At 71.1% G+C, this 57,671-nt stretch carries 46 protein-coding genes and 2 pseudogenes (1 of these 48 running past the window's edge); 21 read left to right on the forward strand and 27 right to left on the reverse strand.

Going from position 1 to position 57,671, the window contains the following annotated elements:
• Positions 1-2 precede the first annotated feature (2 nt).
• From ACZ6Q9_RS30935 to ACZ6Q9_RS30945, 3 genes are all read left to right on the forward strand, one after another.
• On the forward strand, positions 3-2,852 hold the full coding sequence (locus tag ACZ6Q9_RS30935) for an amino acid adenylation domain-containing protein (protein ID WP_466021459.1): 2,850 nt from the start codon (positions 3-5) through the stop codon (positions 2,850-2,852).
• 306 nt (positions 2,853-3,158) lie between these two features.
• On the forward strand, positions 3,159-6,920 hold the full coding sequence (locus tag ACZ6Q9_RS30940) for a S8 family peptidase (RefSeq protein ID WP_396830787.1): 3,762 nt from the start codon (positions 3,159-3,161) through the stop codon (positions 6,918-6,920).
• Between the two features lie 137 nt (positions 6,921-7,057).
• Positions 7,058-8,038 carry a transcriptional regulator TrmB gene (locus ACZ6Q9_RS30945; protein WP_393460054.1) on the forward strand — a complete coding sequence of 327 codons (981 nt, stop codon included), beginning with the start codon at positions 7,058-7,060 and terminating at the stop codon, positions 8,036-8,038.
• Between the two features lie 290 nt (positions 8,039-8,328).
• On the opposite strand, the gene ACZ6Q9_RS30950 is transcribed toward ACZ6Q9_RS30945, so the two are convergent.
• From ACZ6Q9_RS30950 to ACZ6Q9_RS30960, 3 genes are read right to left on the reverse strand one after another with little or no spacing between them, the layout of a single operon-like run.
• Positions 8,329-9,045, reverse strand: a complete 717-nt coding sequence (locus ACZ6Q9_RS30950; protein ID WP_393460051.1) for an HAD-IA family hydrolase — start codon at positions 9,043-9,045, stop codon at positions 8,329-8,331.
• Between the two features lie 37 nt (positions 9,046-9,082).
• Positions 9,083-10,216, reverse strand: coding sequence for a Gfo/Idh/MocA family protein (locus ACZ6Q9_RS30955; protein ID WP_396830785.1), 1,134 nt, complete (start codon positions 10,214-10,216; stop codon positions 9,083-9,085).
• Positions 10,213-11,376: a DegT/DnrJ/EryC1/StrS family aminotransferase gene (locus tag ACZ6Q9_RS30960; RefSeq protein ID WP_396830784.1), complete on the reverse strand. Its 1,164-nt coding sequence runs from the start codon at positions 11,374-11,376 to the stop codon at positions 10,213-10,215. Before ACZ6Q9_RS30960 ends, ACZ6Q9_RS30955 begins: the two co-directional genes overlap by 4 nt.
• Positions 11,377-11,710: 334 nt before the next feature.
• Here ACZ6Q9_RS30960 and ACZ6Q9_RS30965 point away from each other — a divergent pair, with 334 nt between their 5' ends.
• The 4 genes from ACZ6Q9_RS30965 to ACZ6Q9_RS30980 all read left to right on the forward strand — a co-directional run bounded on the left by ACZ6Q9_RS30965 (position 11,711) and on the right by ACZ6Q9_RS30980 (position 14,183).
• Positions 11,711-12,142: a type II 3-dehydroquinate dehydratase gene (locus tag ACZ6Q9_RS30965; RefSeq protein WP_350710205.1), complete on the forward strand. Its 432-nt coding sequence runs from the start codon at positions 11,711-11,713 to the stop codon at positions 12,140-12,142.
• Between the two features lie 91 nt (positions 12,143-12,233).
• Positions 12,234-12,587 (forward strand): DoxX family protein, encoded by a 354-nt coding sequence (locus tag ACZ6Q9_RS30970; protein ID WP_396830783.1) that lies wholly within the window; start codon positions 12,234-12,236, stop codon positions 12,585-12,587.
• A 114-nt stretch (positions 12,588-12,701) separates the two neighbouring features.
• On the forward strand, positions 12,702-13,610 hold the full coding sequence (locus tag ACZ6Q9_RS30975) for an ROK family protein (RefSeq protein ID WP_396830794.1): 909 nt from the start codon (positions 12,702-12,704) through the stop codon (positions 13,608-13,610).
• Positions 13,611-13,622: 12 nt separating this feature from the next.
• Complete coding sequence (locus ACZ6Q9_RS30980; protein ID WP_396830781.1) at positions 13,623-14,183, forward strand: NADPH-dependent FMN reductase; 561 nt, start codon at positions 13,623-13,625, stop codon at positions 14,181-14,183.
• 173 nt (positions 14,184-14,356) lie between these two features.
• On the opposite strand, the gene ACZ6Q9_RS30985 is transcribed toward ACZ6Q9_RS30980, so the two are convergent.
• Genes ACZ6Q9_RS30985 through ACZ6Q9_RS31005 form a run of 5 tightly spaced genes read right to left on the reverse strand, consistent with a single transcriptional unit; the run spans position 14,357 to position 21,141 of the window.
• Positions 14,357-15,853, reverse strand: a complete 1,497-nt coding sequence (locus ACZ6Q9_RS30985; RefSeq protein WP_396830779.1) for an MFS transporter — start codon at positions 15,851-15,853, stop codon at positions 14,357-14,359.
• Positions 15,850-17,661, reverse strand: coding sequence for an IucA/IucC family protein (locus tag ACZ6Q9_RS30990; RefSeq protein WP_396830777.1), 1,812 nt, complete (start codon positions 17,659-17,661; stop codon positions 15,850-15,852). Before ACZ6Q9_RS30990 ends, ACZ6Q9_RS30985 begins: the two co-directional genes overlap by 4 nt.
• Positions 17,658-18,263, reverse strand: a complete 606-nt coding sequence (locus ACZ6Q9_RS30995; protein ID WP_396830776.1) for a GNAT family N-acetyltransferase — start codon at positions 18,261-18,263, stop codon at positions 17,658-17,660. The genes ACZ6Q9_RS30990 and ACZ6Q9_RS30995 overlap by 4 nt, the downstream gene beginning before the upstream one ends.
• Positions 18,260-19,558 carry a lysine N(6)-hydroxylase/L-ornithine N(5)-oxygenase family protein gene (locus tag ACZ6Q9_RS31000; RefSeq protein WP_393270425.1) on the reverse strand — a complete coding sequence of 433 codons (1,299 nt, stop codon included), beginning with the start codon at positions 19,556-19,558 and terminating at the stop codon, positions 18,260-18,262. Before ACZ6Q9_RS31000 ends, ACZ6Q9_RS30995 begins: the two co-directional genes overlap by 4 nt.
• 26 nt (positions 19,559-19,584) lie before the next feature.
• Complete coding sequence (locus ACZ6Q9_RS31005) at positions 19,585-21,141, reverse strand: pyridoxal phosphate-dependent decarboxylase family protein (RefSeq protein ID WP_393460026.1); 1,557 nt, start codon at positions 21,139-21,141, stop codon at positions 19,585-19,587.
• A gap of 369 nt (positions 21,142-21,510) precedes the next feature.
• Between ACZ6Q9_RS31005 and ACZ6Q9_RS31010 the strand changes: the two genes are divergently transcribed.
• Positions 21,511-23,625, forward strand: a complete 2,115-nt coding sequence (locus ACZ6Q9_RS31010; protein ID WP_393460023.1) for a penicillin acylase family protein — start codon at positions 21,511-21,513, stop codon at positions 23,623-23,625.
• Here the strand turns inward: ACZ6Q9_RS31010 and ACZ6Q9_RS31015 are convergent.
• Together ACZ6Q9_RS31015 and ACZ6Q9_RS31020 are read right to left on the reverse strand one after the other, a co-directional pair.
• Positions 23,546-24,322 (reverse strand): ABC transporter permease, encoded by a 777-nt coding sequence (locus ACZ6Q9_RS31015; protein ID WP_393460020.1) that lies wholly within the window; start codon positions 24,320-24,322, stop codon positions 23,546-23,548. The genes ACZ6Q9_RS31010 and ACZ6Q9_RS31015 overlap by 80 nt on opposite strands.
• Positions 24,323-24,509: 187 nt before the next feature.
• A complete protein-coding gene (locus tag ACZ6Q9_RS31020) occupies positions 24,510-25,748 on the reverse strand; it encodes a S8 family peptidase (protein WP_393460017.1) in 1,239 nt (412 codons plus the stop codon).
• Between the two features lie 626 nt (positions 25,749-26,374).
• On the opposite strand from ACZ6Q9_RS31020, the gene ACZ6Q9_RS31025 reads away from it, so the two are divergent.
• The gene (locus tag ACZ6Q9_RS31025) at positions 26,375-27,226 is read left to right on the forward strand and encodes a hypothetical protein (RefSeq protein ID WP_393460014.1); all 852 of its coding nucleotides are present in this window, start codon (positions 26,375-26,377) and stop codon (positions 27,224-27,226) included.
• A 212-nt stretch (positions 27,227-27,438) separates the two neighbouring features.
• Here ACZ6Q9_RS31025 and ACZ6Q9_RS31030 read toward each other — a convergent pair whose 3' ends face one another.
• Positions 27,439-29,076 (reverse strand): MDR family MFS transporter, encoded by a 1,638-nt coding sequence (locus ACZ6Q9_RS31030; RefSeq protein WP_393460011.1) that lies wholly within the window; start codon positions 29,074-29,076, stop codon positions 27,439-27,441.
• Positions 29,073-29,552 (reverse strand): MarR family winged helix-turn-helix transcriptional regulator, encoded by a 480-nt coding sequence (locus ACZ6Q9_RS31035; RefSeq protein ID WP_393460009.1) that lies wholly within the window; start codon positions 29,550-29,552, stop codon positions 29,073-29,075. The genes ACZ6Q9_RS31030 and ACZ6Q9_RS31035 overlap by 4 nt, the downstream gene beginning before the upstream one ends.
• A gap of 97 nt (positions 29,553-29,649) precedes the next feature.
• On the opposite strand from ACZ6Q9_RS31035, the gene ACZ6Q9_RS31040 reads away from it, so the two are divergent.
• Positions 29,650-30,273: a TetR/AcrR family transcriptional regulator gene (locus ACZ6Q9_RS31040; RefSeq protein ID WP_393460006.1), complete on the forward strand. Its 624-nt coding sequence runs from the start codon at positions 29,650-29,652 to the stop codon at positions 30,271-30,273.
• A 104-nt stretch (positions 30,274-30,377) separates the two neighbouring features.
• Here the strand turns inward: ACZ6Q9_RS31040 and ACZ6Q9_RS31045 are convergent, their stop codons facing one another.
• Together ACZ6Q9_RS31045 and ACZ6Q9_RS31050 are read right to left on the reverse strand one after the other, a co-directional pair.
• Positions 30,378-31,649 (reverse strand): WD40/YVTN/BNR-like repeat-containing protein, encoded by a 1,272-nt coding sequence (locus ACZ6Q9_RS31045; RefSeq protein WP_396830772.1) that lies wholly within the window; start codon positions 31,647-31,649, stop codon positions 30,378-30,380.
• Entirely contained in the window at positions 31,642-32,187 is a 546-nt protein-coding gene (locus ACZ6Q9_RS31050) for an RNA polymerase sigma factor (RefSeq protein WP_393460000.1), read from the reverse strand. Before ACZ6Q9_RS31050 ends, ACZ6Q9_RS31045 begins: the two co-directional genes overlap by 8 nt.
• A 238-nt stretch (positions 32,188-32,425) precedes the next feature.
• Between ACZ6Q9_RS31050 and ACZ6Q9_RS31055 the strand changes: the two genes are divergently transcribed.
• Together ACZ6Q9_RS31055 and ACZ6Q9_RS31060 are read left to right on the forward strand one after the other, a co-directional pair.
• Positions 32,426-32,641, forward strand: a complete 216-nt coding sequence (locus ACZ6Q9_RS31055) for a transposase (protein ID WP_393459997.1) — start codon at positions 32,426-32,428, stop codon at positions 32,639-32,641.
• 1,100 nt (positions 32,642-33,741) lie between these two features.
• Positions 33,742-35,115, forward strand: coding sequence for a cation:proton antiporter (locus tag ACZ6Q9_RS31060; protein ID WP_393459995.1), 1,374 nt, complete (start codon positions 33,742-33,744; stop codon positions 35,113-35,115).
• Here ACZ6Q9_RS31060 and ACZ6Q9_RS31065 read toward each other — a convergent pair.
• Entirely contained in the window at positions 35,103-36,086 is a 984-nt protein-coding gene (locus tag ACZ6Q9_RS31065; protein WP_396830768.1) for a prenyltransferase, read from the reverse strand. The genes ACZ6Q9_RS31060 and ACZ6Q9_RS31065 overlap by 13 nt on opposite strands.
• A 590-nt stretch (positions 36,087-36,676) precedes the next feature.
• Positions 36,677-37,360: an MFS transporter gene (locus ACZ6Q9_RS31070; RefSeq protein ID WP_396830766.1), complete on the reverse strand. Its 684-nt coding sequence runs from the start codon at positions 37,358-37,360 to the stop codon at positions 36,677-36,679.
• A 452-nt stretch (positions 37,361-37,812) separates the two neighbouring features.
• Between ACZ6Q9_RS31070 and ACZ6Q9_RS31075 the strand changes: the two genes are divergently transcribed.
• From ACZ6Q9_RS31075 to ACZ6Q9_RS31085, 3 genes are all read left to right on the forward strand, one after another.
• On the forward strand, positions 37,813-38,745 hold the full coding sequence (locus tag ACZ6Q9_RS31075; protein ID WP_396830765.1) for an ABC transporter ATP-binding protein: 933 nt from the start codon (positions 37,813-37,815) through the stop codon (positions 38,743-38,745).
• Positions 38,742-39,572 carry an ABC transporter permease gene (locus ACZ6Q9_RS31080; RefSeq protein WP_393459983.1) on the forward strand — a complete coding sequence of 277 codons (831 nt, stop codon included), beginning with the start codon at positions 38,742-38,744 and terminating at the stop codon, positions 39,570-39,572. Before ACZ6Q9_RS31075 ends, ACZ6Q9_RS31080 begins: the two co-directional genes overlap by 4 nt.
• Before the next feature lie 544 nt (positions 39,573-40,116).
• Complete coding sequence (locus ACZ6Q9_RS31085; protein WP_393459980.1) at positions 40,117-41,328, forward strand: low temperature requirement protein A; 1,212 nt, start codon at positions 40,117-40,119, stop codon at positions 41,326-41,328.
• 277 nt (positions 41,329-41,605) lie between these two features.
• Here the strand turns inward: ACZ6Q9_RS31085 and ACZ6Q9_RS31090 are convergent, their stop codons facing one another.
• Entirely contained in the window at positions 41,606-41,971 is a 366-nt protein-coding gene (locus ACZ6Q9_RS31090; RefSeq protein ID WP_393459977.1) for a hypothetical protein, read from the reverse strand.
• 365 nt (positions 41,972-42,336) lie between these two features.
• On the opposite strand from ACZ6Q9_RS31090, the gene ACZ6Q9_RS31095 reads away from it, so the two are divergent.
• Positions 42,337-43,413 carry an AraC-like ligand-binding domain-containing protein gene (locus ACZ6Q9_RS31095; RefSeq protein ID WP_393459974.1) on the forward strand — a complete coding sequence of 359 codons (1,077 nt, stop codon included), beginning with the start codon at positions 42,337-42,339 and terminating at the stop codon, positions 43,411-43,413.
• An 83-nt stretch (positions 43,414-43,496) separates the two neighbouring features.
• Here the strand turns inward: ACZ6Q9_RS31095 and ACZ6Q9_RS31100 are convergent, their stop codons facing one another.
• Both ACZ6Q9_RS31100 and ACZ6Q9_RS31105 read right to left on the reverse strand, forming a co-directional pair.
• Positions 43,497-44,069, reverse strand: coding sequence for a dihydrofolate reductase family protein (locus tag ACZ6Q9_RS31100; RefSeq protein WP_393459971.1), 573 nt, complete (start codon positions 44,067-44,069; stop codon positions 43,497-43,499).
• 306 nt (positions 44,070-44,375) lie between these two features.
• Positions 44,376-45,482, reverse strand: a complete 1,107-nt coding sequence (locus ACZ6Q9_RS31105) for an ArsR/SmtB family transcription factor (RefSeq protein ID WP_396830762.1) — start codon at positions 45,480-45,482, stop codon at positions 44,376-44,378.
• Between the two features lie 242 nt (positions 45,483-45,724).
• Here ACZ6Q9_RS31105 and ACZ6Q9_RS31110 point away from each other — a divergent pair, with 242 nt between their 5' ends.
• The 4 genes from ACZ6Q9_RS31110 (at position 45,725) to ACZ6Q9_RS31125 (ending at position 48,507) form a co-directional block, all read left to right on the forward strand.
• Complete coding sequence (locus tag ACZ6Q9_RS31110) at positions 45,725-46,153, forward strand: hypothetical protein (RefSeq protein ID WP_396830761.1); 429 nt, start codon at positions 45,725-45,727, stop codon at positions 46,151-46,153.
• Positions 46,147-46,380, forward strand: coding sequence for a helix-turn-helix transcriptional regulator (locus tag ACZ6Q9_RS31115; RefSeq protein ID WP_350712691.1), 234 nt, complete (start codon positions 46,147-46,149; stop codon positions 46,378-46,380). Before ACZ6Q9_RS31110 ends, ACZ6Q9_RS31115 begins: the two co-directional genes overlap by 7 nt.
• On the forward strand, positions 46,377-47,393 hold the full coding sequence (locus ACZ6Q9_RS31120) for an NAD(P)-dependent alcohol dehydrogenase (RefSeq protein WP_393270479.1): 1,017 nt from the start codon (positions 46,377-46,379) through the stop codon (positions 47,391-47,393). The genes ACZ6Q9_RS31115 and ACZ6Q9_RS31120 overlap by 4 nt, the downstream gene beginning before the upstream one ends.
• A gap of 121 nt (positions 47,394-47,514) precedes the next feature.
• Positions 47,515-48,507 carry a DUF1152 domain-containing protein gene (locus tag ACZ6Q9_RS31125; RefSeq protein ID WP_396830759.1) on the forward strand — a complete coding sequence of 331 codons (993 nt, stop codon included), beginning with the start codon at positions 47,515-47,517 and terminating at the stop codon, positions 48,505-48,507.
• 54 nt (positions 48,508-48,561) lie between these two features.
• Here the strand turns inward: ACZ6Q9_RS31125 and ACZ6Q9_RS31130 are convergent, their stop codons facing one another.
• The 6 genes and pseudogenes from ACZ6Q9_RS31130 to ACZ6Q9_RS31155 form a co-directional block, all read right to left on the reverse strand.
• Positions 48,562-49,320, reverse strand: a complete 759-nt coding sequence (locus ACZ6Q9_RS31130) for a class I SAM-dependent methyltransferase (RefSeq protein WP_393270508.1) — start codon at positions 49,318-49,320, stop codon at positions 48,562-48,564.
• Between the two features lie 162 nt (positions 49,321-49,482).
• Positions 49,483-50,823: a low temperature requirement protein A gene (locus tag ACZ6Q9_RS31135; RefSeq protein WP_393270481.1), complete on the reverse strand. Its 1,341-nt coding sequence runs from the start codon at positions 50,821-50,823 to the stop codon at positions 49,483-49,485.
• Positions 50,824-51,201: 378 nt separating this feature from the next.
• Positions 51,202-51,972, reverse strand: coding sequence for a hypothetical protein (locus ACZ6Q9_RS31140; RefSeq protein WP_393270483.1), 771 nt, complete (start codon positions 51,970-51,972; stop codon positions 51,202-51,204).
• Between the two features lie 866 nt (positions 51,973-52,838).
• Positions 52,839-53,687 carry a formate/nitrite transporter family protein gene (locus ACZ6Q9_RS31145; protein ID WP_393270485.1) on the reverse strand — a complete coding sequence of 283 codons (849 nt, stop codon included), beginning with the start codon at positions 53,685-53,687 and terminating at the stop codon, positions 52,839-52,841.
• 294 nt (positions 53,688-53,981) lie between these two features.
• Positions 53,982-54,269: pseudogene (locus ACZ6Q9_RS31150) on the reverse strand (integrase core domain-containing protein); the annotation flags it as partial.
• A gap of 4 nt (positions 54,270-54,273) precedes the next feature.
• On the reverse strand, positions 54,274-55,674 hold the full coding sequence (locus ACZ6Q9_RS31155) for an IS30 family transposase (protein WP_396830757.1): 1,401 nt from the start codon (positions 55,672-55,674) through the stop codon (positions 54,274-54,276).
• Positions 55,675-55,694: 20 nt separating this feature from the next.
• On the opposite strand from ACZ6Q9_RS31155, the gene ACZ6Q9_RS31160 reads away from it, so the two are divergent.
• Positions 55,695-56,018 (forward strand): transposase, encoded by a 324-nt coding sequence (locus ACZ6Q9_RS31160; RefSeq protein WP_393270491.1) that lies wholly within the window; start codon positions 55,695-55,697, stop codon positions 56,016-56,018.
• A gap of 160 nt (positions 56,019-56,178) precedes the next feature.
• On the opposite strand, the pseudogene ACZ6Q9_RS31165 reads toward ACZ6Q9_RS31160, so the two are convergent.
• Positions 56,179-56,646: pseudogene (locus ACZ6Q9_RS31165) on the reverse strand (transposase family protein); the annotation flags it as partial.
• 212 nt (positions 56,647-56,858) lie between these two features.
• A protein-coding gene (locus ACZ6Q9_RS31170) for a 1-aminocyclopropane-1-carboxylate deaminase/D-cysteine desulfhydrase (protein WP_393270494.1) crosses the window boundary here: on the reverse strand, positions 56,859-57,671 show its 3' portion. The gene runs 231 nt beyond the window's last position; 813 of the gene's 1,044 nt are visible here — the last part of the coding sequence; the start codon falls outside the window, past its right edge — the gene reads right to left on this strand; it ends in the stop codon at positions 56,859-56,861.

A 57,671-nucleotide genomic window follows, 5' to 3' on the forward strand; every position in this document is an offset into this window, starting at 1 on the left:
CGATGGACGTGTCCTGGCCGACAGAACGAATGCGCATGCTGCTCGGCGACCACGGCGCACGGATCGTGCTCACCGTCAGCGCCGTCGCCCCCCACGTCCCCGCCGAGAACGGCGTGACAGTGGTCGCCCTCGACGACGACTCGCCCACGGTCGACGCAACCGCACCGGTCGACCTACCGGTGGTGGACACCTCCGCGCCGGCGTTCGTCATCTACACGTCGGGGTCGACCGGGAAGCCGAAGGGCGTGGTGTTGACCCATGCGATGTTGACGAACTTCCTCAGCTGGATGCGCGAGGAGTGCGAGGTCGGCCCGGACAGCCGGATGCTGCACTGCTGCGCCCCCGTCTTCGACGTGGCCCTCGGCGAGATCTACACCGCGCTGACCTCCGGCGCCCGCGTCGTGGTCTGTTCCCGCGACGACCTGCTCGACGCCCGCCGGTTGACGGAGCTGATCGCCAAGGAGCAGACCAGCCACGCGTTCTGCCCGCCCACCAACCTCGCCGCGGTCGACCCCGCCGACTGCCCGAGCCTGTCCTGCGTGACCCTCGCCGGGGAACCCATCCCGCCCCGCATGGCCCAACGCTGGCTGGCCGCCGGCACCCGGCTGATCAACGCCTACGGCCCGGCCGAAGCGTCCGTCGCCTGCACCTGGTACGACGCATCCTCCGGCTGGGGCGGCGCGTACGTGCCGATCGGACGCCCTATGCCCAACCGGCAGATCCGCGTCGTCGACGCGCAGTTGAACCTCGTCCCGATGGGCGTCCCCGGCGAAATCCTCATCGCCGGGAAGGGCGTAGCCGACAGCTACCTCAACCGCCCCGAGCTGACCGCACAACGCTTCGTCACCGACCCGCACGGCGGCGGCCTCGCCTACCGCACCGGCGACCTCGGCCGATGGAACACCACCGGCGCCCTGGAAATCCTCGGCCGCATGGACCACCAGGTCAAGATCAACGGCATCCGCATCGAACTCGGCGAGATCGAAGCCGTCCTCGAACAGCACCCCGACGTCGGCACGGCCGTGGTCGTCCGTCGGGAAGATCAGGGTGTCGCCCGGTTGGCGGGCTATGTGACCGGACGGGACGGCCGGACGCCGATCGTGAGCGAACTACGCGCACACGCCGCGATCGCCCTGCCCTCGTACATGGTCCCGGCCGTGATCATGGTCCTCGACAGGTTCCCCGTCGGCGGCACCGGGAAGATCGACCGCCGAGCGCTACCGGAGCCCGGCTCCCAACGCCCCGACCTCGGCGTGGACTACGTCGAACCCGCGACCGACGAGGAACGGCTGGTCACGGGCGTATTCGCCACCGTGCTGGGCATCGAGGGCATCGGCACCCACGACAGCTTCTTCGACCTCGGCGGCACCTCCCTCCAATCCGCCGCCCTCGCCACCGCCATCGACGAAGCCGCCGGCGTGGTGGTACCCGTCTCCCAGATCCACCGCACCCCCACCCCGCACGCCCTGGCCCACTGGCTCACCACCGCACCCCGCCGCTCCCAGACCCAGCCGGAGCCGCCCGTCGCCGGACGCCCCGACCCGTCCGGGCCCGTCCCGCTGACCCTCTCGGTCTCCAAGTTCGCCTGGCTCCCCTTCGAACTGGTCTGCCCGACCACCTGGTGGATCGAGGGCGAGCTGGACCTGCGCGCGCTGATGGCCGCGCTCGGCGACGTGCACCGCCGGCACGAGGCGCTACACGCCCGCTACCGACGCGTCGACCCCCCGGTCGCCGTCATCCCGCCGAACCCCGGCATGCCCCAGCTCCGGCTCCTCACCGACGCCACCAGCGAACAGGAAGCCCTGGACCAACTCGCCGAAGCGGTGCAACAACCACTCGACTACACCCAGGGCCGCAACTGGCGAGCCGCCCTCATCCGCGAGAAGTCCACCAACCGGATCCTGTTCGGCGTCGGCATCCACCACATCGCCTTCGACGGCTGGTCACACGCCCTCCTCGTCCGCGACCTCAGCCACGCCTACACCGCCCGGCTTTCCGGCGAGACCCCGGTCTGGGACCGGTCCGCGCCAACCCTGCGCCAGTTCCACGACGAGTACACCCGCCTGCGTGACGCCGCCGACCTCGAAGCCCAGCGGACCTACTGGCGCGGGCAACTGCGCGGGCTCTCCCGCCAGGGCGAGGGCCGGTCCCAGGCGCTCCTGGATCAAACCCCGGCCTGGGGCCCGAAGACCGGGCACACCGTCACCGTCACCCCCGCCGTGCTGGAACGCTGGGACCGCGCCGCCCGCGTACGCCGGTTCAGCCGCTCCGCCTACTTCGCCGCCGCCTACGCCGTCGCGCTGCGCGCCATCCACCAGCAGGACGACATCGGCCTGGTGGTGATCGTCGCCCAACGCGGCAGCCGCATCCTCGACTCCACCTTCACGAGCAGGATCAACACCAACTGCCTCCGGGTCCGGTTCGACGAGCCGGGGAAGGATCTGGTGCGGGCCGTCCAGCAGACGCTGGACGAGCTGATGGCCGCCCAGGACATTCCCTTCCTGGAGAGCGCCGCCGACCCGGCCGTCGGCCTGTCCCGCGAGGTGGCCAACAGCCTGCCCGCCTTCGCCTACCAGGACAACGTCGTCCTTCCGCTGGAACTGCCCGGCTGCCGCACCGAGGAGGTCGTCGAGCCGTACGCCCGGGAGTGGTCGGGCGCCTGCCTCGTCGAGGTGCTTCCCGGCGAAGAGGACGTCCTCCTGCGCGTCACCGTCCGCACCGACCTGGTCCCGCCCCCTGTCGCCGAGGTGTTGGCCGCGTCCATGCTGCGCTTCCTCGAAGCCGGACCCCAGGTCGACGACGACCCGACACACCGAGCGGGCCGTCACGACCTTCGCACACCTCACCTGTGAGGGAAGCCAGCATTCTCGCCCGGATGGCCGATCGCCAACGGCGTGGCCGAAGAAGCCTGCCGGCATCTGATCAAAGACCGGATGGACATCACCGGCGTCCGCTGGGGGCCTGGCCGGTGCCGAAGCCGTCCTCAACCTGCGGGCGCTGAACAGCAACATCTCGCCGCGATCACAACGTGGCCGGCGCAATGATCGGAAAGTGGCGAAGTAGCGCCAAGGCGCAGAACCGCCAGCCGTGATCCGTTTTCCGCGAGACGATGCGCTGCCACGATCCGTGCAGACCACGCATTCGCGGAAGGAAATCCCATGTCTGTCCACCACCGATGGGCCCGGTTCAGCCGGGCCGTGGGTGTCGTCGCCTTGACGGTGGGCGTTGCCGCCGCCGCGGCGCCCGCCGCCGCGGCGGCGCCGCAGCGGCCGATCGTCGGCTCGGCGTCCGGCACGGCGACCCCGGCCGGCACACCGGTCACACTGATCACCGGCGACCTCGCCGTGTACTCCGTCGACGCCACGGGCCGCCCGTCGGCGTCGCTCGTCCCGGGCCCGAACGCCGACCCGGACGGCTACATCACGCGCGTCTTCCGCGGTGACGTCTACGTCGTCCCAGCCCGCGCGGTCCCGATGATCTCCGAGGGAATTCTCGACGAGCAGCTGTTCAACGTCAGCGCGCTGGTACGCCAGGGCTACGACGACCGGTCGGCCGCGGCCCTGCCGTTGCTCGCCACCTACGGGGGCGCGGTGACGCGTACCCGCCAAGCGCCGCAGGCCCCGCAGGGCGCGACCGTCGAGGCGACCCTACCGGTCGCGGACGCCGTCGCCCTGTCGGCGGACAAGGAGCGCGCCGCGGAGTTCTGGCGCGACCTGACCGACGGTGACGGGCCGGCCATCGCGAAGCTGTGGCTGGACGAGCGGGTCAGCGTGGCGATGGCCGAGAGTGCCGCGCAGATCCACGCCCCGCAGGCGTGGGCGGCGGGCTTCGACGGGACGGGCACCACGGTGGCCGTCCTCGACTCCGGCTACGACGGCAAGCACCCGGACCTCGCCGGGCAGGTGGCCGGCGCGAAGAACTTCACCACCGACTCCGGTGGCGCCGACGTGGACCTGCACGGGCACGGCACACATGTCGCGTCAACGGTCGCGGGCACCGGCGCTGCCTCCGGCGGTGTCGAGAAGGGCGTCGCGCCCGGCGCGAAGTTGCTCATCGGCAAGGTGCTCAACGGTTACGGCCAGGGCCAGGAGTCCTGGATCATCAACGGCATGCAGTGGGCCGTCGACCAGAAGGCCGACGTGATCAGCATGAGCCTCGGCGGCAGCGTCGGCACCGACTGCACCGATCCGATCGGCGTCGCCGCGCAGGCGCTCGCGCAGCAGAGCGCCTCGCTGTTCGTGGTCGCCGCCGGCAACGCGGGCCCCACGCTCCAGACGATCAGCGCGCCCGCGTGCGCGAAGGACGTTCTCACCGTGGGCGCGGTGGACTCCGCGGGACAGACCGCATGGTTCACCAGCCGTGGCCCGGTCGCCGGCACCCACACCGTCAAGCCCGAGATCGCCGCGCCGGGTGTGGAGATCCTCGCGGCCGAGTCCGGCACCGGCGGGTACACCCGGATGTCGGGCACGTCGATGGCGACCCCGCACGTCGCCGCGGTTGCCGCGTTGCTGAAGCAGAAGCACCCCGGCTGGACGGCGCAGCAGCGCAAGGCGGCGCTGATCTCGGCGGCGACGCCGAGCACCACGGGCCGGGTGCACGAGGTGGGCGCCGGTGTCGTCGACGCGCTGCGCCCGTTGACCGCGACGGTCGTCGGCCCCGGTGTCGTCGACGCGGGATCGTACGCCTGGCCGCACCTGCACCAGCCGAAGACCACGACGACGGTCACGCTCACCAACACCGGTGACGAGGCGGTCGCGTTCGACCTCGCGATCGCCGGAGCGACCGCCGAGAACGGAGCGCCGCTGCCGAAGCGGACGTTCGCTGCCGGGATCGGCACGGTCACCGTCCCGGCGCACGGCACGGCCGAGGTGCCCGTCGTCCTCGACCCGGCCGTCAATCTGAGGGCCGCCGAGTACGGCGCGATCGGGGCCCGGCTCGTCGCCACCGCAGCCGACGGCAGCACCGTCGTCACGGCGATCGCGGCGTACCTGGAGCCGCACGCGGTCACGGTGAAGCTGAAGCTGATCGACCGCCGCGGCGAGGCGCCGGCCACTCCGTCGTTCGTGGACGTCGTGGACGCGGACCGGCTGACCGCCCTGCGGTTCGCGTCGTTCACGACCGAGCCGACGCTGCGGCTGCGCGAGGGCCGCTACTCGATCAACGCCGTGATCGCCAGCCGTGACGCGGGCACCACCGGGGCGGACGGTCTGGTCCACTCGGTGACGTTCATGGGCGACCCGGAGTTGGTGGTCAACAACGATGACGTCGATCGGACCATCACCTACGACGCCCGGACGGCGATCCGGCAGAAGGTCACCGCCGAGCGGCCGATCGAGGCGCAAAGTGCCGCGCTGGAGTACGGCCGCTGGTGGGACACCGCGTACATCAGCGGCGGCTACACCGGCGGGAAGTCCGTCGACGAGGTCTACGTCGGCCGGACCACGCCGGTCACCGACGGCGGCTTCCAGCTGGGCAGCTACTACCGGCTGTACGCGCCCGAACTGGTCCTGCGCACTACCGGCGGGATCGCTCTCAACCCCGTCTACATCGGGCCGAGCCGGCTCCAGGCCGGCGTGCCGACCCGTTTCGACGGATCCGGAACCGCCGAGCTGGTCGACGCCGGAGCAGGCAGTGAGGCGGAGTTGGCCACGGCGACCGGGAAGATCGCGCTGGTGCACTCGACCGATGTCGCGAAGGTCCTCACCGCCGCCGCGGCCGCAGACGTCAAGGCCGTCCTCTTCGGGCGGGACGCGCCGGGCCGCTGGTCCGCGGTCGCCGCGTCGGCGATCCCGGGTCTGACGGTCACCGCCATGGAGGAGTCCGCCCTGCGGACTGCGCTGGCCGCCGGACCGGTGACGCTGGCCTGGGACGCGGTCGTCACGAGCCCCTACGTCTACAACGTGGCGTTCGCGAACGAGCGGATGACCCAGCCGGACGTGCCGCTGCAGGTCAGAGAGAAGAAAATGGCCCGGGTCGACGAGCGGATCCATTCCACCCGCACCGACCGGGTCATCGTCGACGGAATCCAGTTCTTCCCGGCGAACTACCCCAGCGCCGTGTCGCTCGTCTCCGACACCTTCGCCGTTCCGGTCGAACGGGCCTCGTTCGTGACCGCCGGTGTGCAGACCCAGCGCCTCATGGCCGGGGCGAGCGTCCGGGACGAGACGATGTTCGCCGCGCCGCGGACCGCCGAGGCGGGGTCCGTCCGGTCGGAGGACTGGTACCGCGGCCCGATGCGCTCGACCGGCATCCGGCGGGCGGACCTGTCGCCGGAGCGCATCGCCGAGAGGCAGGAGGGCCAGATCGGCGCGGCGATGCTGGTGTGGGGTGACTCCGACCCCGACCATTACGGCATCGGCGGCTTCGGCGACGTCGGCAACGCGGAGCTGTTCGCCGACGGCGTCAGCCTCGGGCGGAGCGCCTGGCCGCAGGGGATCTGGGACGTGCCGGACGCCGACGTGGCCTACCGGCTGCGGGTGACGACCACGCGGTTCAACCCCGGGCCGCCCAGCCATCCGAACTGGAGCCTCTTCTACGGCACCGAGACGGAGTTCCGGTTCCGGTCGCAGCGGCCGTCCGACAACGGCCTCTACGCCCTGCCGATCCTGGTCCCGTCCTACGGCATCGCCGTCGACACGCGGAACCTGACCCCGGCGACCGCCGGGTTCGAGATCGGCTTCGGCGGCGCCGGTCAGCGCGACTACGACGCCGGGCAGATCACGGCGGCGCAGGCGTGGGTCTCCTTCGACGACGGGACGACGTGGCAGGAGGTGACCGTCACCCGGAAGGGGGCCGGATTCGTTACCACCGTGGACCAGTCGGCGGCCGCCGGTAAGAACGTCTCCCTGCGCGTCGACCTCACCGACGAGCACGGCAACGGCGTGCGCCAGACGATCATCCGGGCCTACGGCGTGCGGTGATGTGGTTGGCGGGGCTCCGGGACGCAGCTCGTCCCGGGGCCCCTTCCGGCCACCCGGACGGCACCCGGGACTGTTCAAGATCCATGAGCATGGCCCATACTCTCCGCGTCGTCTCGGGCGGAGGGAGGCAGCCACCGATGCTGGGCGCGTTGGGCCTCGGCCCCGAGGACGAGGCGGTCTACGGCCTGCTGGTCCGGCGCGCGCAGGCCGGCCCGGACGAGTTGGCCGCCGCCCTGCGGATGCCCACCGCGGCGGTCGAGGCGGCGCTGTCCCACCTTTTGGCCTGCGGCCTGGTGAAATCCGGACCGGACGGCGCGTTCTCGGTAGCGCCGCCCGCGGTGGCGCTCGGCGCGCTCATCAGCGAGCAGCGCAACGCGCTCCGCAGCGCCGAACTGGCGCTCGTCACGCTCGCCGAGGAGTACCGCGGGGCGGTCGCGGGGCGCACCATCGACGAACTGATCGAGGTGGTCACCGGCGTCGACGCGGTCCGCCACCGGTTCGCCCAGGTGCAGCAGGCCGCCCGCACCGAGGTACGCAGCTTCGTCACACTGCCCTTCATCGCCGTACCGCCGGGCAGCAACGCGGTGGAGTCGACAGCGGTGAACCAGGGGGTACGTTTCCGGGTCGTGGTGGACCGCCCGGCGCTCGCCGAACCCGGGGTGGTCGCCGAGACCCTCGAGTCCCTGCGCAGCGGCGTCCAGGTGCGGGTCGTCGAGTCGTTGCCGATCAAGCTCATCCTGGCCGACGCGGAACTGGCCCTGGTGCCGTTGACCGCCACGCCAGGCGGCGAGCCCGCGGCGGTGCTGCTGCACCGCACCGGGCTGCTGGCCGCGATGGACGCGCTTTTCGAGGTCGTTTGGCGGCACGCCCACCCACTCGAACCGACCGACCTCGGGGGCGTGACCGAAGCCGCCGGAGACGGCACCGACGGCCCGACCGACCTGGACCGCAGGATCCTGGCGCTGCTGCTGGCCGGGCTCACCGACCAGGTCGTCGCCGCCCAGCTCGACCTGTCGCTGCGTACCCTGCAACGGCGCCTGCGCCACCTGATGGACCTGGCGGGTGTGGAGACCCGGATGCAGCTCGGCTGGCACGCCGCCCGCCACGGTTGGGCGTAGGGCGCCGCACATCCCGTGCCGCCTGGCCGCTGTCATCGACTTCGGCGCACTCGGTGTCGGCGATCCGGCGCCGGACGTGGCTCCGGCGCTATGCCAACCCGCAGGGGTCGGCCGCCACCTACGGGACATGGCCACGCGATGGATCCCGAAGGCTCAGCCCCTCGGGCTACCCGACCAACACAAAGATCGTCTAGCCGGACGTGTAACGAAGCATCTGTGCGCAGTCCGTCACATGCGTCAACTGGAGCCCGACGCCCGGCGGCTGGCTCGAAGTGCCGCCCAGCGCGACGTCAGGGAACGAGCGCCGCCGGGCAGTGTTCGAGCAGGTCGCCCGGCGCGTGCGCGACCAGGTCCGGCCCCGCCGCCAGCAACCCACTCACATCCCCGCCGTGCCATGTCGTGGCCACCGTGGTGGCCCCCGCCTCGCGCCCGCTCAGCAGGTCGATCACCGCGTCCCCGACCATCATGGCCTGGTTCGCCGGCACGTCCATCAGCCCCAGCGCCTGGAGCACGATGTCCGGCGCCGGCTTCGGGCGGGCCACCTCGTCGGACCCGATCACGTGGTCGAACAGGCCCAGCACCCCGAGAGTGTCGAGCAGCGAGCGCGCCCGCGGCCCGCTCTTGCCGGTGGCGATGGCCATCCTGATGCCCCGGGCGTGCAGCGTCTCCAGCGTCTCCCGTACGCCGGGGAACAGCGGCACGAGGTGCGCCATCCGGTAGCTCTCCCGGACGAAGGGCTCCTCCATCTCCAGCGGCAGCCCCATGAGCCGCATGATGTCCGGGAAGTACCGGCCCATGTGCCGGTTGTACTCCTCGAACGGCGCCGGCCCGGCGCCCACCACCTCGGCGTACGCGATGCTGAACGCCTCCCGCATCACGGCCGAGCTGTCGACCACGACGCCGTCGAGGTCGAACACGACCGCGCGGATCGGCCCCCGGGCCGGCGCCGGGCGGGCCACGTCGACAAGAGCCGGTGTCGCGTCGACAGTGGGCGGTGACTGGGTCATGGCTGCTCCCCGGGGCGAGTGAGGTCGCCGGTGGTTCTCACCGGCCGCTGTCGCCCGCGAGGGCGTGCTGCCGCTCCGGCGTGGTGGGCCGGGCGGAGTCGTAGATCCGTTCGATGATGTCGATGGTGCGGCGCGCCTCGGTGACGGCCGCGCCCCGGCTGGCGGGGTCGGCGAGCAGGCCGGGGAGGGCGTCGAGCTGGCGGGCGTACTCGGTGCCGATCGGCTCGGCGGGCAGCGGCAGCCGGACGGTCTCGCCGTCGCGGGTGCGGGTCAGCACCGGCTCCGGGTCCCGGTTCGGGCTGAAGCCGAACGTGCAGCGCAGGGTCGCCGAGCCGGCCGCGCCGTGCACCGTGATCGTCGTACGGTCCAGCGCCTCGTGGGAGGCCCAGCACGCGTGCAGGGTGACGGACGCGCCGGTGTCGGTGAGCAGGAAGCCGCGGGCGGTGTCCTCGACGTCGCCGGGGGTACGGCCGGCGGTGTCGGCGTCGCTGCGCCAGGCGGCGTGGGCCGCGCTGTCGTTGACGAAGTCGTCGGAGACGCTGCCGATGGCGTGGGTGATCCGGGTCGGGCCGAGCATCGGCAGCACCGTGTCGAGCAGGTGCCAGCCGAGGTCCACCAGCGCGCCACCGCCGGAGAGGTCGCGCCGGGTGAACCAGCCGCCGGCGTCGGGCACGCCCCGGGCGCGAACCCAGGCCACGTCGACGTGCCGGATCGGCCCCAGCTCGCCGGCCGCGTCGGCCAGCGCCCGGACGTCGGCCCGGTAGCGGGCGGCACTGCCGGCGAGCAGCACCGAGCCGCCGTCGCGCTCCGCCTCCGCGAGCAGGGTCGACTCGGCGGAGGTCAGGCAGACCGGCTTCTCCAGGAACACCGGTACGCCCCGGCGCAGCAGCCGGGCGGCGACGGCGGCGTGCAGGTGGTTCGGCACGGCGACCACCACCAGGTCGGCAGCGCCGACCGGCAGCTCGTCGACGTCGGCGTACGCGGCGGGGACGTGGTGGCTGTCGCGGGCCCGGTCGCGGACGCCGGGCTCCGGATCGATCACGGCGGTCACCGCGAAACCCGGGTGCGCGGCGAGTCGGGGCAGCCAGATCTCCCGCCCGGCCCACCCGAGGCCGGCCACCGCGACCCGCACCGGGCGGTCGGTCGCGGCGGCCGAGGGCAGGCTGGTCATTCGGCGAGGACGTCGGCGAGCACGGCCGCGATCTCGTGCATCTGCTGCTCGGTGCCGAGCAGGGTGCGGTGGTGCAGCCAGATGCAGTCGGCGTGGATCTGCTCGACGTTGGGGCAGCGGGCCGCGATCGCCTCGACCGACTCGTCGGGGGCGCCGGCCTTCCAGAAGCCCTCGCACCGGTAGATGGCCCGGAACGCCACGAACGCGGGGACGCCCCGCGCGATCAGCGCGTCCACCACGGCGCGGCGGCGCTCCATGGTGATCCCGGGGACCCGGAACATGGCCATGTAGTGCGGGTTGCGGTCGCCGCGCTCGTCGCGACCCTGCGGCACCACGCCCGGGATCTCGGTGAGCAGGCTCGCCAGCAGCGGCCAGCGCTGCTCGCGCACCGCGATCTGCTCGTCCAGCCGGCCGAGCTGGGCGCGCAGCACGGCGGCGGTGAACTCGCCCATCCGGTAGTTCGAGCCGGTCGTGCTGTGCAGGTAGTCCCGGTCGGTGCGGGGCCGGCCGCAGCTGTGCACGAGGAACGCCCGCTCGCGCAGTTCCTCGTCGGGGAAGAGGATCGCGCCGCCCTCGCCGGCGGTCATCAGCTTGCCGTTCTGGAAGCTGAACGCGGCCACCGAGCCGAGCGCCCCGGCCCGCTTGCCCTGCCACTGCGCGCCCTGGGCGTGCGCGGCGTCCTGGAGCAGCGCCACCCCGGCGTCGGCGGCGAGCTTGCTCAGCGCGTCCATGTCGGCGAACTGGCCGGCCATGTGCACCGGCATGACGACCTTGGTGCGCGGCGTGATGGCGGCCTCGACCGCGGCCGGGTCCATGTTGTAGGTGTCCAGGTTGACGTCGACCGGCACCGCGACCGCGCCGAGGCGCTGCGCGGCCAGCGAGGACGAGATGAACGTGAAGGCGGGGACGATCACCTCGGTGCCGGGGCCGGCGCCGAGCACCTCCAGGGCGACCTCGAGGGCGTGGGTCCCGTTGGTGACGGCCAGCGCGTGCGGCGTGCCGTGGTAGGCGCCGAACTCCTGCTCGAAGGAGTCGACCTCGCTGCCACCCATCCGCCACCACTGGCCCTGCTCGAGGGCGCGGATCAGTCCGGCGCGCTCCTCGTCACCGAACTGCGGCCACTCGGGGAACTCCGACACCGTCGAGGGCTGACCACTCATGACTTCCCACTTCCCAACTCGGGCAGACCAGGGGCTTCGCCGGACATCGGGCAGACGACCCGGGACCGCCGGTACGCGGTCCGGGCACACCGGGGCGCCGGATGGCCGGTTCGAGGTAGGTGACGCCCCCGTGGAGCCGGCGGCATCGCCTCAGCAGGAGGGACGGTAACCGAACCGGGCGCCGGGTCACCGCCCCTAACAGCCCCTACGCACCCCTTAGTCCACCCGCCCCGGGGCCGCCGCCGGGTCGCCCGACGCCGGCCGCGTAGTAAGACTGCGGAGGACCAGTCATCGGGTCCTGTCGGGACAGGGCCGCGCCCCCGCGAGGTGAAGCGTGTCGGACGTGCTGCTGCTGAACGGCCCGAACCTGGGCATCCTCGGCAGGCGGGAGCCGGAGATCTACGGCACCGACACCCTCGACGACATCGAACGGGCGGTCGGCGAGGAGGTCGCCGCGCGGGGCTGGCGGGTGGTGGCCGAGCAACACGACTGCGAGGGCGCCCTGATCCGCGCGATCCAGAACCGGTACGACACCGTCGGCGCCATCGTCAACCCGGGCGCGCTGATGATCGCCGGCTGGAGCCTGCGCGACGCGCTGGCCAACTACCCGCGGCCCTTCATCGAGGTGCACCTGTCCAACGTCTGGGCCCGGGAGAGCTTCCGGCACGACTCCGTCATCGCCCCGCTGGCCAGCGGCGTCATCGTCGGGCTCGGGTCGCTGGGCTACCGGCTGGCCGCCCGCGCCCTCGTCGCGACCGTCCGGTGAGGATTCGGCGCGCCGCCCTCCGCCGCCGACCGCGCCGATCCGGCGCCGGTACGGTCGTCCGCATCCTGCCACCTCACCGTAAGGACCTCACGTGCACATTCCCGTCATCGTCCTGACCGCCATCCTCGCCGCGGTCTTCCTGGGCACCGCCGTGCCGAAGCTGACCGGGCAGGCGCAGATGCGCGAGCGGATGGACCACCTGGGCGTCTCCCCCGGCCTGACCCGCGTGCTCGGGGTGCTGGAGCTCGCCGCGGTCGCCGGTCTGCTGCTCGGGCTGCTCTGGGCGCCGCTGGGCATCGCGGCGGCCGTCGGCCTCGCCCTGCAGATGGTCGGCGCGGTGGTCTACCACGCCCGCGCGAAGGACCCGGCCCCCATGACCCTGACGCCGGTGATCTTCGCCGTCGCCGCGGTGGCGCTGGTGGTCCTCCACGTGCTCAAGGGCTGAGCCGTCGTGCCCGATCCGCAGCGTCCCACCGTCGGGCTCGACCCGCAGCGTCCCGCCGCCGGGCTCGACCCGCAGCGTCCCGCCGCCGGGACCGACCGGCAGGGCTCCGTCGGGGTGCTCGGCGTCGACGTCGGCGGCACGAAGGTGGCGCTGCGCGCCGAGGCGGCCGGCCGGCCGGCGTACGACCGGACCTTCCGCTGGCCGCACGGCGCAAACGCGGCGGCGGACCTGGCCGCGCTGGCCGCCGAGGTGACCCGGCTGCGCGACGCGTGGGGGCCTGTCGGCGCGGTCGGGGTGGCGATGCCGGCGACCACGGACGCGGCGGGCGCCGTCACGACGTGGCCCGGCCGGCCGAGCTGGGCCGGCCTGGACCTCGCCGGCGCGCTGCGTCGGCTCTTCCCCGGCGCGGCGACGGCCGTGGCCGACGACGGTGACCTCGCCGCGCTGGCGGAGGCCCGGCACGCCGGCCGCGACGACGTGGTCTACCTGGGCGTCGGCACCGGCATCGGCGGCGGCGTGGTGCTGGCGGGGCGGTCGGTGCCCGGCCGCTCCTCGGCCGAGGTCGGGCACATGGTGGTGGATCTCGACGGCGAGCGCTGCGACTGCGGCCGGCGTGGCTGCCTCCAGTCCGTGGCCGCCGGCCCGGCCACCCTCCGCCGGGCGGCCGACGGTCGGGGGGCCGAGGTGAGCTTCGACGACCTGCGCGACGGGCTGCGCGAGGGCCGCGACTGGGCGGTCGACGCGGTCGACGTGAGCTGCCGCGCCCTGGCGGCGGCGGTGGTCAGCCTCGGCGAGTTGCTGGACCCCGCGGTGGCGATCGTCGGCGGCGGCTTCGCCGCCGGGCTGCCCGGCTTCGTCCCGCTCGTCGCCGAGCATGCCCGCTCGGCGGGCCGGCCCGGCCGTCCGGCGCCGCCGGTGCTCCCCGCCGCCCTCGGCGGCCTGTCGTCCCTGCACGGCGCGGTGGAGCTGGCCCGGGGCCTGAGCGCCGTGCCGGCCCCCGCCAGCCCCGTCCCCACCCCGTAGAGGAGATCAACCATGGTCAGGATCGGTGTCGTCGTCGGCAGTACGCGGCCCGGACGCAAGGCCGACGTCGTGGCGCGCTGGGTGCGGGACCTCGCCGCCAAGCGGGCCGACCTCACCGTCGAGCTGGTCGACATCGCCGACTACCGCCTGCCGCACTTCGACGAGGTGCTGCCGCCGTCGATGGCGCCGTCGACGCGTCCGGCCGTGCGCCGGTGGGCGACGACGGTGGCCGGGTTCGACGGCTTCGTCTTCGTCACCCCGGAGTACAACCACTCGATCCCGGGCGCGCTGAAGGACGCCGTCGACTTCCTCTTCCAGGAGTGGCAGCACAAGTCCGCCGGTCTCGTCAGCTACGGCGTGCACGGCGGCACCCGCGCGGCGGAGCACCTGCGGCTGGTGCTCGGGCAGCTCGGGGTGGCCGACGTCCGGTCGCAGGTCGCGCTCTCCCTGACGACCGACTTCGTGAACTTCCGCGACTTCCGGCCGGCGGCCCACCACGAGGAGGCCGTCAGCACCATGCTGGACCAGGTCGTCGCCTGGGCCGGCGCGCTCCGCACGCTCCGCCGACCCTGACGCCGGCACCCGCCGACGTAACGCCGGCACCGCCGGCTTGACCTCGACGCCGCCGACCCCGGTGCCGACGCCGACCCTGACCCCGACGCCGCCGGCTGACGCCGACGCCGCCGGCCTGACGCCGACGCCGCCGTGCGTGGCGGCGTCGGCGCGGTCGGCAGGAGGACGCGGGCTCAGCCGGCCCGCTCGGCCCGGCGCAGCAGCACGGCGGCGACGCAGCCGCCGGCGAAGACGGCCATCGCGCCCACCGTCTGGCCGGTCTCCAGGGCGGAGCGGAACGCGTCGGCGACGAGCCGGCGTTCCGCTTCGGTGCCGGCGGCGGCCAGGGCGGCGGGGAACGACCCGGCGCCGGCCAGCGCGGCGGGTAGCAGGGCGGCGAATCGGGCGTTCAGGATCGCGCCGAGCACGGCGATGCCGAGGCTGCTGCCGACCTCCGTCATGGTGCCGTCCACCCCCGCCCCAGCCCCGGCCTTCTCCGGCGGGATCGCGCTCATCACCGCCTCGACGATGGCCGGGTTCGCCACGGCGCAGCCGGCGCCCATCACGAGCAGTCCCGGCAACAGCACCCCGTAGCCGTCCGTCGGGGCGTGGGTGACGAGGGCGAGTCCGCCGGCGAGCAGCGTCATCCCGAGCGCGATCGACCGGGGCAGCCCGAGCCGGCGGATCACCCGGGCGGCGACGCCGGCCACGTTGAGCAGGACGATGGAGAGCGCGAACGGCACCATCCGCAGCCCCGCCTCCCAGGCCGGGTAGCCGCGCACGAACTGCAGGTGCTGGGTCAGCAGGAACAGCGCGCCGGTGGCGCCGAAGGTGATCAGGACGACCCCGGAGACCGCGCCCACGAAGCGCCGGCTGCGGAAGAAGTGCATGTCCAGCATCGGGTCGGCGACCCGCCGCTCCCAGGCCACGAAGGTGGCGAGGAGGAGCACCCCCGCGCCGGCCGCGCCCAGCACCGGGGCGGCCGTCCAGCCCCGCTCCGGCCCCGCGATGACCGCGTAGACCACCGCGGTCAGGCCCGCCGTGGAGAGCAGCACCCCGCCCAGGTCGAGGCGCCCGCCGGTCGCACGGCGCGACTCCGGCACCAGCGCCCACGCCGCCACCAGGCAGACCAGCACGATCGGGACGTTGACCAGGAAGATCGCCCCCCAGGGCAGGTGGGCGAGGACGAGCCCGCCGAAGGGTGGCCCGGCCGCGAACCCCAGCGCGCTCGCCGCGGCCCAGAGCCCGATCGCGCGGGACCGCTCGGCGTCGTCGAAGACCTGCATCGCCACCGCGAGGGTGGCGGTGACCAGGAGTGCGCCGCCGATCCCCATCCCGGCCCGGGCGGCGATCAGCTGGCCGCCGGTCTGCGCGAGCCCCGCGGCCAGCGACCCGAGCCCGAACAGCACGAGACCGGCCAGCAGCATCCGGCGGCGGCCGTACCGGTCGGCGGCGCTGCCCGCCGTGAGCAGCAGGCCGCACTGGACCAGGGCGTACGCGTTGATCATCCACTGGACGTCGGCGGTGCTGGCGGACAGCTCGGTCGTGAGCACCGGGATGGCCACGGTCAGCACCGTGTTGTCGAGCACCACGGTGACCTGGGCGAGGCAGAGCACGCCGAGGATCAGCCACCGGCCCCGCACCCGGCCGCCCGCTGTCCCGCCGGCGGGCGCGACAGTCGTGGCGGTCACCGGGTCGGCGCGAAGCGGGCGATGGGGTTGGCCAGGGTGCCGACCAGTTGCAGCGCGGCCGACGGGTCGGCGAGGTCGACCATCTGCCGGTTGTTGCGCAGTTGGAGCCGGTTGAGGCAGGACAGCGCGAACTCCGGGGCGAACAGGTCGTAGCGCCGCAGCCGCTCGGCCAGGTGCGGGACGCTGTCGGCGTAGTCGGCCGCGCACCGGGCGACGGTGCGCCAGAAGGCGTCCTCGTCCAGCACGCCCTCGGTGACCAGGATCGCGTTGAGGTAGCGCAGGAAGCAGTCGAAGACGTCGGTGAAGATCGACAGCAGCCTCATGTCCTCGGGCACGTCGGCCCGCACCCGCCCCACCTGCGGGGGCAGGTCGGCGTCCGGGTCCATCACCACGATCTCCTCGGCGATGTCCTTGAAGATGGCCCGCTCGACCGTCCCGCCGTCCAGGACGAGGATGACGTTCTCGCCGTGCGGCATGAAGGCCAGGTCGTGGGCGTAGAAGCTGTGCAGCAGCGGGGTGAGGTAGGCGTCGAGGTAGCGGCGTAGCCACACCCGCGGCGCCAGCCCGGACTGCGCGATCAGCGCGGCGGCGAACGACCGGCCGTCGCGGTCGGTGTGCAGCAGGGACGCCATGGTGGCCAGTCGCCGGCCCGGCTCCAGGCCGGGCACCGGGCTCTCCCGCCACAGCGCGGCCAGCATCTTCCGGTACGGGGAGTACCGGTCTGTCGCCGCCTCGTACTCCAGGTGCCGGTACCCGATGGCGGCCCGCTCGCGGATGATCGTCAACCCGGTGCGCTTGAGGATCTCGTCGCCGTCGATCAGGTCGGCGAGCCAGTCGTTGATCGCCGGGGTGGCCTCCATGTACGCGGCGGACAGCCCCCGCAGGAAGCCCATGTTCAGCACGGACAGCGCGGTCTTGACGTAGTGCCGGGTCGGGTCGGTGACGTTGAAGAAGGTGCGGATGGACTGCTGGGCGAGGTACTCGTCCGGGCCGGGGCCGAGGCACACCAGCCGGCGCTGCGCCACCTCGGCGGCGAACGTGACGGAGATCCGGTTCCACCACTGCCACGGATGCACGGGGATGAGCAGGTAGTCGGCCGGGTCGAGGCCGAGCCCGGTCAGGGTGCCCGCGAAGGCGGCGAGGGTGTCGTCGCCGAGTTCGGCGCGGAGCAGCGTGTCGTAGTCGAGGTCGGCGGCGCAGGTGAAGGTCGTCCGGTCCCGGTGCGCGGCCAGCCAGATCAGCCGGACCGGGCGGGCGGCCTCCGGCGCGTACGCGCGGTATTCGTCGATGCCGAAGCCGATCCGGCCGTTGTTCGCCACGAAGCCCGGGTGGCCCTCGGTCATCTCGGTCTCGATGGTCTGGAAGTCGGCGCGGGCGAGGTCGGCGGCGCGCACCGCCGGCTTGTCGAGCTTGTACGCGGTGCTGGCGAGGGTGGAGCTGATCTCCTCCAGGTAGACGGGGAGGATCTCGTCGCGCAGGCCCAGCGCGCCGCGCAGGTCGAGGCAGAAGTCGAGGGCGTCCAGCGGCAGCTCGGTGTCGCCGCGGTGGCGGGTGATGCTGTCGGCGTCGATCCGCCAGTGGTCGAGGGCCAGCAGGCTCGCGGTGAACCGGTAGACCACGTCGCCGTCGTCGCCGCGCACCTCGTACCGGCGCTCCCCCGCCGCCGGGCCGTCCGCGTCGGCGGGGACCGGCTCGGGTGCGAGCAGCCGTTCGTGGGCGAACTCGGCCAGGGCCTTGCGGACCAACAGCCGATTGGCGCGGGCCCAGCTCGCCGGCGTCAGGTGGGCCACGGATGCGGAGGGGTTCACGTGCGCAGGTCTCCTCGGGTTGCGGCGGGGTGGGTGTCGGTCGCGCCGGTCGCGGCCTCGAACTGGGCACGGGTGCAGACGCTGAGCAGCGCGTCCTTCTCGGGCTTGGTGATCGGGCCGACGACGGTGAAGCCGACGGCCGCGTTGAGCCGGTGCACCGCCGTGTTGCGCACGTCGGGCTCCACGACGACCCGCCGGGTCGCCGGGTCGGCGAACAGCCACGCCAGCACGGTGGTGATCACCGCGCGGGTGAAGCCGTGCACGGGCGCGTCGGTGGGGGCGCAGAGGAAGTGCATGCCGACATCGCCGTCGACCGTGTCGTACAGGCCGACGAGTTCGACGCGGGCGGGGTCGTACCGCTCGGCGAGGAAGGCGGGTCGCCCCTCGTGCAGGCCGAGGAACGCGGCGTGGTGCGGGTGCGCGGCGATCCGCCGGTATTCCTGCGCGACCCGGGCCACGTCGGCGTCCTGCATCAGCCAGAACGCCGCCTTCGGGTGGGTCACCCAGCGGTGCAGCAGCGCGGCGTCGGCGTACGGGTCGAGCGTACGCAGCGCGAACTCGCCGAGCCGGTCGTCGACGCGGCGGTGGACGACCTCGGTCACGACGCGGCTCCGGCCGGCACGCCGAACTCCTGGAAGGTGATGCTCTTCTCGACCGGGTAGTGCTCGCGGCCGAGCAGCTCCCGGATGATCCACGAGTTGCGGTACGGGCCCATGCCCAGGTCGGGTGAGGTGATGCTGTGCGTGTGGGTGCCGGCGTTCTGCAGGAAGATGCCCCGGCCGGTGTGGTCGATGCTGTAGTTGCGGGCCACGTCGAAGCGGCCGTGGCCGTCCCAGCGGATGCGGTCGCGCACCGGCTCGAGGAACTCCGGGACCCGGTAGTGGTAGCCGGTGGCGAGCACGAGACCCTCGGTGTCCAGGGTGAAGTCGCGGTCCTGCTCGACGTTGCGCAGCCCCAGCGTGTACGTCCCGCTCGGCTCGTCGTACGCGGCGGTGGTCAGCGCGGTGTTGGTCAGCAGCCGGGTGCGTACCGGGCCGCCGATGCTCTTGGCGTAGAGCAGGTCGTAGATGTCGTTGACGAGGTCGGCGTTGATGCCCTTGAACAGCCCCTTCTGCGCGGACTCCAGCCGGTAGCGGGTCGCCTCCGGCAGGGCGTGGAAGTAGTCCACGTAGTCCGGCGAGGTCATCTCCAGGGTCAGCTTGGTGTATTCGAGCGGGAAGAACCGGGGCGACCGGGTGACCCAGTTGAGCTGGTAGCCGCAGGAGTCGATGTCGCCGAGCAGGTCGTGGTAGATCTCGGCCGCGCTCTGCCCGCTGCCGACGACGGTGATGCTGCGCTTGGCGCGCAGTGCCGCCCGGTGCTCCAGGTACTGCGAGTTGTGGATCGCGTCGCCGCCGAGCCCCCGGCAGGCGTCGGGCACGTGCGGCGGGGTGCCGGTGCCGAGCACGAGGTGCCGGGCGCGGTGGGTGACCCGCTCCCCCGTGGCGGTCACGGTGGCCCGCACGACGTAGTGCTCGTCGGCCGGGTCGAACTCGACGGACGTGACCCGCTGTCCGAACCGGACGCCGCGGAGCTTGCCGGCGGCCCAGCGGCAGTAGCCGTCGTACTCGCTGCGCAGCGGGAAGAAGCTCTCCCGGATGTAGAACGGGTAGAGCCGCCCCGACTCCTTCAGATAGGCCAGGAAGGAGTACGGGGAGGTCGGGTCGGCGAGGGTGACCAGGTCGGCGATGAACGGCGTCTGGAGGCGGGTCGACTCCAGCAGCATCCCGGGATGCCAGCTGAAGGTGTCCCGCGCCTCCAGGAAGAGGCCGTCGAGGTCCTCGATCGGTTCGGTCAGGCAGGCCAGGCCCAGGTTGTACGGGCCCAGCCCGACGGCGATGAAGTCGTGCGTCGACATGCGTTCTCTCCAGCGGGGACGGGTCGTCAGCCGACGGGGCAGGTCAGCGCGGCGGTCGCCCTGGTGTGCGCGTACCAGCCGGCGTGGTCGGCGACGAGGTCGAGGACGTGGGCGATGTCGTCCAGCGTGGTCTCGGGGTTGAGCAGGGTGAACTTGAGGTGGTGCGCGCCGTCGACCCTGGTCCCGGCGACCAGCCCGGCGCCGGAGGCCGCCAGCGCCTCACGGGCGTACAGGTTGGCGTCGTCGACGAGGTCGCGGCCGGGGCCGGTCGGCAGGTAGCGGAAGACCACGGTGCTGAGCTGCGACCGCGTGACCACCTCGAAGCGGGGGTCCTCGGTGAGCAGTTGCCAGGCGTCGGCGGCCCGGTCCACCACCTCGTCGAAGAGCGCGCCGATGGCGTCCGGTCCCATGATCCGCAGGGTCAGCCAGAGCTTCAGCGCGTCGAAGCGGCGGGTGGTCTGGATGCTCTTGTCGACCTGGTTGGGAATGCGCTGCTCGACCATCCGGGCGGGATTGAGGTAGTCGGCGTGCCAGGTGGCGTGCCGCAGCACCCGCCGGTCGCGCACCAGCAGGGCGCTGGAGCTGACCGGCTGGAAGAACGACTTGTGGTAGTCGACGGTGACCGAGTCGGCCCGTTCGATGCCGTCGAGCAGGTGCCGCCGGGTCGGCGACACCAGCAGCCCGCAGCCGTACGCGGCGTCGACGTGCAGCCAGACGCCGGCCGCCGCGCAGACGTCGGCGATCTGCGGCAGCGGGTCGATGGTGCCGAAGTCGGTGGTGCCGGCGGTGGCCACCACCGCCATCACCACCAGCCCCTCGCCGCGGCAGCGGTCGATCTCGCGGGCCAGCTCGTCCGTGCGCATCCGCCGGTCGGTGTCGGTGGGCACGGTGACCACCGCGTCCGCGCCGAGGCCGAGCAGCCTGGCCGCCTTCTGCACGCTGAAGTGCCCGGCCGCCGAGGTGACGACGCGCAGTCGGGACAGCAGCTCCAGGCGGGACGGCTGCCCGGTCTCCCGGCCGGTCACCTGGGCGCGGGTCTCCTCGCGGGCCAGCAGCATCGCCTGGAGGTTGGACTGCGTGCCGCCGCTGGTGAAGACGCCGTCGGCGGCTGGCCCCAGGCCGATCCGCTCGGCCGTCCAGTCGACCAGCCGGCGCTCGATCAGGGTGCCCCCGGCGCTCTGGTCCCAGGTGTCCAGGGAGGAGTTGACGGCGCTGAGCACGGCCTCGGCGAGCAGCGCGGGAATCACCACCGGGCAGTTGAGGTGTGCCAGGTAGCGGGGGTGGTGGAAGAAGACGGCGTCGCGCAGGTAGACGTCCTGGAGTTCGTCGAGCGCGGCGCCGGTGTCGCCGAGCGGCCGGTCCAGGTCGATGCCGGCGATCCGGGGCGCGAGCTCGTCCGGTGTCACGCCTGTGAACGGCCGGTCCGCGCCGGCCACCCGGGTCGCCACCCGGTCGATGCCGGCAGCCAGCACGCGCCGGTAGTCCTCGACCGAGCCGGCGGTGAACAGGTGGGCGCGGGCGCCGTTCGTCCCGGGGGTCACCCCGGTCGACGGCGCCTGGACGGTGGATCCGGGCAGGCTCATGCGGGTCCTCAGCGGTCGGGAGTGGACACGGCGGCGGGGGACCTGGACGTCGCCTTCCGCCGCGATCCGATGATCGAGCGAACTTAGGTTACCCTAACCTAAGTTCGTGTCAACGATGTTGCCGTGTCGCATCGATTTCGCTCAGTTCGACGTCCGTCGCCGACGTCCGCTCCCCTGGCACCGCCCGGCGGGGCGCCGGAACCGGCGCCGGTGCGCCATGCCCACCACGACGCCGAGTCCCACCAGGGGCGCCAGGCTGAAGGTCCACCACCGGCAGCCGGGCCGGCCGGCCAGCCCAGTTAGGGGAGGGTAACCTAAGTTGATGGCCCTGTGGCAGGCGGCACGGCCGCCCATCCGACCCGCGCCGCGATGACCGGCGTCTATCGCGACCGGTGGGGCGTCCCGCACCTGCGCGCCGACACCGTCGACGGCCTCGCCCGCCTCCAGGGGCGGGTGGCCGCCGTCGACCGGGCCTGGCAGATCGAGGTCGAGCGGTGGCGCTCGGAGGGTCGCCTCGCCGAGCACGTCGGCCCCGCGGAGCTGGGCTGGGACAGGTTCGCCCGCCGCGCCCGTCTCGACGACACCGCGCGGCGCTGCTTCGATCGGCTCGCCCCCGACACCAGGCGGTGGGTCACCGCCTATGTGGACGGGGTCAACGAGGGGCTCGCCGAGGGCGCCGCGGCGACGCCCGAGTTCGCGGCGGTCGGCTGCGCGCCGGGCCGGTGGCGGCCGTGGTCGCCGCTCGGCGTCTTCCTCGTCCAGCACGTGCTCTTCTCCACCTTCCCCAACAAGCTGTGGCACGCCCACGTCGCCGGCGCCCTCGGCCCGGCGGCGACCGGCCTGTTCGCCGTCGAGGGGCCCGGCGGGTCGGGCAGCAACGCCTGGGCGGTGCCCGGCGACCCGGTCACCGGCCGGGCGCCGGTCGTCGCCGGCGACCCCCACCGCATCCTCGAACTGCCCGGCGTCTACCAGCAGGTGCGCCTCGCCTGCCCCGAGTTCGACGTGCTCGGCCTCGCGTTCCCCGGCGTCCCGGGCCTGCCCCACTTCGGGCACGCGGGCGAGGTGGCCTGGGCGGTCACCAACGCGATGGCCGACTACCAGGACCTCTACCGGGAACAGGTGCGCCGCGACGGCGACCGGGTGCTGGTCCGCGAGACGGACGGCTGGGCGCCGGCGCACCGCCACGTCGAGCGGATCGAGGTACGCGGCGGCGAGCCGGAGTCCGTCGAGGTGATCGAGACGCCGCGCGGGCCGGTCGTCGACCACGACCGGGACACCGGCGAGGCGATCAGCCTGCGCACCCCGAGCCGGGTCGAGGGGCGTCTCGGCTTCGACGCGCTGCTGCCGCTGCTGCGGGCGACGAACGCCGACGACGTCGCCGACGCGCTGCGGGACTGGGTCGAGCCGGTCAACAGCGTCCTCGTCGCGGACCGGCACGGGACGGTGGTCCACCTGGTCGCGGGGCTCGTCCCGATCCGCGACGACCGGTGCCGGCGGGAGCCGGTGCCCGGCTGGGATCCGCGGTACCGGTGGCACGGCGGCTACGCGCCACCGCGCCGCACCGCCGTCGACGGGACAGCGGTCTGCGCCAACGACCGGCGCCCCGACACCGCCGACCTCGGCGCCGACTTCGCCCCGCCACACCGCGCCCGCCGCATCCGCGCCCTGCTGGCCGGCGGTGCCGGCCCGGCGGCAGTGCACATGGACACCCGGCTGGAGGCCGCGGCCCTGCGCGGCGCGCTCGACCGGCTGGACCCCGACGGCCTCGGCGAGCCGGCGCGGCGCCTGCGGGACCGGTTGCTCGCCTGGGACGGGCGGATGGGGGCCGACAGCACGGACGCCGGCGCCTTCGCCGCCTGGCGCGCGGCCCTGGTCCGCCGGCTGCACGACCACCCGTGCCTGCGCCCGCTGCGCGCCCCGAGCGCGTTCGACCCGCTGTTCACGCCGTGGACCGACCCGCTGGCGCGCATCGGCCACGCCCTCGACGGGGTGGTCGCCGGGCTGCACCGCCTGGGCGGGGACGTCGGCCCGGTGGCGGCCGGGGCGCTGGCGGAGGTCGCGGCGGGCGACCCGCCCGGGCCGTGGGGCCGACGGCACGTGCTGCACCCGGTCCACCTCGGCGTGGCGCCGGCGGTCGACGTGGCCGTACGCGCGATGCGGGAACGGGTCGCGCTGGCCGGCGACACCGACTGCGTGCTGTCCACCTCCAGCGTCCCGGGCGTCTCCGACGCGTGCTGGCGCGGCCCGGTGGCCCGCTACGTGTGGGACCTGACCGACCGCGCGGACAGCCGCTGGGTCGTGCCGTTCGGCGCCTCCGGAAGGCCCGGTGACCCGCACTTCGACGACCAACTTCCGCTGTGGGCCGGCGGCGAGCTGGTCCCGGTGGTCACCGACTGGCGGGAACTCACCCCGGAACCAGGAGCACAGGCAGCAGCTCCGCCCGGGCCGGACGCAACCGGCCCCGGGCCACGAGTTCGACGGTGATGACGACCGCGACCGCCTCCACCGCGAGGAGCCCGACCAGCACGACCAGCTGCGTGATCCCGGCCGTGAGTGGACTGGCGCCGCCCAGCAGCATTCCGACGAACGCGCCCGGCAGCGTCACCAGGCCCACCGTGCGGGTCTGGTCCAGCGCCGGCACCAGCGCCTGCCCGGCCACCGGACGGCACACGAGCAGGACGGCGTCCCGTGCCGGCAGCCCCAACGCCAGGGCGGCCTCCACCTCTCCCGCACGGGCGGTCAGTTCGTCCAGCACCCGCCGGCCCGCCAGCGACGTCGCGGTCATCGCCCCGCCGATGAGGATTCCGGCCACCGGGATGACGGCGATTCCCCGCATCGGCACGAGCCCCGCCGACAGCAGCCCCGCCACCACGGCCATGCTCCCCGCCGCGATCGGCACACCCGCCCACCAGTTCCACCGGCCGGTGATCCGCCGGCCGGAGGTGGCCGCCGCCACCGCACACATCAGCACGACGAAGGCCGCCGTCGCCCACAGCGACACCACGATCGCGGTGATCAGCAGCGACACGGCCGCCAACTGGATCGCGGCGCGGGCCGCGGCGACCAGCACCTGCCGGCCGTGCCCGAGCGCACCGGCCCGGACCACGACGGCCGCCACCACGGCCAGGGCGACCAGGGCGGCGGCCAACTCCGGGCCGACCACGAGCATCGTCGAGGACATCCGGCAAGTCTGCCGGCGCGCGGACGGCCGCGGGGCGGCGGCCTCGCACCGACCGGCGCCCGGATCTGGGCGGACGACCCCGCCGGCGGCGAAGAGCGGCCCGGACACGGGCCGGCCCCGGGGCGGGACGCCTCGGGGCCGGTGCGACCGTTCCCGCCGGAGCCGTCAGGCCACCGGCGTCGGAGGGTCAGAAGGTCGGAGCGAGGTAGAGCAGGCGGTTCGGCGAGCCGCTGCCCGGGTTGGTGATCACGTTGGTCGTGGCCTGGCTGACCAGGTACGAGTGGACCTGGGCGGGCGTCCAGCCCGGGTTGACGCTGAGCACCCGGGCGGCCGCGCCGGCGACGTGCGGCGAGGCCATCGAGGTGCCGCTGATGGACGAGGTGGCGGTGTCGCTGGTGGACCAGGCCGACAGGACACCCACACCGGGGGCGAAGATGTCGGTGCAGGTGCCCCAGTTGGAGAACGAGGCCCGCGCGTCGTTGCTCTGCGAGGCGTTGACGGTGAGCGCCGTCGGGACCGAGGCCGGCGAGTAGTTGCAGGCGTTGGCGTTCGAGTTGCCGGAGGCCACGGCGTAGGTGATGCCGTCGGCGATGGAGTTCGCCACGGCGGTGTTCAGGGAGCTGTTGTAGGAGCCGCCGAGGCTCATGTTCGCCACCGCGGCCTGGCCCGCCTGGTGGTTCGACGTCACCCAGTTGATGCCGGCGATGACCTGCGCCCAGGTGCCGCTGCCCTGGCAGTTCAGCACCCGCACGGCCACCAGCCGGACGTTCTTCGCGACGCCGTAGGTGTTGCCGCCGACGGTGCCCGCGACGTGCGTGCCGTGGCCGTTGCAGTCGGCGGCCGGCAGCGCGTTGTCGATCGCGTCGTAGCCGTCGACGGCCTGGCCGGCGAAGTCGACGTGGGTGGTCCGGATGCCGGTGTCGATGATGTACGCGGTGACGCCGGTGCCGCTGCTGTTGTAGGTGTACGTGCGGCTGAGCGGCAGGGCCCGCTGGTCGATGCGGTCCAGGCCCCACGGCGGGTTGCTCTGGGTGGCGGTCGTCGTCACGGTGTGGTTCTGCTCGACGTAGTCGACGGCGGGGTGCGCGGCGAGGCGCTTGGCGGCCCGCTCCGACAGCCGCACCTCGAAGCCGTTGAGGGCGTCGCCGTAGACGTGCCCGACCGTCCCGCCGAAGCGCGCGGCCAGCGAGCCGGCGCTGCTGCGCACCTCGGCCTGCCGGGTGCCGGCGCGACCGCCGACGCTGCTGTCCTTGAGCACCACGATGTAGCTGTCGGCCACGGCCGTCGCGCCGCCGGCGCTGCGGATCTCGCCGGTGCCGGGGGCGGCTGCCGCCGGGGCGCCGATCATGGTGGTGACCATGGCGGCGCTGGCGAACACGCCGACCGCGCCGGCGAGGGTACGCCGTCGAGTGCGAGGGAGTGTCATCTCCCGGTCCTCCTACTGTCGTGGCCTTCGGGTGGCTCGTGGCGCACCCGGCAGGCGGTGGACGATGAGGAAACCTTAGCCATCATATTCATGTTCGTATATTTTCTTGGTGTTCACGATGTGAGGACGATGTTGAAGAACCGCACGTGAAAGGCTTGCGCGAACAAGGATCCAACTGAGACAGGCCGGCATCCATGGCCGTCCGGGCCGCCGACCGGGCGACCCGTCACGGCGACGGCGGCGACGACACCCCCGCGCCCGACGCGGGCGGCGCCGCGGACCGACCGAAGCGCCCGGCCGCGCGGCGCCGCCCACATCGCGGACCGACGGAATGAGTGATCCTCGTCACGGGGGCGGCGCGCCCGGCGCGGCGTCCGCACTTGAGCGGCGCGAGGAGCGGAATCCCGCTGCACGGCCCGGATCCGCCTCCCCGACGCTGCCGGGCCGCCGCCACCCCCCTCGACTCAGGGCTGCCGCCTCCTACACGGAGGGTGATGGCCGGTTTCTCGGCTGCCATGACCCGGACCTCGACTGGATCGCCGGCAACTGTCGAGATTTGGAGCGCTCACTACCCTGTTGCATGATCCCCGTGCCTGGGCACACATCGACAGCGATAAGGGCTTCAGATGACCGACAGTCACCCTCCGTATGGAGGGCAGCCGGATCCGAACGTCACCCCGTGGAGCGGGCCGCCGGCCCCTCAGGGTGGGTACCCCGGATACGGCCAGCCAGGGCAGCCACCGCAGTTCGGGGCCCCGGTCCCGCCGCCGCAGAAGTCGAACAAAGGCCTGATCATCGGCCTGTCCGCCGCCGCCGTGGTGGTCCTGCTCGTGCTCTGCGGCGCCGGCGTCGGGTTCGTCCTCGTCAACGACGACGACGTTCCCACCCCGGTCGCGTCCGCCACCCCGAGCGGGTCCAGCGAGCCCGGCACCGACGCCACCCCCACCCCGGGGCAGTCCGAGTCGCAGGATCCCGGCAACAGCAACAACGCGGTGACCGCCCGCTACTCCAGCGACCTGGGCGACGTCTGCGAGGGCAGCCAGATCCTCAACGCGGCGCCCTACAACGGCGGGGCCGGTGCCAAGGCGTACGTCTTCTCGAACAACCCCGACCGGCTGACGTTCTGGTCGTCGAAGTCGATCGCCTCGAACAAGCCGTACTACGCCAAGAGCGCCGACTTCGAGTCGGTCTCCGTGGTCGGCTGCCTGAAGTTCGTGGAGGGCAGCGAGGGCACGCCGCGCCAGTGCCAGTACAAGGACAGCTCCGACAAGCAGGTCACCATCGACTACGTCTCGTCGCGCTACGAGCTGACCTTCTACGCGGCGAAGACCGGCGAGAAGATCGGCGACGGCGGCACCGTGAGCGCCCCGGCGAACCGGTGCCCGAGCTTCATCTCGTACAACAAGAACACCATGAAGGCGTACGCGTCGCCGGACTCCGGCACCATCGAGGCGGCCCTGGACAAGTTCCTGTCCTGAGGCGGCTCGTTCGACATCGGGGAGGGACGGTCACCGTCCCTCCCCGATGTGTTTCCCGCGTCCGCCCCACCCGTCGCGGAACAGGCTGCCTCGCCCTCGACCACGCGACCGTCCTGCGGGTGCGGGCCCGGCGCCGACTCCACCTCCCCGCCGACGAACGGGGCCGCCGCCGTAGGAAGACGGCGGCGGCCCCGGCGGGCGTGGGGCGGACCTCAGCGGCGGGCCGACGCCTCCTTCGCCACGGCGTCCACGTCCACCTGGTCGAAGGCGGGAGCGCCGTCGACGGCGTCGGCGGCGACGGCCGCCGAGGTGGCGGCGTCCGGCAGGTCCAGGCTGGTGCGGAGGGTGACCGGCTTGAGCAGGGCCGCCGCGAGGACGCCGACGACGGCGATGGCCGCGGAGATCAGGAAGATGTGTCCGGTGGCGTCGCCGTACGCGGCCCGGACGATCTGCTGGACCACGGCCGGCATGGCGTCGATGTTGAGGCTGCCGGTCCCCCCGCCGGAGGTGGGGATGCCCGCGGTGGCGAGGTCCGTGGTGATCTGCTCGGTGACCCGGCGGGCGAGGACCGCGCCGAGCACCGACACCCCGATGGTGCCGCCGAGGGAGCGGAAGAACGCCACGGTGGAGCTGGCCGCGCCGATGTCCTTGAGGGAGACGGTGTTCTGCACGGCGAGGACGAGGTTCTGCATGGTCATCCCGACCCCGACGCCCACGATGAACATGGCCGCGCCGACCAGCACCAGCGACGTCTCGTGGTCGATGGTGCCGAGCACGGCGAACCCGGCCACGAGCACGACCGCCCCGACGAGGATGTAGGGCTTGACCTTCCCGGTCCGGGTGATCAGGCGACCGGCGACGATCGACGAGCCGAGGACACCGGCCATCATCGGGATGGTGAGCAGCCCGGCCTCCGTCGGGCTGTAGCCGCGGCCGATCTGGAAGTACTGGCCGAGGAAGACGGCGCCGCCGAACATGGCCATGCCGACCGCGAGGCTGCCGAGGATGGCGAGGGCGGTGGTGCGCTGGCGGACCAGGTCGAGCGGGACCACCGGCTCGTCAGCCCGCGCCTCCACCCAGACGGCCAGGGCCAGCAGCAGGGCCGAGCCGCCCACCATCGCCGCGCTCTGCCAGGAGACCCAGGCGAACGAGTCGTCGACGAAGGAGATCCAGATGAGCAGCACGCTGACCCCGGCGGCGATCAGGGTGGCGCCCAGGTAGTCGATCTTCACGTTGTCGCGGCGGACCGTGGGCAGGCGCAGGGTGACCTGGAGGAGGATCAGCGCGATGACGGCGACGGGGACCCCGACGAAGAAGCACCAGCGCCAGCCGAGCCAGGACGTGTCGACGATGAGCCCGCCCAGCAGCGGGCCGCCGACCGTCGCCACGGCCATGACGCCGCCGAGGTAGCCGTTGTACCGGCCGCGCTCCCGCGGCGGGATCATCGCCGCGATGGCGACCTGGACGAGCGCCTGGAGGCCGCCGACGCCGATGCCCTGGAACGCACGCGCGGCGATGAGCTGGCCGGCGGTCTGGGCGAGGCCGGCGACCACCGAGCCGGCCAGGAAGACGACGATGGCGACCTGCACCAGGAGCTTCTTGTTGAACAGGTCGGCGAGCTTGCCCCAGATCGGGGTGGTCGCGGTCGCGGTGAGCAGGGTGGCGGTGACCACCCACGTGTACTGGGTCTGCGACCCGTTCAGCGCGCCGATGATCTTCGGCAGCGCCGTCGAGACGACGGTGCCGCTGAGCATGGCGACGAAGAGCACCAGCAGCAGGCCGCTGAGCGCCTCCAGCGTCTGCCGATGCGTCATCGGCGTGTCGCCGGTCGTCGTGGTGGGTGCGCTCATCGCGCGGCCTCCAGGTTGTCGTGGTGTCCGAGGGCGGTCTCGATGTCGCGGGTGAACCGGCCGAGCGCCCCGCTCAGCGCCGCGATCTCGTCGGGCGTCCAGTCGGCGAGCGCCCGGTCGAGCACCCCGCCGTACCAGTCGAAGATCTCGGCCAGGGCGGCCCGGCCGTCAGGGGTGACGGCCAGGACCCGGGCCCGCATGTCGGTCGGGTCGGCGCCCCGCTCGACCAGGCCGAGCCCGACGAGCGAGGCGATCGCGCGGCTCACGGTCGACGGGTCCAGCCCGGTGCGGGCGGCGAGTTCCCGCGCGTGGCAGCCGGCGGGAAGCCGGTTGATCTGCATGAGCATGCCGACCAGGCCGAGCGGCACGAGCGGCCGCACGTCGGCCCGGCGCCGCCGGATCAGCCGTACGGTCCGGACCAGTTCGTGCAGCCTGGTGCCGAGTTGACGAGCGGTGCCGTCCACCGTTTCCCCCACATCGCAGATGGTTGCCGCATACAAGCATCTGCCGATCTTGCCCAATGAGCAAGTTTGCGCAATGAGAAACGAGTCACGTCGGCACTAGGCTGACGGCATGGACGAGGCCACCGGACTACGGGAGCGGAAGAAGGCGGCAACCCGCCTCGCCCTGCACGAGGCGGCCCTGCGCCTGGCCTCCGAGCACGGGCTCGACCGCGTCACCGTCGAGGCGATCGCCGACGCCGCGAACGTGTCCCGCCGGACGTTCTCCAACTACTTCTCCAGCAAGGAGGAGGCGATCTTCCACGGCGACGCCGTACGACTGCGCCGACTGCTGGAGCTGGTCCGCCAGCAACCGCCCGACGCGCCGCCGTGGCGCGCGCTGAGCCGGGCCGCCGAGCACCTCGCCGAGGAGGTGTACGGCAACACGCCCCCCTCGTGGCTGGTCCGCCGCCGCCAGCTGCGGGGGCACCCGGGACTCGTCGCCCAGCAGATCGCGGCGTACACCACCATCGAGCGCGAACTCGCCGACGAGTTCGTCCACCGGCTGGTCGGTCCCGACCCGGAGCTGCGGGCCCGGGTCCTGGCGGCGACCTTCCTGGCCACCCTGCGCGTCGCCGTCCAGCACTGGATCGAGCACCCCGACGGGCCGCTGCGCGACACCCTCCGGGCCGCGCTCGCGGGGGCGGCCTCCGCGCCGGCTGTCGAGGCTGCCGTTCCCCCACCTGACACCACCTGAGCCCGCAACGGACGGTGCGTACGCATCCGTGGATCTCGCCGCACCACCGCTGCCCGGTTCCGCCTCGCTCCCGCCGGGCGGTGCCGGCCCGGCGGGAGCCCGCGTCAGGGCAGGTCGGGCGCGCCCAGGAAGGACCAGGTGTTCCCGTCGGCGGACCACCACGTGCCCGGGGTGTGCGGCCAGCCGCGCTGCGCGTATCCGCCCGGTACCGGTACGGCCGCCGCGCCGGGCGCGGGCTCCACCGGGGACAGGCGCTGCCCCCCGTCGCCGCTGCTGAACATCAGCGGCCTGTCGTCGGCGACGAAACCGGCCTGGATGACCAGCGTTCCGTCGGACCGGACGGAGGCGCGAAGCTGCCGGTCACCGACGGCTGCGCTGCCGGCGGTGCGTTGCCAGGTCCGGCCGCCGTCACCACTGCGATGGACGACCAGTGTGCCGTCGATGCTGCCGACGGCGTAGACGGTGCGGCCGTCCCACGTGGCCACGTCGAGCGCGACGTCGTGGCCGGCGGTGAGCGGCCCGGCGAAGACGTGTCGCTGCCAGGTACGGCCTCCGTCGCGGCTCACCGTGATCGCGCTGCCCCGGCCGACGAGCCGGCCGTCGATCGTGTCCACGGCCGCGTAGCCGCTGCCCCAGATGCCCGCCTCGGGCGGCACGTCTTCCGCGAGCGCGGGCAACTCCAGCCCCGTGCTCTGCGCCACCTGCACGACGTCACCCGTGGCCGGGTCCGCCGCCACGATCCGGTCGGCACGCGGGCCGAGCATGTGGTTGAGCACGCGCCATCCGTCGGGCACCTGGACGGCCGTGTCCGCCGTCACCTCCCGCCACCGTTCGCCGCCGTCGACGCTCGCGAGCCAGCCCTGCCGGTCTCCGGCTCCGACGTCGATCTGGTACGACGCGATCAGCGTGCGCTGCCCGGCCGTGGCGAGGGCGACCAGCGCGTTGCCGGACAGTGGAAGCTCGCGGCTGCGCCAGGTCGCCCCACGGTCGGCGGTGCCCGACACCATCAGCACGCAGTCGTCCTCCCGGCAGTTCTTCCAGCGGAAGTAGAAGTGGTCGAGGTCCCCCGCGACCACCGGACCCGGGCGAGGGGTCCGGGCCGCACCGGGGACGGGGCTGGTGGAAGGCGCTGGCGTCGGGATGAAGCCGGGCGTCGGGGTCCCGCCGAGGCCGGGAACGGACACCTGGGGGTCCGCGCGGTGCAGACTGGCGGAGGCGATCCCGGCGACAGCGACCAGCGCGAGCGTGGTCAGCGAGGCCGCGGCCACGCGGGTGTGCCGTCGACGGCGTGCCGCCCGGCGCCGCACCTCGGTGAAGTCCGGTCTGAAGGCCGCCTGGGCGGCCCGGTCGAGCCCGGCAAAGTCCAGGTCAGGCATGGAGAGAACCTCTCTCGTTCACGATCGCTGGTCGAACGGTGGTGCTGTCAGCGGTGTCGTCGAGGCCGACGGCGAGGGCACGACGGGCCCGGACGAGGCGGGTCTTGACCGCCTCCACGGAGCAGCCCAGGGCCTCCGCCACGTCGGCCACCGCCATGTCCGCGATGTGGTACAGCACGACGGCCTCACGGGCCGGGCGCGGCAGCCGCTGGAGTGCGGTGACGAGGGCGACGTGGTCGGGCGACATGCCCGCGGTCCCCCGCTGTCCACCGTCGAGCTGGCCGGAGCGCGCCAGCCGGGCGAAGACCATCCGGCGTCGGTGCCGGCTCCGGGCGATGTTGAGGGCCACCGTACGCAGCCACGCCTCCGGATGCTCCACCTGGCCGAACCGACCCGGCCGGGCCAGCGCCCGCACGAAGGCGTCCTGCACTACGTCCTGAGCCTCCGCGTAGTCACCGGTGATCGCGAACAACTGCGACACCAGGCGCGACGCCGCGGCGGCGTACAACTCCCGGATCTGCTCCTGGATCTCCGACACATCGTCTCCTCCTGCTCAGCCTCTGCACCCCTTGAGACCAACCAGCAGCCGCCCCGGTGACACCTCCGCTCGGCGAATCGCCGCTCGCTCGCGCACCGCAGCGACCGGCGAAGCGTCGCGGGGCAGCGACGGGTCACTGTCCAGGTTCTGGGTCAGACGGAAGTCAGGGCAGGGATCCTGCCCGCCGTGTCGGCGGCGGTGCTGATGCTCTCCGGCCGTGTCGGATGGGGCAGAAGGAATGTGCGCCGACTTCGAGTGCGAGCTGGTCGAGCTCAACGGTGAGGCTGAACATGCGCACCTGCTGGTCAACTTCCCACCCACGGTCGCCCTCACCCGGCGCTGCTCCGACGTCAGCACCGACAGACGGGTCGGGGAGATTTTGCCGCACGGCAATCGGAGGGCAGAGTCAGACCCTGAATACGCTGCAGAGTCCCGACGACCGAGAATGGCATAGGAAAGATAATCGGGTCAAGGGTCGCCGGGCCCGACAATCGACATTCGTCTGATTGCCCCGCCGGCAGGCACCCCTCGACACAATCCCCGAACCGCGGTCCCCCGCTTTGGCCACGCCCCACACGCCAACCCCACAGGCACATCCGTGATCTCGGCCCCGACCCAGCGGTGATCAATTTCCTGCGAAGCCGATGCCCCGATGGGCATCGAAGTCGCGGGATTTCCTGCGGGCCCAATTCTCGTTGCCGCGCCTTCGTCACCCGCCCCGCCGACCGCCCACGGGAAACTCGCCTGGCACCACGCATCAACGCGAGCCCGCGCCGCACCGGCCGAGTTCGCCGTCGGCCCGGCTGGCCGAGCGAGGAACCCACCAGCACTTCAAGGCCGATCCGCAGCCACCCGACCAGTGGCAGCCACCAGGATCTTCACGGCCCTCGGAACACCGACCTGCCCCGCCGCGCCTCCACCCGCCACGGCCCACGGTCCACGCCGCCGACGGCCAGATACTCTCCACGATTGCTGAACCAAGCGACGAATCATTGACGTATCCGCTTGCGTAACACGATTATCTGACGCAGTCGCGTTGTCGGCGAACCGTCGCCCCGAAAGGACGACAGATGAAGCCAGAGGACTTCCGCGACCTGATGCGTGAACTCTCCCGTGGTTGCCATTCTCGCCCCGGCGGGTCGCGCTGGTCGGCGACGGGCAACGACCTGCTCGCCAGTGGAAATGCGCTCCTGCCGCGGCCACTTCTCGGCGGCACGCGAACGGCGGACGCGACGTCCGGCGCCGCGCCGAGTTGCGCGAATTCCTCGCTCGACCTGCCGCATGGCGGCGGTGCGACGCGCACGTCCACACTCTGGCAATACCAGTTCTCGCGCGTACGGCCGCGAACCTCGCCGTCCGGAGGCTGTCCTGGCCGGCCGACGGCGCGCGCGCCACCGCGGACCTCGACGTGGTGCCCCACCCGTCCGGCCGGCGATCACCTCATGGTCATCGGCGAACTGCGCGGCTCCCGCCGGTGCCGGCGTCGACCACCGCGGTACGGCCTGCGTCAGTTCTTCCTGCCCGCACCCCAAGCCTGCGACCGCCGAGGTGACGATGCCGTCGAATCTCGCCCTGTCCCTGCACTTCTTCCTCCAACTCGCGGTAGTGCTGTTCACCTGCTGGTCGGTCGGACTCCTCCTCCGCCGACTGGGTCAGCCACAGGTCGTCGCCGACATGGTCGCGGGTTTCCTGCTGGGACCGACGCTGCTCGGTCTCCTGCTGCCCGCCCTGCAAGGCTGGCTGTTCCCGACCACGCTGCATCTGGGCGCCGGCGACGCCGGTAGCCGCATCGCCCACCCTTCGCTGATCGTGCTCTACGTGGCCGGTCAACTCGGTCTGGTCCTCTACATGTTCGTCGTCGGGATGTCGTTCCGCACCGACGTGCTGACCGGACACCTCCGTTCGGCGTTCGGGTCGTCCGTCGCCGGCGTCATCGCACCGATCGCCACCGGCGCGGTGCTGGGCTGGATGCTGGCCAGCGACCGAACCTTCTTCGACGAGAAGATTTCCGCATGGCAGGCGGCCCTCTTCGTCGGCACGGCAATGGCGATCACCGCCTTTCCGATGTTGGCGCGCATCATCCACGAGAACAATCTCGGCGGCAGCCCCACCGGGACGGTGGCGCTGGCGTGCGCCGCCGTCGACGACACCGTCGCCTGGGTCCTGCTGGCCGTGGTGGTCTCCTCGGCCCAGGGTGACGCGTCGGTCGCGCTGCTCGCCCTCGGCGGTGGTCTGGTCTACGTCCTCGTGGTCCTGACCGTGGGTCGCGCCCTGACCGCCAGGCTCGCCCGCTGGGCCATGGACGACAACGGACTGCGTCCCGCCGGGCTCATCACCACGATGATCATCCTGCTGCTCTGTGCCGCGTACACCGAGGCGGTCGGGATCTACGCGGTGGTGGGGGCCTTCCTGTTCGGCGTCGCCATACCCCGTGGCCGCTTCACCGAGGCCCTGCGGGCGTGCATCGAGCCGGTCACGGTCCGGCTGCTGCTACCGACCTTCTTCGTCTACTCCGGCCTGGCCACGCAGTTCAGCGTGTTGACGGATCCCGGTGTGCTGCTGGTCCTGGTGATCGTGGTCCTGGTGGCCTTCCTGAGCAAGGGTGTGGCGTGCACCATCGGTGCCCGCACGGCCGGCCTACCGTGGGGCTCCGCGGCCTCGGTCGGTGCCCTGATGAACGCACGCGGACTGATGGAACTCGTCCTGCTGAACATCGGCCTGGAGAAGGGACTGGTGACGCCGGCGCTGTACACCGTCCTGGCCCTGATGACCGTCATCACCACCCTGGCGGCCACACCGCTGTACTACTTCATCCAACGTCGGTCGGGATCACCGACCCCACCGGTCTCCGACGGCGACATCGTGGCGGAGACGGAAGTCGGTCACCCGACCGGGGCGCCACGGGAGCCGTCCGCTCAACCTCGTTGAGCCGGCTCCGGACGCGCACGCGGGGCGTGGTCCTGCCCGCGCTCGGAGTGTCGGCGCGCCAACCAGAGACGGTGGGCGAACAGCATCCCGTAGCCGGCGAGAACCGCGCCGAGCACGGCCAGCGCACCACCGTCCGCGGAGCGGCGCGCCGCATCCAGGATCACGCCCAGCATCGCCGCCGCGACGATCAGGGACACGTGGTTCGAGGCCCAGAACACCACCGGTGTCATGCGCCGGGGGTCGAGGTCACGCATCGCGCCGCCCCGGAGCTGCCCGACGAGCCAGGCCGACAGCGGCGCGGTGGTGGCCATCGCCGCCCAGACCAGCCACGGCACCCAGCCGAGCAACGCGAAGACGGTGAGCGTCGCGTACCCGACCAGCTGCGCACCGACGATCACCCGCACCGCCGGTCGGTAACCGATGATGACGGGCAGCGTGCGCTTGCCGACCATCGCGTCCGATCGGCGGTCGCCCAGATTCATCACCATCATCCGCGCGACCTGCAGCACCGCGGTGGGCGCCAACACGGCCAACAGCAGCATCGGTACGGTGCCGGTCTGGAGCACCACCGCGACGGCCGGCCACAGGCCGTTGAGTATCGCGGCGACCGTCATCTCCCCCGCGCCCCGGTAGTTCAGCCGCAACGGTGGCGCCGTGTAGAACCAGGCCAGCAGCACGGCTGCGGCGGCGAGCACGCGCGCCTGCCAGGACGGCATGACAGCCACCATCAACGCCGACACTCCGAACAGGACGACTCCGGCGCGCAGCGACACCACGGGTGCGACCACCCCGTCGACGAGGGCCCGGCTGCCGCCCGTCCACGGCGTGAAGTAGACGTTCGCCCGGTCGGCCGCCAGGTCGAAATACTCGTTGCAGTAGTGCGTCATGACGTGGACCGTCCACGCGAACAGTTGCGCGACGGCGTACCACGTGAGATCGAGCGGATGGCCCTGGTGTACCGATACCGCCACGGCGAGACCCACCGGCAGGAGGTTGTACAGCAGGAAGCGGAGTCGGGCCAGTCGGACGAAACCCCGCCACGGAGTTTCGCCCTGCCCTGCCGGCGGCCCGGCCGCAGGCCGGCGAGGTCCCGCCACCGACTGCGATTCCGACAACGCGTCCATCGTGTAGCGCCTCCCCCGTGTTCAGACCGCGACCACAACCTTCGTCTCCGCCAACGACAATCGCCACGATCTGTCGGGTAAGCGTCCATCGCCACGGCGGCACGACGCCCGACCGGCTCGTCCGTTGCGGTGGTATGGCGGCCGGCGTGCCGTGGGCGGCATTCGGGGAGTTCGGTCAGGTGCCAGCGCTCCCCCGCCCACCGGCTGCCGCAGGTGGATCAGCGGCGGATCAGGCGTCGACACGCTGGCCAGGCGGTCCTTGAAAGCTGCCGATCCACGTGGGTCGCGGGTTGAAGTGGCGGCCCTCGCCAAAAGAGAGCACCAGCCTTGTGCGGACTGCTCACCGGTCGAGGCCAGTACGCAGCGTCAGCTTGGGGAATTCCACAACGCCGGGAGTCCGGGCCAGTCCGACCACTGGCCACGGCGGTCCCGGATCGTCAGCGCCCTGGGCCACCGGTCCGGGTTGTGCCGGGGCGCGGCGTTGTGGCAGCAGGGGTGGCCGGCGGGTTGGGCCGGGACGAACGCAGGACCCACATGGCGATGCCGCTCGCTATGGTGCTGAACAGCGCGACCGTGGCCACCAGCACCTCGGCCAGGAACACCGTCCGCCAACTCAGCGCCTGCGCCAGCATGCCGCTCGCGACGGGTCCGATCAGGAGAGCGGCGCCGAGCGCGAGGCCGAGCGCCAGCCGGGCCCGGGAGCGCCAGCGGACCAGCTGACCGGACAGGGCGAGGGCGACACCGGCCACGGTTCCGGCCCCCAGCCCGACGATCACCCGCCCGACCGCCAACAGTGCCGGCCCCGGCGTGAACGCGCTCACGACGCAGCCGACGATAAGGAGTGCCAGCGCAGGCAACGCGATTACAGTGGGCCACCGCCGGCCGAGCAGGTAGCCGGGCGCGACCAGGGCCACCGCTGCCACCACGTACTGTGCGACCACGGTCGTTGTCATGCCCGCGGTGGACAGTCCGAGGTCGCGCGTGATCGCGCTGACCAGCGGTCCGAAGGGCGCGGTGAGGAGTCCGGCGGCGAGCAACGCACTGAGCGTTGGGCCAGCAAGCGACCAGAGCGGGCGAACCATCGATGGTCGGGCCTGTGCGGGGTATCCGGGCGGGATCACGCGGTGAGTGTATGGACCCGACCCTCGGTCGCCAATAGCTCGCACAGAGCCCGGCGGGGGCCGCTCGGCCGTCGGCGGCAGCGTCCCGGCCCGTCCATGCGTGTCCGCCGTGATCGTCACCCAGTCTGTCACTCACCGACTCCGGGCCGCTCCGAGCAAACGCCTACCATCCAAGCCTTGCGGTGGAGGGGTCTGGTGGAGGGGTCGTTCTGGGCAGTCGCCAACCCGCTCTGCGGTCTGCTGGGTTGTCTGGTTCCGTGCGCCGTCCCAGAGCTTCTGCACAGGACGTGACAGCAGGCAGAACTCGTTGCCCTCAGGATCATTTTCACCCACCCGCGGCGAAATCGCGGGCTCGGTGTGCGGAACGCACGGACGGTGTGTGCATACCGCATGGCCGGGGCATGACACGGCGTGGATTGGCTCTGTCGCCGGTCAGCGGCAGCCTCGGAGGCATGGACGACGTCGTAATCGAAGTGGACAGCCTGCGCCGCAACTACGGGCAGTTCGAGGCGGTCCGGGGGGTGTCGCTGCGGGTCCACCGTGGTGAGCTGTTCGCCCTGCTCGGCACCAACGGAGCGGGAAAGACCACCACGATCGAGGTGTTGGAGGGGCTGCAGCCGGCCACCTCCGGCCGGGTCCGGGTGCTCGGGCTGGACCCGGTGCGGGACCGGGCCGCGCTGCGCCCACAGACGGGGGTGATGCTCCAGCACGGCGGATTCACCGGCTCGCTGACGGTTCGGGAAACGGTGGAGATCTGGCGCTCGCTCACCGTCCGGCCGTACAGCTCCCAGCAGGTGCTGGAACTGGTCGAGCTGACCCACCGGAGGGACGTGGCGGTCGAGCAGCTCTCCGGAGGCGAGGGGCGGCGGCTGGAGCTGGCCCTGGCCGTGCTCGGCCGGCCGCAGGTGCTCTTCCTCGACGAGCCGACCACCGGCATGGACCCGGCCTCCCGGCGGCGCACCTGGAACGTCGTGCGGGAACTTCAGCAGAACGGCACGACGGTGCTGCTCACCACGCACTATCTGGAAGAGGCGGAGGTGCTCGCCGACCGGGTGGCGATCATGCGCCGTGGGCACATCGTAGCGACGGGAGCCCCGCACGACATCGTCCGCACCCTGCCCACCCGGATCACCTTCCGGCTGCCGAAGGCGGACGTGCCCCCCGGCCTGCCGCACGCCACGCGCTCGGTCGAGGGCGACCGGGTCACGTACGAGTCGCGTCAGCTCCAGGCCGACCTGACCCGGCTGCTCGACTGGGCCAACACGAGCGACGTCCAACTTTCCGCGCTGTCAGCGCGACCGGCCACCCTGGAGGATGTCTTCCTGGACATCGCCGCCGACCACGATCCGACCAACCAGCACGCGGATCCGGAGACCGTTCGATGAGCGAGACGATGACGACGCGGACCTCGACCACCGCACCCGGCGACCGGGCCACCCGGCCGTTCTGGCAGGTGACCGCGCTGCTGAAGATGGAACTGTTGGCCCTGCGCCGCAACTGGACGGCCACTGCCATGTCTGTGTGCACCCCCCTGATCATCGCCATCCTGCTCGTCAGCGGCTACGCAGGTCAGACAGTGCCCGGCGTCCGCAGGGTCGTCAGCGTCACCACCCTGGTCATGGTCTTCCTGGTGCACCATCACCTGACGACCGTGTACGCCTCGCGCCGCCAGGAACTGGTGCTCAAGCGCCTGCGCGCCGGGCTTGCCTCGGACCGCACCATCCTGCTCGGCACGGCCAGCAGCACCATCCTGATGTTCCTCGCCCAGTTCGTCGTGCTGGCCTGCTACGCCGTCGCGGTGCTCGGTCTGCCGGGGCCGACGAACCCGCTGGTCATCGCGGTGGCCCTGCTGCTGGGGTCCGCGATCATGGCGGCGTTCTCGGCCGCGCTTTCTGCGGTCACCCGCACGTCCGAAGCGGCCATGCTGACCACCCTGCCGACCATGGTGATCTTCCTGGCAACGCCAGGTGCGATGCTGCCGCTCGGCGCGCTGCCGGAGTCGCTGGAGCGGGTGCTCTGGTTCCTGCCCAGCGGGCCGTTCACCGAGGTGATGCGGGTCGGCTGGCTCGCCCACACCGACGAGGGCCAGGCGCTGACTCTCGCCGAGACCTTCGTCGCGGTGCTGCCGTCCCTCGGTGTGCTGTTGGCCTGGCTGGTGGTGTCGCTTCTCGTGGCACGCCGGTACTTCCGCTGGGAGCCCCGGCACAGATGATCGAGGGTCCCGGCATCGTGCGCGCTCCACTCGCGAAGCGCGTCCACGGCGAGCAGCAACCAGGCGGGCGCCTGCCCGCATACGACAACCAGGGGACCGAGCTGTGCCACGAACCGGACGACCATCGGGCGACCCACGCGGCGCCCGACTTCGACACAGACCCTAGCGGCGCTGGCCACCTGGCCCAGGAAGGATGACCGTGGAGAGGGGTCAGACGTTGAAGCGGAGCTAAGAGCCGCTCGCCCGCCACCAGCGGTAACAGCCCTCGGCACTTGTTCACAGGGTGTTTTCGGCTGTCATCGTTGGTTGCTGGTCGACGACGTTTCACGCTGTCTTGTGCCCCGCGCCCAGGCGACTCCTTGGCCCCAGGCAACGATCATCTCGGCGACGAGGTCGACCGCGATCAGTGATTCCGGCATCTTCGGTGTGGCCGGCTGCCACACTCTGCCCTGTGGTAAGTGGGAACGACGGGGCGTCCGATGACAGGTCAGTGCGGGCGCCGCGCGGCATTCGACCGCTACGCGAGGGCGTCGGCGTAACCAGCGTGGAGCTCTTCTTCGATCTGGTGTTCGTCCTCGCGTTCATCCAGGTCGTTGCGTTGATGGAGGACGACTTCACCAGCCACGGCGTGCTGAACGGAATGCTTGCGCTGGCCCTGTTGTGGTCGACGTGGTCCATCTATGCCTGGTTGGGCAACAGCCTCCAAGCTCGGGTCGGGCTGATCCGGATCGCGCTGCTGTTCGTGGCGGTGGTCACCCTTGTAATGGCGGTGGCGGTCCGGCAGGCATTCACCGACCTCCGTGGCGCGGCTCTCTCCGGCCCGATGGTGTTCGTCGCATGCTTCGTGGTCGTTCGGCTGGTGCATCTGGCGCTGCGCTGGTACGCCATTCCAGGCACGGGGCCGCGCGTCGTCCTGCTGATCGCCGCGCCACTGTTTGTCGCCTCTGTCCTTCTGTTCTCCGCCGCCGTCCTGCCGCAGCGACTGTTCCACGACCCGTGGCTGGTCAAGGCGAGCCAGACCGGGTTCTGGATCCTCGCCATCGTCATCGACTACGGCCGCGCCCTGCTGATGCGGTCGTGGGGGTGGCACATCATCTCGGCCCGGCACTGGGCGGAGCGGCACGGCCTCATCGTGCTCGTCGCCCTTGGCGAGTCGCTCACAGCGGTTGGCCTGATCAGTAGCAGCGTGCCGATGACTGGATCGCTCATCGCGGCCCTCGTCTTCGCCATCGTCATCGCCGCCGCATTGGGCTGGACCTATTTCGACGTCGTCGCGATCGCCGCCGAGCGGACGCTGATCCAGAACCCCGTCCAGCGCCGGGTCGCCTACGCCCGCGACGCCTACAGCTATCTGCACCTGCCGATGATCGCCGGCATCATGCTGCTCGCCCTCGGGCTGCACAAAGTGGTGACGATCATCAAAGACAACGAACTGCACCATTCGGCCGCGCGACTGGAGGGCCTGGGCCTCCACGCCCTCTACGGTGGAGCAGCCCTGTTCCTGTTCTCCCACGTCGGCTTCCAACTGCGGATCACGCGCCTGCTCAGTCGGGTCATCTGGCCGCGTCTGATTACCGTAGCGCTGCTGGTGGCGCTCATCCTGGCGGCCAGCCAGCTTTCGGCGGTGGCAGCGCTCGGCCTGTTGGCGGCTGTCTGCGCCAGCCTGGTCATCACGGAGGTCCTCGTCGCCGGCAGGCGGCGTAGAGAACTGCGCGAGGCGGCCCTAGCTGGAGGCTTTCGGCCAGAAGGCCCCTAGATCGGCCCGGAGCCGCCCCAACTTCCGCATGACCTTGCGCTCGGGTGCCATGCCGCCCGCCTGACCGGTGACATGCAACTGCCGGGGCCACCGAACCGGCCGACGAATCGATAGCGACAGCAACGTCGGCCTATCGGTGAGTCAGACCAAGCTGGCGACCCACCCCACCATCCTCACCGTCTGCCATCGGCCCGCCCCAGGGGAGCGGGCCGCCGCCCGGCCCGCCACGTCCAGCGGACCTTGACGGCTCGCACGGACGCTGGCGGGCGGGAATGGTTCAGGTCCGCGAGGTATCCCAGTTGCCGCAGATGACCTGGTTGAACGTCCCGTACCGGCTGCAGACCCGGATGGTGATGTATCGGTTTTCCGCCACGTCCTCGTCACAGCCGATCCGCCCGCCGATGCTGTCTCCGCAATAGCCGGTGCGCCCGTAGTTGGTGTACCACTCGGCGTACGACGCATAGACGCCGGGATATTCTTCGTAGGTGAAGTGGGTGAGGGTGATGTAGTCCCCGTTGCTCTGGAAGTTCGCCGACCCATATCCGTTGTACGAGTACGCGTCGGCGCTTGCCGGTGCGGCTACGCCCAGCACGAGCGCGAGGGTCGCCGCCACGAAAACGGCCACTGCGCGTATCGACTTCATTCACTTCTCCCTGCTGCCGGCGAGTCCTGCCCTGCTCTGGTCCAGGAATCTTGAAGGATCACTGTCGGTTCTTGCGGCTCCGGCCGTAGTCATCTGGCGTATCCGAGTAGCAGCGCCCGGTGCGGTGCTTCCTCTCATTCGGCCACCAGCATCGACACTTACCGCGGCCGCGACACCGTCGGTCCAATCGAGATGATTGTTTGGCCTCTGTTCCGCATCGGGCAACACCGTTCGGCCCTACCCGAAGGGTCCGGGTCGGGGCCTACGCCCATCGACGGCCTTCCGTAGGGTCGGGTAGCAACGTGGGCGCCGGCGCTCGTCCGCCGGCCACTACCGTTGCCGGTACGGGTCAGGGAGGTCTATCAGTGCTCACGGTCGTCAGAACCGCGGACACACCGGCAGCCGAGCGGCGCGAACGGTGGCGGTCCATCGTCTGCGACACCCTCGGCCCACTGGACATGCGGATCGACCCGGATGTGCCGTTGGACGGTGAGATCACGACCGGCCGGCTGGGCGATGTGGGCGTGGCGAACGTCCGTACCAGCACGCCCCATGGTGTCCACCGAACGCGCGGCCTGATCCGCAAGGGTGACGCGGACCTGTACCGTGTGGTACTGCCGATCAGCGGCCACCCGCGCCTGACCCAGGACGGCCGGGAGACGGTCCTCGCCCCCGCCACGTTCGGCGTCTACGACTTCAGCCTCCCATACGATCTGGTCTACACCGACGCGGTGGAGCTGGCGGTGTTCGGGTTTCCGCGCGAGCTGCTCCCGGTGCGGCCGGGCGTGGTTGCCGGGCTCACCGCGGTGGCGGTGCCCGCAACCGGGGTCGGCGGACTGCTCGCCCCGATGCTGGGTCGCATCGCCCGGGAAATCGGCCAGTACGATCCGACCACCGCGGCACGGCTGGCACCGATCCTGCTCGACCTGCTGGGCACCGCCCTCTGCGAGTACACCGGGTACTCCGACCCGGTCGAGTCGTCACAGCAGGCGCTGCTGTTCCAGGTGAAGGCCTTCATCGAGCAGCACCTGGGGAACACCGACCTCACGCCCGCGGTGATCGCCGCGGCACACCACGTCTCGCTGCGCCAGCTGTACCGGCTGTTCGCTCCGGAGCAGACCTCGGTCGGCGCCTGGATCCGCCAGCGGCGCCTCGACCGTTGCCGCAAGGACCTCGCCGATCCGGCACAGAGCGGCCTGACGGTCGGCGTCGTCGGGGCCCGGTGGGGTCTGCCCGACTCCGCGCACTTCAGCCGGCTGTTCCGGGCCGCCTTCGGCGTGCCACCCAGCGACTACCGGCGCAGGTCGCTCAAGCCTGTTGCCGCCAGTCGGGCTCTGGGCGCCCACGTCCACGATCCGGTCGCCGTGCGTGGTCACACTGACGGTCATCATCGCGACCCAACCGTCCCAGGTGGTCGCCTCCGGCATGAGGATCGACTGTGATGCCTGATTCCGCCCCGCCGAAACGTCCAGGGGCTCGGAAACCGGGCGGCGCTGGTGCGCGGCAACGCCGCCGGCGTCGTCGTTCAGGCAGATGCCGCAGCCGCGCCCTGCTCGTTGATCGGTGCGTAGGTCAGCACCACGACGCCGGACTGGAACGTGGTGGTGTCCAGCAGCCGGAACGACGCCATCCCGTCGCCGTCGGCGAACAGGCGCGTGCCGTCCCCGACCACGACCGGGTAGGTCACCAGGCGGATCTCGTCAATCAACCCGTGTGGCAGCAGCCGGGTGACGAGCGCGTTGCTGCCGAAGACGAGCAGATCCCCGCTCAGGTCGGTCTTCACCTTCCCGATCCGGGTGGCCGGGTCGTCGGCGATGACCGTCGTGTTGTTCCAGGTGGGCTCGTCCAGGGTGGTGGACACCACGTACTTGGGCATCGTGTTCATCTTGTCGGCGTATCCCGCCTCGTCGGTCATGTTCGGCCAGGACGCCGCGAATCCTTCGTACGTGACGCGGCCAAGCAGCAACGCCTCGGCGTCGTGCAGCTGGCGCAGGCCCTGCTCCATCGAGTCGGCGCTTGCGAACTGGAACGCCCAGCGATCCGGCCGTTCAATGACACCGTCGAGCGTGGTGAACATCGAGACGACGAGCTTACCCATGGCGTTCCTCCAACAGTTGGCGCGTGTAGCGGGGTGACGGCACGAGTCTGCTCGCCGGCACCGGTTTGGTCTTGGACGTGCGCGCCAGGGACTTGACCGACCGCGCCACGTGGACGCGCCACCGGGCGGAAACGCTGCCCGGTTTGAAGGTCCGGGTGGAGGCAGGCGTCGAAGCGGTCGGTGCCGCTGCGCGGGCCGGTGCTGCCGGCCGGGTCGGTCCCGCCCGCGCCTCGGGCATGATCTAGGAGGCCACGCAGCCGGGATCGCGACCGTCCTCGGGGCCGCCGCCGACCTGGCACCACTCCCCTACCGGACGAACGACCTCGGCCCCGTCCGCGGAGGCTGGCGGCCCTGGTGATGCACGGCCAGGCGCTCCGCGACGGCAGTCGCCTGGGACGGCGCGGCGACGGTTCCGCTGAGCATCTGTTCCCCCAGTGCGGTGAGGTGGTGCCGCACGGTTCGACCCTGACGGACGGTGGAGACGAGCCCCGCTCCGCGGAGCACCGTCGCGTGCTCGCTGGCGCTCGCTGCCGAGATCGCCAACCGATGGGCGAGCTCGCCGGTGGTGCACGGCGCGGTACCGATGCTGTGCAGGGCGTACGCCCGGGTGCGTCCGACAAGGTCGACCAGCGCGGACAGCCGGTCCGCTCCGGGGGGCTCGGCCAGGACGGCGGCCAGGTCAAGGGGTCCGCGCATCGCGGGCAGAAAGAGCATCGACGGTGCCTCTTCGTCCAGCCCGCTGGTCCACAAGACAGGTCGTGGGTCGAGGAATGCCGACGGCACGAGCAGCAACCCTCGTCCGCCGAGGTGGATGTCGGTAGTGGTCGCACCATGGCCCACCTCCAGCACGGGGTAGCGCCAGCGGGCGAAGGGCATCAGCCCGGCCAGTAGGCCCTCTACGCCACTGGTGGCGAGCAGGTGGGTGAGGGCGGCGTGCTCGGTATCGAGCCGAGCCTGGATGTGAGACCAGTGCGGCGCCACCGCGACCTTGTGGTAGTCATGCAGGAAGGTCGCCAGGCGATGCCGGTCGGCCCGGTTGCCCGCCGGGTCACCCACCCCGGCTGGCCAGCGGCGATGGTCCCCGTAGCGCCACCTGGTGTCCGCCGCGGCGACCAGCTCGGCGCGCAGGTGTTCCGGGCGCACGGCGAGCAGCGCGGTCAGTCCCTCCTCGATGGACTCGGCCGGGCCGGTGAGGGTGAACAGGTCCAGCCACCTGTTGTCGAACAGTGAGGCGCACGGATGCACCAGGCCGGAAGAGGACCGAGCGACCCGTGTCGACCAGCCCCGCAACCCGTCACCCGGCTGGCCGCGCCGCAACCGCCCGAGGCTCAGATACGTCTCGGCCAGGGGCCCCCAGCTCCGCATCAGCCGGACCCGGGCCAGGTCCTCGGCTGTGAACTGGACACGGTACATGAGCCCCCCGACATGCGCTCCGGTCGATTGTCACCCTACGTGCAGGCTGCGCTCACCGTCACGCCGGGTCGGATCCTTCAGGCGAGAGCCATAGGCGTCGCCGATCTCGGCCAGCACTTCCGATCCTGCGCCGGTCAGCCGAATGACCGCACCCCAGGGCCGATGTAAAGTTTTCTGGACACTAGGTCAAAGATTCGCTACATTCGTGATGTCAAGAATTTCAGACATCCGGAGGGCTTGTCATGACGCACGAAGAGAAACGCGCGTGGATCAGGCTGGTCGTCGCCGTGCTCGGCTACTCCGCCTACGTGGCCCTCATCGTCAGCCGCGCCGATGGTCGTTCGCTGCCCGACGTGCCGTACGCGAGCGCCCTGCTGTGGACGGTCGGCGCGGCCATCGTCGCGTCGATCGTGGCGGAGACCGGCATGGCCGTCGTGAATCCGGGCGCGCCGCGCGTCAAGGACGTGCGGGACCGCGAGATCGGGCGGCTCGGCGACCACGTCGGCCAGTCGTTCGTGGTCATCGGCGCGGTCGCTGCGATGCTCATGGCCATGGCGGACTGGGACCGGTTCTGGATCGCCAACGTCATCTACCTGTGCTTCGTGCTGTCGGCGATCCTCGGCGGCATCACCAAGGTCATCGTGTACCGCAGGAGCCTCCCGCAGTGGTGAAGCCGACGCAGGTCACCAACTGCATCCGCGCGCTGCGCTTCGCGCACGGCGAGATGACCCAGGCCGAGCTCGCCGAGCGCATCGGCGTGACCCGGCAGACCCTCATCGCCATCGAGCAGGGCCGCTATTCGCCATCCCTGGAAATGGCCTTCCGGATCGCCCGGGTGTTCGGCGTTCCGCTCGACGACGTGTTCCAGTACCCCGACTCCCCCGAGGAGAAGTCGTGAAAGCGATCGCCCACGACGTGTACGGCCCGGCCGACGTGCTCGAGCTCCGCGAGGTCGACAAACCCTCGGTCGGAGACGACGAGGTGCTCATCGAGGTACGCGCCGCTGGCCTGGACCCAGGCGTGTGGATCTTCATGACCGGCCGGCCCATGGCGGTGCGGCTCGCGGCCGGGCTGCGCCGGCCCAAGGTCACGGTGCTCGGTCGGGCCGTCGCTGGTGTGGTGGTGGCGGTCGGCGCCGGCGTGACCCGCCTGCGCCCCGGCGACGAGGTGTACGGCACCTGCCAGAGCGGCTCGTTCGCCCAGTACGCGACGGCGCGGCAGCACCGGCTGGCACCCAAGCCGGCCAACCTCACCTTCGAGCAGGCCGCGGCGATGCCCATCTCCGCGGTGACCGCGCTACAGAGCATCCGCGACGCACGCGTGCAGCCCGGACAGCGGGTGCTGATCACCGGCGCGGCCGGGGGCGTCGGGTCGTTCGCCGTCCAACTGGTCAAGGTATATGGGGCAAGCGTGACCGGCGCCTGCAGCACCTCGAAGATCGAGCTGGTGCGTTCCATCGGTGCCGAGGACGTCATCGACTACACCCAGCACGAGATCGACCGTGACGGCGCGCGATACGACATCATCATCGACACTGCCGGCAACCGGCCGTTGTCGCTGCTCCGGCGCGCAACCACGCCGCGCGGGACGATCGCCCTCGTCGGTGGCGGCCACGCCACAGGCTGGCTGCTCGGCGGCTTCCAACGCCAGCTGGCCGCGCCGTTGCTCTCACTGTTCGGCAGCCAGCGAGTGTGCGGCGTGGCCGCTCGGGAGCGCTATGAAGATCTCGAGGAACTGACCACCCTCACTGAGGCGGGCTCGGTCACCCCGGTCATCGACCGCACCTACGCTCTCGCCGACGCGCCCGACGCGATGCGCTACCTCGCCCAGGGCCATCCCGCGGGGAAGATCGTCGTCACGGTGCAACCCAGCCGGGAACGGCACAGCACGATCCCCGCGACCGCGATATAGCTGGCGCTCGCGTGAAATGACCCCTATCGGCCGGACGCCGGCATCTTCCTCGGGGTCCCGCCGCACGCGGGCGCCCCGGCGCTCTGTCAGCGGCATGGGCGTGACGGATCATTGAGCGGTGATGAACCCTGCCACGCTGCCGGCCCAACCCGGTGCGTTCTCGTTGGCCGTTCCGCCGCTGTTTGCCGCGCTGGCTCCGGCGCGGAGCATCCTCATCGCCGGAGCGGGCGGCGGGTTCGACGTGTACGCCGGCCTGCCCTTGGCGTTCGCCCTGTGGCGCGGTGGCGCACAGGTGCACCTGGCCAGCCTGTCCTTCTCCGAACTCGAACTGATCGACCGGGACGCGTGGGTAGCGGAGCACGTCGCGGCGGTGCAGCCGGACACCACCAGCCCGGACTGGTACTTCCCCGAACGGACGCTCGCCCGGTGGCTGGCAGCTCAGACGCTGCCGTCGACCGTGTACGCCTTTCCGCCGCTCGGTGTCCAGCCGTTACGGGCCGCGTACCGACACCTGGTCGAACAACTCGACATCGATGCGGTGGTGCTGGTCGATGGCGGCACCGACGTCCTGCTACGCGGCGACGAAACCGATCTCGGCACCCCGGTGGAGGACATCACCAGCCTGGCCGCCGTGGCCGTGCTGGACGTGCCGGTCAAGCTGGTGAGCAGTCTCGGCTTCGGCATCGACGCCTACGACGGCGTCAACCACGTCCAGGTGCTGGAGAACCTCGCCGCACTCGACCGCGACGGCGGCTACCTCGGCGCCCTGTCCATCCCCGGTTCCAGCCCGGAGGCGGCGCTGTACCGCGATGCTGTCGCCGACGCCCAGGCCGCCACCCCGGACCGGCCGAGCATCGTCCAAGGACAGATCGCCGCCGCCACCAGCGGCGCGTTCGGAGACGTCCGGTTCACCCGGCGCACCGGCGGCGGCGACCTGTTCGTCAACCCGCTGATGGCGATCTACTTCACCGTCGACCTCGACAAACTCGCCGCCCGATGCCTGTACCTCGACCGCATCGAAAACACCGTCGGCAGACGACAGGTCATCACACGCATCCAAGCGTTCCGCGACGAACTCCTCAACGCACGCGTCCCTCGCGCGTTCCCCCACTGAACGGCCGGACGGCGGCACGAGCGGAAGCCTCAGGGAAGCCGTTCGGTGAGCGTTTCAGCGGGGTGCACGTCTGGCCTCGACGAGGGTCCGAGTCGAGTGGGCCACGAAGGAGCCGTGGTGGCGAATGTGGGCGTCCAGTCGCTCGAGGGTGTCCCGGTACCGCTCCACTGTGAAGTCGGGCACCCACCAGACGCATTTACGCAGGGTGTAGACGACCGCGCCGATGTCGAAGAACTCCATCCGGCAGCGAGCGGTGCGCAGGTCCACGATCTCGAGCGCGGCCGCCCGCGCTGCCGCGGCCTCACGATCGGGGTGACGACCAAGCCGCTCCTGCGGCAGCGGGCCGAGGAAGAACTCGATGAGCTCGAACGCGGATGCCGGCCCGACGTGCTGGGCGAGGTACGTGCCGTCATCGGTGAGCACGCGGGCGATCTCGCTCCAGTCGGGGTCCACTGGATGGCGGCTCGTCACCAGATCGAAGCTGGCGTCGGGGAAGGGCAGGGGCCGGCCTTGCTCGACGGGCACGACCTCGACACCGCGGGGCGACAACGTCTGACGGGCACGCTCGACGTTCGGGCGCCAGCCTTCGGTGACGACCATTCTCGGCGGTAGGTGCGGCACCTCGGCGATGATCTCGCCGCCACCGGTGTCGATGTCCAAGGCCGCGGTGACGTGGGGCAGGCGCGATGCGATCAACCGCGAGTACCCCCACGGCGGCCGCTCTTCCGTTGCCCGGCCCTCAAGCCAGTCGAAGTCCCAGCCGGACACGTCCACTGCGGCGGCCTCATCGACCAGCTCACTGAACGTACGCACACCGAGAATCCTGCCGGAATCGTCAACTGGTTTGCGTGGCCACGCGTGGCCTGACCGGCGACGTTCGACACCCCAGGCGAGGCAGTGCGTGTCGATGGTGATCCCGGCGGCGTGGCGATCGAGTACGCCCTGCACGACCGCGGCGGGCCGGATGCGGGTTCCTCAAACCTGCATCCGGGCGGCCAGGCCCGACTCGCGCAGGCGGCGGCGCTGCCCGTCGGCCACGATGACCTCCACGACGATCAGAATGAAAGAGACAGCCGCCAGCAGGCCCAGCGCACCGATGGCCGATATCCGCCGTGCGACAGGGACGAGCGCGGCCAGCACCAGAACGGCGGCCACCCGGGTCCAGATGATCGTCCTGATCGTGTGGGCCATCCGCAGCTGGTAGGCGACGTTGGCCAGGAGGAAGAGGGCTATCCCCCCGTAGAGGCCGAAGAGACCGATGGCGGAGAGCCGTTCGTCGGGGTGGTGTCCTTCGATGTGGCCGACGTTCTTGACGAGCTCGCGTATCCCGAGGGCCGGCAGGAGGATGCCGGCGACCATGGGAAGGTGCAGGTAGCTGTAGGCGTCCCGGGCGAGGGCGAATCTGGTCTTCGGGTCGGCCCGCTCGAGGACCTGCTCACCGACGAGCGCCACCACGTCGAAGTAGGTCCAGAGCACCGCCCCGGTGACCGTCATGGCCAGCATGACGGCGAGCAGGAGCTGCCAACTGAGCGACACGTTGGAGCTGGACGTCCCGATCGAGATGATGTTCTCGCCCACGGCCACGATCAGGATCAACCCGTACCGCTCGCACCAGTGCCGGGCGGAGAAGATGCCGATCTCCCAGACGGGCAACGTGAAGCTGCCCACGTAGTCCACGAGCACGGCCAGCAGCCAGAGGAGGGTCACGGCGATGGCGACCTGTCGCTGGTCGGTGAGGAGTCGGTGCGGCACGAGTGCGGCGCAGACGAGCAGGGCGGTGCTGGCGACCATCGGCACTGCGGGCACCAGGATGTGCCGGGCCAGGCGCCGGGCCGAGACGGCGTACGCGTACAGCGCCAGGTGCAGCGACCGCACGAGAAAATAGCAGATGGGGAAGACGAGCGGGCCGTACAGCCCGCCGGGCCGATCGGTGAACGTGACGAGGGTCGACAGCGCCATCACGAAAGTGATCCCGGTGACCACGAACAACCCGAACCGCATCACTCCGAAGCTGGCCTGCAGGTTGTTGCTCAGCCACGCGAAGGCGCCCCAGGACCACCACAGCAGGGCCAGCACGAGCATTCCGCGAAGCACGCCCTGAGGGGTGTAGTCGCTTCGGATCAGCGCGACGAGTTGGACGAAGGCGAACACGAAGACCAGGTCGAAGAAGAGTTCCTCGGTGGCCGTGCGGGTGCCTTCGCGTACCCGCCGCCTGCCGAGCAGGCTGACGACGGCGTCGCGCAGGTGCGCGCGTACGGACTTGCGCCCTGTGGTCTTCCCCCTGTCACCTCCGGCCGTCGGTCCTTCCTCCGTCACCGCGCCAGTCTGACAGGACGCCCGGCTCGGAATGGCCCGTTTCGTACTGGTCGGCCGGATCCTATGCGGGTCGGCCGGGTGGCGCCGCCGAACGGTGGCTGGAGAAGCACAGGAAGGACCCCGAGGGGATGTCACGAGTTCGGGGAACGACTCGCGGGCACCGGATGCGGGAGGCGGTTCGCTCACGACTGCGATCCGGAAGCCGGCTGCGGTGAACTCGCTTTCACTACCTGTTCCGCCAAAAGTTGCTGCCCTTCTCCATACCCGCATCCCGTCAGCGCTGCCGGCGCGAGCGTCAGTTTGGAAGAGCGTGCTCACCCGGCCGGGATGCCCGAAAGCCTGCGGTCAGCAGCAGAGCCTCGTACCTCTCGTGCCCGCTCACGACCGTTGCGCTCCACGGTTACCGGCCCGTGGATGGCCCAGACGAAACCGGGCTGCAAGGTCATCGACAAGGTCAAGAACGTCACGCGAGCCATCGATGGACACCACCGGCAGGTGCAGTTCGACGGCCTGGCGCCGGACTTCAGCGTCCCACAGTTCGTCGCGAGCCAGTCGCAGAGCGAGCGCCTCGCTGTGGTGGCTGTCTCCCCAGTTCGCTCGGGCCCTCGCGACGTCGGCGAATCGAGCCCGCAGTGCCCGATCCCGAAACTGCGGCGTTGGCAGGAGGAAGGCTGCCTGCTCTGGCCACGTCAGCAGCGGAGCGACGTCGCCGGGCAGAGTTCGGAAATCATCGACCAGGACCGGACGGTCGGTGGGCATCGCGAGCAGGTCATCGACAACGAACCCGAACGTTTCCCCGTGCAGGCTCGGCATCGACTCGAAGATCTCCTGGGCGCTGCGGCTGTTCCATCTCTGCGCCGGCGGAGCTTGCAGCAACGCCCAGAGGTACGGCTGCTCGTGCGCGGTGCACCGGCTGGCGTAGTTGCGCTCCGCGCGATCGCCGTCGTAGATCAGCACGTCGTAGCGCTCGGCTAGGGCTTGGGCGAGGGTGCTCTTGCCTGACCCGGTACCGCCGGCCAGCCATCTCACATGCGAGAGGCGGCGAGCAAGATCTACACCTTGGTTATCAGCAGCCACGCCACGAGAGACTGCCGATATCGCGGGCAAAGAAACAGTCTTGTTCTTTCCTGGGCGGCCGGCGAAGATCAAGAAAGGGAGCTTGGTATGCGGGTGCGGACGCGGCGGATCGCTGAGGGCTGGGGTTCGGGGCGGAGCCCCGAGGTTTCAAGGTCTGGCAATCCCGAAGCGTGGCCGGTCGGCCCGGCCGATGCCAGCCGGAGGCCGCCAGCAGGTCGGGGCCGAACCGGCACAAGCCCGCTGTGCGGGCCGCCTTGATGCGTCGAGAGAACAACTCGGCAGGCAGAGACCGGTCGCTGGAACCTGACCGACGGTCAAGCAACGCCAGCCAACTCCAACTTGACTGATCTTGGTCTCCAGAACGCCGAAAAGGGCCGACCCGATGTCCGGATCAGCCCTTTGACCTGCGTCGGGACGGCCGGATTCGAACCGACGACCCCTTGACCCCCAGTAGTCCGGCGGCCCAGCGGCATGCTCGCGCACGTTTGCCCAGGTCGTCTGAAGCATAAACCGACCGAGTAAAGGAGTCCTCGCACCACTCCCCCGCCACCATCCCTCGGCTTCCCTGCCCAGACGAGGAGGTCGTGACCTCCCGCCGACTGACGTCGTGGGAGTCCATGTCAGATGATCGACACGAGGCCAATACCAACACGGCTGTGCCTTCTCGGCGCCATCCCGCTCGACTAATCGGCGCTCTACCTGGATCGAAACGGGGTCCGGGCTAGCTGCGGGGCCCGCCCAGGCTGGAAGGGATTCTTCGACGGAGGCAGCTGGCGGGCTAACTCCGCCTTCGGCCAATCGGCAGCGACGGTAACGCAAGCCGCTGCGGCACTCTCTGGCGGTGGCCATAACGACGCGCCAACTAATGCGAACCGCACTTCTACGACACCGAACCCGCACGCTTCGCATCGGTGGTATCCGGAGAGGCATGCGAGCCGTCACACGTTCACTCTCCGGGAGGTCGGCTTCTCGGGATGCGGGCGGTTTCGGGTCGCACCAGTGCGGGCGTGCGTCGCGTAGAGAGCGAGCCCCACGAAGACCAGGCCGCCGACCAAGTTGCCGACCACTGTGGGGATCTCGTTCCACACCAGGTAGTCGGCGATCGAGAAGTCGCCGCCGAGCATCAGGCCGGCCGGGAACAGGAACATGTTCACCACCGAGTGCTCGAACCCCATGTAGAAGAAAATCAGGATCGGCATCCACATGCCGATCACCTTCCCCGACACCGACGTCGAGATCATCGCGGCGACGACGCCGGTGGAGACCATCCAGTTACACAGGACACCGCGGATGAAGAGGGTCAGCATCCCGGCGGCACCGTGGTCGGCGTACCCGACCGTCCGAGACGTGCCGATCGCGCCGAGCCGCTGGCCGACCTCGTTCGGGTCCACGCTGAAGGCGAAGGTCAGGATCACGGCCATCATGAGCGCGACGGTGAGCGCGCCGGCGAAGTTGCCCACAAAGACCAAGCCCCAGTTACGCAGGACCGAACGCAGTCTGACGCCCGGCCGCCTGTCGATCAGTGCGAGGGGAACAAGGGTGAACACACCGGTCAGGAGGTCAAACCCGAGCAGGTACAGCAAGCAGAACCCGATGGGGAAGAGAAGGGCTCCGACGAGGGGTTGCCCCGTCTCCACGGTGATGGTGACCGCGAACGCCGCAGCGAGCGCGAGGATGGCACCGGCCATGTACGCACGGATCAACGTGTCTCGGGTGGACATGAACACTTTAGCCTCGCCCGCGTCGATCATCTTCGCGACGAACTCCGATGGGGTCACGTAGGACATGGACTCGATCCTTCTGGTGTGGGCAACCACGGACCTGCCGGTGTGCCCCAAGATCCGGGCTGTCCGGTCGATCTCGGCACTATAGATGTCTTTCGTCGTAACACCATGAGGATCATCGAGGCGCGTCAGATCACCCCGTTTTGTCGGAGTAGGGGCTACCAGGCGCCCACCCTGCCCGCAGGCGATGCGACGCATCGGGCGCCTGGCGTACGCGATCCTCGAAGGCACGCTGGTCCGCACCGACCGGCTTGGGCTGTGTCAAGGATCTTGGACAGGTCTTCGTGGATTTGCTGGTCAGGCTGCCATCAGGGTCTGGTGTTCGGTGAGGGCTTCGGCGGGGGTGCGGTAGTCGAGGGCTGAGTGCAGTCGTTGCCGGTTGTAGAACACTTCGATGTACTCGGCGATGGCGAATCGGGCGCGGGCGCGGGTGTCGAAGCGCTGCCGGTGATACATCTCGTTCTTGAGGGTGGCGAAGAACGATTCGGCGGCGGCGTTGTCCCAGCACACACCGGTACGGCCCACGCTCGTGCGTATCCGGGTTCGCACGCAGTAACGGGCGAACTCGGCGGAGGTGTGCTGGGCGGATTCAACCGGTCGTCGCAACACCGGGTTGTTGGAGCGATTGTAGGTGTTCGTCGAGGGCTTCGGCGGGTGTCTTCCAGCCGAGGGTTTTCCGTGGCCGGCTGTTGAGCGCGTGGGCGACAGCGTTGATCTCGTCGGCACTCCACCGGGACAGGTCGGTGCCTTTCGGGAAGTACTGCCGCAGCAGCCCGTTGGTGTTCTCGTTGGTGCCGCGTTGCCAAGGGCTGTGCGGGTCGGCGAAGAACACCGGGACGCCCGCTTCGACCGTGAAGCGTGCGTGCGCGGACAGCTCCTTGCCGCGGTCCCACGTCAGCGATCTGCGCAGCTGCTCGGGCAACTGGATGATCGTGTCGGCGAGGGCTTTGCTCATCGTGATGGCCCCGTAGCCGGCGAGAGCGGGGCCGTTCTTCGTCCGCGGGATCACACCCCAGCCGGCCTCACGAGGCAGGTGGATCAGCATCGTGAACCTCGTGGTCCGCTCGACCAGTGTCCCGATCGCGGAGCGCTGCAACCCGATGATCAGATCTCCTTCCCAGTGCCCGGGGACGGCACGGTCCGCGACCTCGGCGGGCCGCTCACTGATCAGCGTGCCGCTGGTGACGTGCGCCCACGCGCGTTGCTTCGCACGCGCCCGGGGAACACGAAGAGCCCGACCGGTCCGCAAGCAGGTGACGAGTTCACGCTTGAGGGCGCCACGGCTCTGGACATAGAGCGCCTGGTAGATCGCCTCATGGCTGATGCGCATGGACTCATCCTCCGGGAACTCGGCCCTGAGCCTGCGGGAGATCTGCTCCGGGCTCCACCCATTCGTCCATGCCCGATCGGCCCGGTGAGGCTTGTTGCGGCCCTTCCACTGCGGGCCCTGCGGCCCAGCGACCAGCCGGCCGTCCGCTGTCCGGATCGCACCCGCAAGCCGCTGCTGGACGTACTCCCGGAGCCGATCATTGGCCAGCAGCTTCGCGGTCTTCGGCCGGCGGGCTCGACGCTCAGCATGCCACTGCGCGGTCGAAGCCTTGTAGTCCAACCGGTACGTCCTGGTCGAGGCGTTACGCCGCAACTCCCGCGAGATCGTCGACGGGTCCCGGCCGAGCTGGCGTGCGATCGCACGAACACCCATGCCCTGCGCCCGCGACAGAGCGATGTCCTCCCGTTCGCTGAACGACAGATAGCGGCCCGACACCGTCGGCGGCAACGCAGGATTCACGCCGCCAGCGTGCCGGAACCACCGGAACCCGACCGGCGACGACACACCCGCCGCCGCGGCCGCGTCCTCGGTCATTACACCGGATCGGATCGCAGCCCAGAACTTGACCCGGTCCTCACGCCACGCCACCGTCGGCCGCCCCGGCGAAGGGATCTGACCCCGATACTCCCGAACCCGCTTCTGCCCCGGCCCAACACCCATCGCTTCACCTCTCCGACAGAGTGTTGCGACGACCGGTTGAATCCGCCCAATACGGCAGCGGCGGCTTCGCCGCCGCCTGCCGCCAACACGGCATCCGCCGCTCGATGGGCCGGATCGGCTCGTCGTATGACAACGCACTGGCCGAGGCGTTCTTCGCCACCCTCAAGCGTGAACTCGACGTCGACCACCGCCGTTGGACCAGCGAGGCTGACGCCCGTCGCGACGTGTTTCGGTGGATCGCCTTCTACAACCACCGGCGTCGCCACTCCGCGCTGGGCTATCTCAGTCCCGCCGATTACGAACAGACCCTTCAACCGACTACGCTGCACCAGACTGCGGCATAACCCGGTGTCCACATCCCGGGAGGAACCTCAGGCCTCCGGCCCAGCCTTGACCCCGACACCGCACACACGCCTGCCCGAAATCCTGCCGGAAGACGGGCAAAACAAATGCCACCGGGTCAAAACCCCACCCTTGACCGGCCCCGCTCCTTCATGGATGACACAGAGCAAAATCGTCAACGCCGATCACACCGGGCGTCCGCCCGGTGGGCAACGGGATGCGCAGCAGGGCGCGCAGGGCCGTGTGACGGGACAGGCCCATGGCGAGTATCGCCAGCAAACGCGACCCTGCCCGGCCCGCTAACTCCTTGACCACGGCTTTGACCTGCCTGTTCAGACGGGCCGTGCGGCGCTGGTATCGCTCCAACACCCCGGGAACCTGTTCCCGGAAGGTGTGGCGGCAGCCGCGCGTGGGGCACACCAGACGCCGCGCCCGCACGCGGACCACCACCCGGCGCCCGTCGACCGGAACGTCGGCCGCCGTCCGCCAGTGATAGCCGTGGACCCGTCCCGACGAGGCCCCGCACATCGGGCAGACCGCGGTGTCCTGCGGCGTCCGGGCCCGCACCACGATCTGCTCACCCTCGTCGACCACGTCCTCGATGATCAGCGGGGACAGCCCCGAGAACACCGCCTTTACAAGCTCATCGAGATCCTCCGCGTAGGAGTCAACGACGCCTCGCCACCCTCCGTCACCACCGAATGTGAGACAGGGCCGTTAACTTGACACTCCCGCTTCACGATCGACGGCGTTTCGGGCACCTGACCGTAATCCAACCCGGATCCCGCAGGTCAAGCCGGCCCACTGACGAGCACCTGACCAGTCACTTGGCGCCGTACAGGTCAACCCTCGGCTTCCTTGATCAAGTCGGGTGCATAGCCGAAAAGGCCGGGAAGCCCTCCGGTGTGCAGGAACACCACCGTCTCTGTCGCGGCGATGTCGCCTGCGCGCGCCGCGTCAATGAGCGCTGCCGCAGCTTTGCCTGTGTAAACCGGGTCGAGGGTGATGCCCTCCGTGCGCCCGAACAGGCGAATGGCCTCCCATACCGCCGGCGAGGGCAGTCCGTAACCCAAGCCTAGGGCTCTTTCAGTCACGTGGACGCGTGTTAGTGCTGGTGCCGGGACGCCCAGCATCGTCGCCGTCTCACCGACGAGCTTATGGATGACGGCTGACGCGTCTGCCGCCGGCTCGGACACCGAAGCGGCGTCGATCCTCACCGGCCAGTCCAGCAGAGCCGCACCGATCGCCAGGCCGGCAGCGGTGCCCGCGCTCCCGATCGGCAGGACTATTCGGTCGGCGCCTTCCATCTGCTCTCTGAGCTCAGCGGCGGCGGTCAGGTAACCGAGCACTCCGAGAGGGTTGGATCCGCCCACCGGAAGGGTGACCGCACGCCGGCCTTCTTTCGCTGCCTCAGCGACGATCTGACGGTGGGTGGCATCCGTCTCTTCATCGCGTTCGCAGACGTGGACCCGGGCGCCGTAAAGGAGATCGAGCGCGACGTTTCCCGACCGCTCATACGCCTCGTCAGACCGTGGCGCGGTCAGGGCGGAGGATCCGGCGATGTGAGTCACCTGCTTGGTGAGGACCAGTTCGCAGCGAAGGCCGAGCCGGGCGCAGGCCGCTGCGGTCTGGCGGCCGTGGTTGCTTTGCAGGCC

The organism is Micromonospora sp. NPDC049139 (genome assembly GCF_055586845.1).

What these genes read in the sequence shown, in the direction of transcription:
- ACZ6Q9_RS30950 (WP_393460051.1), bottom strand. Translation starts at nt 9,045, where the DNA reads ATGACCCAGTCACCGCCCACTGTCGACGCGACACCGGCTCTTGTCGAC.
- ACZ6Q9_RS31060 (WP_393459995.1), top strand. Translation starts at nt 33,742, where the DNA reads ATGCCGTCGAATCTCGCCCTGTCCCTGCACTTCTTCCTCCAACTCGCG.
- ACZ6Q9_RS31015 (WP_393460020.1), bottom strand. Translation starts at nt 24,322, where the DNA reads ATGTCCTCGACGATGCTCGTGGTCGGCCCGGAGTTGGCCGCCGCCCTG.
- ACZ6Q9_RS30955 (WP_396830785.1), bottom strand. Translation starts at nt 10,216, where the DNA reads ATGACCAGCCTGCCCTCGGCCGCCGCGACCGACCGCCCGGTGCGGGTC.
- ACZ6Q9_RS31005 (WP_393460026.1), bottom strand. Translation starts at nt 21,141, where the DNA reads ATGAGCCTGCCCGGATCCACCGTCCAGGCGCCGTCGACCGGGGTGACC.
- ACZ6Q9_RS30940 (WP_396830787.1), top strand. Translation starts at nt 3,159, where the DNA reads ATGTCTGTCCACCACCGATGGGCCCGGTTCAGCCGGGCCGTGGGTGTC.
- ACZ6Q9_RS31000 (WP_393270425.1), bottom strand. Translation starts at nt 19,558, where the DNA reads ATGTCGACGCACGACTTCATCGCCGTCGGGCTGGGCCCGTACAACCTG.
- ACZ6Q9_RS31105 (WP_396830762.1), bottom strand. Translation starts at nt 45,482, where the DNA reads ATGTACCGTGTCCAGTTCACAGCCGAGGACCTGGCCCGGGTCCGGCTG.
- ACZ6Q9_RS31025 (WP_393460014.1), top strand. Translation starts at nt 26,375, where the DNA reads ATGACCGACAGTCACCCTCCGTATGGAGGGCAGCCGGATCCGAACGTC.
- ACZ6Q9_RS30945 (WP_393460054.1), top strand. Translation starts at nt 7,058, where the DNA reads ATGCTGGGCGCGTTGGGCCTCGGCCCCGAGGACGAGGCGGTCTACGGC.
- ACZ6Q9_RS31100 (WP_393459971.1), bottom strand. Translation starts at nt 44,069, where the DNA reads ATGGGTAAGCTCGTCGTCTCGATGTTCACCACGCTCGACGGTGTCATT.
- ACZ6Q9_RS30960 (WP_396830784.1), bottom strand. Translation starts at nt 11,376, where the DNA reads ATGAGTGGTCAGCCCTCGACGGTGTCGGAGTTCCCCGAGTGGCCGCAG.
- ACZ6Q9_RS31040 (WP_393460006.1), top strand. Translation starts at nt 29,650, where the DNA reads ATGGACGAGGCCACCGGACTACGGGAGCGGAAGAAGGCGGCAACCCGC.
- ACZ6Q9_RS31055 (WP_393459997.1), top strand. Translation starts at nt 32,426, where the DNA reads ATGTGCGCCGACTTCGAGTGCGAGCTGGTCGAGCTCAACGGTGAGGCT.
- ACZ6Q9_RS31030 (WP_393460011.1), bottom strand. Translation starts at nt 29,076, where the DNA reads ATGAGCGCACCCACCACGACGACCGGCGACACGCCGATGACGCATCGG.
- ACZ6Q9_RS30935 (WP_466021459.1), top strand. Translation starts at nt 3, where the DNA reads ATGGACGTGTCCTGGCCGACAGAACGAATGCGCATGCTGCTCGGCGAC.
- ACZ6Q9_RS31020 (WP_393460017.1), bottom strand. Translation starts at nt 25,748, where the DNA reads ATGACACTCCCTCGCACTCGACGGCGTACCCTCGCCGGCGCGGTCGGC.
- ACZ6Q9_RS31075 (WP_396830765.1), top strand. Translation starts at nt 37,813, where the DNA reads ATGGACGACGTCGTAATCGAAGTGGACAGCCTGCGCCGCAACTACGGG.
- ACZ6Q9_RS31155 (WP_396830757.1), bottom strand. Translation starts at nt 55,674, where the DNA reads ATGGGTGTTGGGCCGGGGCAGAAGCGGGTTCGGGAGTATCGGGGTCAG.
- ACZ6Q9_RS31145 (WP_393270485.1), bottom strand. Translation starts at nt 53,687, where the DNA reads ATGTCCTACGTGACCCCATCGGAGTTCGTCGCGAAGATGATCGACGCG.
- ACZ6Q9_RS31045 (WP_396830772.1), bottom strand. Translation starts at nt 31,649, where the DNA reads ATGCCTGACCTGGACTTTGCCGGGCTCGACCGGGCCGCCCAGGCGGCC.
- ACZ6Q9_RS31090 (WP_393459977.1), bottom strand. Translation starts at nt 41,971, where the DNA reads ATGAAGTCGATACGCGCAGTGGCCGTTTTCGTGGCGGCGACCCTCGCG.
- ACZ6Q9_RS31010 (WP_393460023.1), top strand. Translation starts at nt 21,511, where the DNA reads ATGACCGGCGTCTATCGCGACCGGTGGGGCGTCCCGCACCTGCGCGCC.
- ACZ6Q9_RS30980 (WP_396830781.1), top strand. Translation starts at nt 13,623, where the DNA reads ATGGTCAGGATCGGTGTCGTCGTCGGCAGTACGCGGCCCGGACGCAAG.
- ACZ6Q9_RS31080 (WP_393459983.1), top strand. Translation starts at nt 38,742, where the DNA reads ATGAGCGAGACGATGACGACGCGGACCTCGACCACCGCACCCGGCGAC.
- ACZ6Q9_RS31125 (WP_396830759.1), top strand. Translation starts at nt 47,515, where the DNA reads ATGAACCCTGCCACGCTGCCGGCCCAACCCGGTGCGTTCTCGTTGGCC.
- ACZ6Q9_RS31110 (WP_396830761.1), top strand. Translation starts at nt 45,725, where the DNA reads ATGACGCACGAAGAGAAACGCGCGTGGATCAGGCTGGTCGTCGCCGTG.